Here is a 57,671-nt window from a genome sequence, read left to right as displayed (position 1 = left end):
GCGTTGATCCGAATTATAGTAAAGTTTTACAAACTTTTGGCGCAACAAGATGGCAAATTTTTCAAGAAGTCGTCTTACCAGCATCATTTCCTACAATTATTTCAACTTTGAAAGTGAATGTTGGGTTATCGTGGGTAGGGGTCATTGTTGGTGAATTTTTAGTTGCTTCGAAAGGTCTTGGATATTTAATCATCTATGGCTTCCAAGTCTTTAATTTTAACCTTGTGCTCATGTCACTGCTGATCATTGCATTTTTTGCAACGATTATGTACCAAGTGGTTGAGTTAATAGAAAAGTCGGTTATTAAAAATAATGGCTAGTATGAAAAAGAGGTACCTCATCATTGAGGCACCTCTTTTTTGTTTACCATACATTAAAATTCTTTATCCATTTGTGGTGAAGTTCGGTAAAAGCGAAAATTACCTGTTTCTAAACGTGCAACCGTATTTTCTTTAATACGATTATGGCAATTATCACACATGTAAGTGTGAATTGGACGATTACGTAATTTTTTTGCTAAAGGTAAATTATCGTCTATATTTTGAATTGTATCGCAAATTACGCACTTTACGCGCATTGCATTCCCTCCTATTCAGCGCGAATGGCTATTACGTTTTTAATAGGATTGTCAATATTGGAACCATCTCTCATTAATACATGGATGGGCCCATCCTCTAAGAGCGGTTTGCCGTCTTGGCTATATTTTAAAATAAGTGTGCGAGCTTCTTCAATAGAAAAAGGATATTCTTGACTATTTTCGCATTCAAAGACAATTTTTGTCGCTTCAGGTCTAATTTCAGCATTTTTCAAGAAATGACCTAATTCGATACCAAATGTACCTGTTTCCATTCCTTTACGATCAAATTTACGCTCTGATTTTAATGTAGGTGGGAATGTAGCTCCTTCCATAATCTCACGAGACCAGTGAGCACCAACCTCGCGCATATATTTGATGTCCGAATCTTCCTTAACATCTTGTGTCGTGAAGTATGTTTTCAAATCTAATTTACGGTCATCGAAAATCCAAACAGTGGGATCTAATGTTAGTTGATATGAAACTGCGCCCTTGATAGGAATTATTGTTTCCATGATAGAAATCCTCCTCAAATCTTGTATATCCATGACATAGTATAACGCTAATGCCTAAAAATAATAAAGAAATAAAATTTGAATTCGGTATTTTCCAATGAAGACACTTGCATTTTTAACGACTAGAAGATAAACTTTATTAAGATAGAATCGAAGAAATATCAGATAATGGGGGCGTCCTCATGGATACGAAATCACAAACTTCTTTTCAAGAAAAGGCTTTGGAGCTATTAGTTGCTGATGCAGACAAGATTGCTCGCCTTATTAGAGTACAAATGGATCATTTAACAATGCCACAATGCCCTTTATATGAGGAAGTATTAGATACACAAATGTTCGGCCTGTCTCGTGAAATTGATTTTGCTGTGAAGCTTGGACTGATTGAACGAGAAAAAGGCAAAGAAATTCTCGACTCGCTCGAGAAGGAGCTTTCTGTACTACACGATGCGTATACAGACAAATAAAAAGAAAAACTCAAACGCTTTTTTGCGCTTTGAGTTTTTTTACTAGAACGAGGTTTTTGGGATGAAACAATACTTAAAACGATATGCAAAAAATTTTGATTACCCCTTATTTTTTACGGTCCTATTATTGAGCTTATTTGGATTAATCATGGTTTATAGTTCAAGTATGATGGTAGCTATTCGTAAAGGAGAAGCGCCTGATTTCTTTTATCAAAAGCAAATCATCAATTTAATAGTGGCATTTTTAGGTTTTATTGTGGCAGCATTTTTCCCTTATAAGCATTATGCTAATAAAAATATTATGATGATTCTAACAATTATATTAGCTGTTCTATTTACATGGCTAAAGGTAGCAGGACATGGTGCAGAAGATGTAGGTTCTCAAAGTTGGATAAATGTTCCTGGTTTAGGTAATTTTCAGCCATCTGAGTATTCAAAACTGTTTATAATTTTATATTTTGCAGCTGCTTTTTATCGAAAAGCACAAAAATATACATTTGAAAAACTCCAACCGACAGAAATTTTTTATCCCATTTTTCTATGGATCTTGGTGGTTGCTGGCGTAGCATTTGAAACAGATTTAGGGGCAGTTATTATTCTATGTGGGATTGCCGTATCTGTCGTTGCTTCAAGTGGCATACCTTTTAAGACATTTTGGAAATTTTTTGGTGTATTAGCGGCATTCGGCGCTGCAATCCTTGGTATACTTTTGTTATTCAAGGGAGAACTACTAACAGAAAACCGAAAAGGGCGGATTTTGTCTTATTTAAATCCGTTTGAATATGAAAATGGTAGTGGCCACCAAGTAGCGAATAGTTATTATGCGATTGGTGGAGGTGGCTTAGAAGGAAGAGGCCTTGGTCAATCAATTCAAAAATTAGGTTACTTACCTGAACCCCAAACGGATTTTATCATGGCTATAATTATGGAAGAATTAGGAGTATGGGGAGTTTTAATCGTCCTAATTGGTTTAGGGTTTATCATATATAAAGGTTTTTCTATTGCATTGCGAACAAAAGATCCAATGGCACGCATGATTGCGGCTGGTATTGCGAGCTGGATAGGCTGGCAATCGTTTATAAATCTTGGGGGTGTAACTGGGTTAATCCCGTTAACCGGTGTAACGTTACCTTTTATAAGCTATGGCGGTACATCTATAATCATTCTATCTTTAGCGATGGGAATATTAATCAATGTTTCTATGTTTGAAAAGGTAGAGAGGAAAAAAACACAATCATAAAGGGGGATACCTATGGAATCAATCAACAAAATCCTTGTAGCCAATCGAGGAGAAATTGCAATTCGTATTTTCCGTGCTTGTACGGAGCTGAATATCCAAACTGTTGCTATCTATTCAAGAGAGGATAGTGGTGCTTTTCATCGCTTTAAGGCAGATGAAGCTTATTTAGTGGGAGCGGGCAAGAAACCAATTGATGCCTATTTAGATATTGAGGGTATTATTGCCATCGCAAAAGATGCAGATGTTGATGCGATTCATCCGGGGTATGGTTTTTTATCAGAAAACGTGGAATTTGCACGTCGCTGTGAAGAAGAAGGTATTATCTTTATCGGACCAACTTCTCAGCATTTAGATATGTTTGGGGATAAGGTCAAAGCACGTTCGCAAGCCATCACGGCTGAGATTCCTGTTATTCCTGGTACAGATGGCCCTGTAGCCAATCTAGCAGAGGTAGAGGCATTTGCTAGCACTTTTGGCTATCCAGTTATGATTAAGGCAGCTCTTGGTGGTGGTGGTCGTGGTATGCGTCTTGTGCATTCAGGTGGGGAACTTGCTTCTGCCTATGAACGCGCAAAATCAGAAGCAAAAGCTGCTTTTGGCTCTGATGAGGTGTATGTAGAAAAGGCCATTATAAAACCAAAGCATATTGAAGTACAAATTATTGGTGATCAGCAAGGCAACATTGTGCATTTATATGAACGTGATTGCTCAATCCAACGTCGTCACCAAAAAGTTGTTGAAATTGCTCCTTCAAATTCGATTTCAGAAGAGTTAAGAAATCGTATATGTGATGCTGCTGTGAAATTAATGAAGAATGTCTCGTACATAAATGCAGGGACAGTGGAATTTTTAGTCGCAGGGAACGATTTTTATTTCATCGAGGTGAACCCTCGCATTCAAGTAGAACATACGATTACAGAAATGATTACAGGTGTTGATATCGTCCATGCTCAAATTAAGGTAGCAGCAGGCTATGCATTGTTCAGTGAAGAAATTCATATGCCAAAGCAAGAAGATATGCCAATGATTGGCTATGCGATTCAGGCTCGTGTGACAACAGAGGACCCTGCTAACAACTTTATGCCGGATACAGGAAAATTAATGGTTTACCGTTCTAGTGGTGGTTTCGGGGTACGTTTAGATGCCGGCAATGGCTTCCAAGGTGCTGTTGTCACACCGTACTACGATTCTTTACTTGTAAAAATCTCTACATCTGGCATGAACTTTAAAGAAGCTGCTGCGAAAATGGATCGTAATTTAAAAGAATTCCGTATTCGTGGGGTCAAAACCAATATTCCGTTTTTAAATAATGTCGTGACACATGAGAAATTTTTATCTGGTGCCTTTGATACAAGCTTTATTGACACAACACCAGAGCTATTCCAATTCCCAGTACGTCAAGACCGCGGGACAAAGCTGTTAAGTTATATCGGTAATGTGACGTTAAACGGATTCCCTGGTGTGGAAAAGACATCAAAACCGATTTTTGTTCAACCGAACATTCCTAAAATCGATCCTTTAATTGTGCCACCTGCTGGTACGAAACAGATATTAGATACGCAAGGGGCAGATGGTTTAGTGCAATGGATTTTAGCACAAGAAGATGTGCTATTAACGGATACTACTTTCCGTGATGCTCACCAATCACTACTCGCTACTCGTGTACGCTCACATGATATGTATCAAATTGCAGATGCAACAGCTCGTACGATGCATCAGTTATTCTCATTGGAAATGTGGGGCGGGGCTACGTTTGATGTGGCGTATCGCTTCTTAAAGGAGGACCCATGGGAGCGTTTAGCAAAACTGCGTGAGCAAGTTCCTAATGTGTTGTTCCAAATGTTATTGCGTGGGGCCAATGCTGTTGGGTACACAAATTATCCTGACAATCTCATCCGTGAATTTATCGCAGAATCGGCTGCATCAGGTATCGATGTGTTCCGTATTTTTGATAGTTTGAACTGGATTAAAGGAATGGAAGTAGCCATTGATGCAGCACGTCAATCAGGAAAAATTGCTGAAGCGGCAATTTGTTATACAGGCGATATTTTGAATGATACTCGTGCGAAGTATTCTGTGCAATATTACAAGGACATGGCAAAGGAGCTTGAGGCATCAGGTGCCCATATTCTAGCTATAAAAGATATGGCTGGTTTATTGAAGCCAGAAGCAGCATATCGTTTAATTTCCGAGTTAAAAGAGACGACAAGTCTGCCAATTCACTTGCATACACACGACACAAGTGGTAATGGAATCTATTTATATGCAAAAGCCATTGAAGCAGGTGTTGATATCGTTGATACGGCACTAGGGTCTATGGCAGGCCTAACATCCCAGCCAAGTGCAAACTCGCTATACTATGCAATGAAAGGCAGTCAACGTGAGTTACGAGCAGACATCGATGCATTGGAAAAGTTATCGTATTATTGGGAAGATGTGCGTAAATACTATAAAGATTTCGAAAGTGGCATGATCAGCCCACATTCTGAAATTTATGTGCATGAGATGCCTGGCGGACAATATAGCAACTTACAACAACAGGCTAAAGCAGTGGGACTTGGTGATCGCTGGGAAGAAGTCAAGCGCATGTATTCCCGTGTGAACCTTCTATTTGGAGATATTGTTAAAGTGACACCTTCCTCCAAGGTAGTAGGCGACATGGCACTCTTTATGGTACAAAATGATTTAGATGAAAACACAGTTTTAACAAGGGGCAAAACAATCGACTTCCCAGACTCAGTAATTGAATTATTCCAAGGCTATCTTGGACAGCCACATGGTGGATTCCCTGAGGTATTGCAACAAGTGGTGCTAAAAGACCGTAAAGCTATTACGGTTCGACCTGGGGAGTTATTAGAACCTGTTCAGTTTGACCAATTGGAAGCTGTGCTAGAGGAAAAATTAAATCGTCCGGTGTCGAAAAAGGACATATTAGCTTATGCGCTGTATCCAAAAGTTTTTGAAGAGTATGCAAAAACGGCAGAGTCCTTCGGCAATATTTCAGTTCTCGATACGCCAACATTCCTTTACGGCTTAAAGCTTGGCGAAATCATTGAGGTCGAAATCGAAAAAGGAAAAACGCTGATTATTAAACTGGTCTCTATCGGCGAACCGCAACATAATGGAACACGTGTCCTGTACTTTGAGCTAAATGGTCAATCCCGTGAATTGGTGATTCAAGATATGACAGTGGAGGTAGATGGCAACCTATCACTAAAAGCAGATCCAAGTAATCCAAATCAAATTGGTGCCACAATGCCTGGTACTGTGTTGAAGGTCGTTGTGTCCAAAGGTAGCCCCGTCAAACGTGGTGATCATCTATTAATCACAGAGGCTATGAAAATGGAAACAACTGTCCAAGCACCAAAGGATGGTATCGTAAAAGAAGTTTATGCTAGTGCAGGGGATGCTATTTCAACAGGTGACTTATTGATTGAAATTGAATAAATGATAGTAAGAAAAGGTTATTAGATGCATTTTAGCATCTAATAACCTTATTTATTGTGGAAGTGATAGGAATTGTGTAAAATTTGATTACATAATCAGAAAAATGTTTAATTAATCAGATGGAGAGTTTATGGAAACTAATAAAAATACCTTTATTCAGGAAGCAAGAAAACATCAAATTATTGAAGCGACCATAAGGACTTTAGGTGATATTGGTTATGTGAAAGCGAGTTTATCTCAAATTGCAAAACGTGCTTCCATCAGCACAGCATTAATTTCGTATCATTTTGCTGATCGACAAGATTTAATAGAACAATGTCTGCAAGCATTGATTGATCAATCAGCAACATATATTTTGACGAAAACATATACTGTGGATGAACCTGCCTCGCAACTAGCTAATTTTATTGAAGCGAGTATTGCCTATCAAGCAACACATCCAAAAGAGAATGCAGCATTGCTAGAAATCGTTTTTAATGCTCGTACTGTTAATGACGTTCCTTTTTATAAGTTACCAGATGATGGAGAGGACCCATTATTAAAAGCCTTATGCAATATATTAAATAAGGGCAAAGAACAAGGGGAATTCAATGTCACATCTGTCAATGTCATGGCAAAAGTTATTCAAGGAGCTATTGGCGAGTACATGCTAATTGGGGGACCGTTTTCTATTGATGCGGAACAATATAGTGAAGAGGTCACTAAAATCATCTGGACAGCCATGAAAGTAGAGGAAACTAACAATGCTTAAAGCGTTATTTAATTGGATGTTTGTCATTGGCCTAATATTATTAGGCGGTCGTCTTGTGACGGGGGTTTGTCGATATTTTGACATTCCTTTTACAACATTCTTTAAAGACTATGCCCTAGTATCTATGATTATTTTAATAGTAGGAATTATAGGTACTGAGTCAATGAAGAAACGAAAATAAGAATAGAAAAAAGATTCGTCACAATAATGTAACGAATCTTTTTTATGGACTATTTCTTTTTTTCATTATAGTTACTACGAGCAACGAGCATAATCATGTAACATAATAGACCGAATAAGAGAGAAATTAATAATGAATGCAGTAATGCGACTGATAAGTTCAGTTTAGTTAGGACTACTAACATACCAGCAATCACTTGTAAAAATACTATAGTAAAAGCAATAACCCAACCATAGTAAACAACACGTTGATTTTTATATTCTTTCACAGCGTGCCAAGTTATGTATGCAATCCAAATGAAAATAATAAGAACAGCTAGACGATGTCCCATTTGCACCCATTCGTACATATTATTTGGAGGTGCTAAAGGTGTTTCGTTATAGCAAAATGGCCAATCTGGACAAATTAAGCTCGAATCTGTATGTCGAACTAATGCTCCTGTATAAACGACTAAATAAGAATAAATTGTGACAGCAATAGTATGCCAACGTAACTTTTTACCAATAAATACGTTATCGGCATCAAATTTCCGATCGACTTCAAATACAATCATAGAAAGAAGCAGAACCGCGGCAAAGGAAATAAGAGAAATACCAAAATGCAGTGCTAGGATGAAATCACCTTGGCCCCATAATACTTGAGCCGCTCCAATAAGAGCCTGCGCAATTAAGAAAAACATTGCTAAGAAACCTAATAGCTTTACTTCACGAATATGTCCGAGCATACGCCATGTCCAAACTGTTAACACAAGAATTGAAATAGATACGACTCCAGTAACAAGACGATGTGAGAATTCAATAAGGACTTCGGGTGTAATCTCTTTAGGAATAAGAGATCCATTACAATCAGGCCAGTTTCGACCACAGCCTAAGCCACTATCTGTTTTCGTAACGAGAGCTCCACCTAGTAATATAAGGAGCATCCCTACCGTAGCGGCAACAGCAAACCACTTCAAATATCTGTTGTGTTGCATAAAATGAGTCACCTACTTTATCTATCAACATTACAAGAAAGTAATGTTTCTGCTACTAGATAATATCGAATATACGTTTAAAAAACAACTTGTAAAGAGGAGGGAGTACTAGATGTCGATTGCATTTCACAAATTGTTCATAATTTCGTGCTTTAACCTTCACAATTCATTTTAGAAAATGTTTTACTATAGATATGTTGTTTTTAATTATATTTCTAGACAAAACTAATTTTTACAACTTCATCTAAATTTCACTTAATGTCTAGAAATCAATCGCAAATTTCGCTATAGTTATTGTTAGCGGAATATGCTTACAAAAATGAAAGGAGAGGTATTATGTCAAACGGACGTACACTGGCGGCTACTAGAAATACTGGCCCAGAAACAACATCAGTTGTAAAAGATTTCTTAGCACTAATAAAAATTGGTATCGTAAACTCGAATCTTGTCACAACGTTTACAGGGATGTGGCTGGCTTTTCAATTTACTAGTAGACATTTCTTGCAAGAGCTTGATGTCATATTATTCACCATGCTGGGTGCGGCATTAATCATTGGTGGCTCAGGTGCAATGAATAACTTTATTGATCAGGATATAGATCCAATCATGAAAAGAACGAAAGCAAGACCGACAGTGACTGGCAGATTCAAGCCGAATTTTGTATTGACCATCGCCCTCTCATTTTTAATTGTAGGTGAAATTTTGTTATTTGCGGCATCGTTTGCAGCCGGCATGTGGGGACTAGCAGGAATATTTGCTTATGTCGTTCTGTATTCAATGTGGTCAAAGAGGAAGCATGTTAGTAACACGGTTGTAGGAAGCATTTCAGGGGCTATTCCTCCTATTATTGGATTCGCAGCAGTAGAACCTGCTTTAGGTCCAGGAGCACTTGCCTTATTCCTAATTATGTTTGCATGGCAACCACCACATTTCTACGCGCTTGCTATGAAACGTACAGAGGAATATCGTGCAGCTAAAATACCAATGCTACCTGTTGTAAAGGGATTTAAACGTACAAAGTACTCAATGTTATTCTGGATTCTTTTATTATTACCGTTACCTTTCCTTTTACCAGAGCTTGGACTTGGCTTTTTAACTCTTGCGACTGCATTGAACGTGGGTTGGTTAATACTGGCTCTGAAAGGCTTTACAACAAAAGATGATATGAAATGGGCAAATAGAATGTTTATTTATTCGTTGAATCATATGACTATACTATTTGTATCCATCATAATATTTGCGGTGTTTAGCTAAATTTAGGGATTCTTTCTTTTTCTAAAGAATTCATATAGACAGAACTAATGTCCTATGTACGCATGAAAATACAACAAAGAAAGAGGGGTTTAATTAAGCTATGATGAAAGGGCTTAAAAAATGGCGTCTTTTTTCACTTCTAGCAGTGATGATGGTTTTCCTTTCAGGTTGCGGTGAAGATTATCTTTCTACACTAAAACCATCTGGAGAAGTAGGTAAACAACAATTGAATTTATTACTGTTAACTACTGTAATTATGACGCTAGTAGTAGTAATAGTATCGGTTATTTATTTACTTGCATTCTTAAAATTCCGTCGTTCACGCGTTGGTGAAAATGTTATCCCTAAGCAAGTAGAGGGTAGTCATACGTTAGAAGTGATTTGGACAGTTATACCGATTATTTTATTATTAATTATCGCTGTACCAGTTGTTACAACTACTTATAAATTTGCAGATGTTGCTGCAATGGATGAGGTAGATGAAGAAGGGAACAAAACTGCCCTAACAATCAATGTAACAGCCAAATTATATTGGTGGGAATTCGAATATCCTAACCAAGGTATCATAACGGCTCAAGAGCTAGTAGTACCAACAGGTGAAAAGGTTTACTTTAATTTAAAAGCTGCCGATGTTAAGCACTCATTCTGGATTCCTGCTGTAGGCGGTAAAATGGATACGAACGTAGAAAACTTAAACAAGTTCTACTTAGTATTTGATAAAGAATCAAAAGATCTAAAAGATGGCGTATTTTATGGAAAATGTGCTGAATTATGTGGACCTTCACATGCATTAATGGACTTTAAAGTAAAAGCATTAAGCCCAGACGCATTTGACGCATGGGTTGATGCAATGAAAGCGACTGAAGGACAAACTGCTGACAAAGCTTCTACAGATCTTGGTGAAGCAACTTTTGCTAACAGCTGCTTAGGCTGTCATGCTATCTCAGGTTCAGGAGCAGGCGGTACACCAGGTCCAAACTTAACTACGTTTGGTGACCGTAACCGTGTTGCTGGTTTCTTAGAACACAATGAAGAAAATCTAGAGGCTTGGATTAAAAACCCAGAGGAATTTAAACCAGGTAACTTAATGATGAATGCTGAAGGCACTGCGCCTATTTACGGCAATTTATCTGATGAAGAAATAAAAGCTCTTGCAACTTACATCATGGGCTTATCAGTTGAAAAATAATTTTCGTTCTATGTAACAAATTTTGAGGGAGGTAAAAGTTGTGAGCTCATACACACAGAAAAAGGGCTTTGGAGCAACTGTCTGGGATTACATTACTACTGTTGACCACAAAAAGTTAGCAGTCATGTATTTATTAGCCGGAACATTGTTCTTCGCTATCGCTGGTTTTGAAGCGTTATTAATGCGTATTCAGTTAATGAAGCCTAATAACGATTTCGTATCAGCAGGTTTTTTCAATGAATTATTAACAATGCACGGAACAACTATGTTATTCCTAGCTGCTACTCCATTACTATTCGCATTTATGAACATGCTTGTACCATTACAAATTGGTGCGCGTGACGTTGCGTTCCCGTTCCTTAACTCATTAGGGTTCTGGTTATTCTTCCTAGGTGCAGTATTCCTTCACCTGTCATTCTTTATGGGTGGCGCTCCTGATGCGGGCTGGACTTCATATGCATCATTATCTTTATATTCTCCAGGGCATGGTATTGACTTCTATGTACTTGGTTTACAAATTTCAGGGGCAGGTACTTTAATTTCAGGTCTTAACTTTATTGTTACGATTATTACAATGCGTGCTCCAGGTATGACATTCATGCGTATGCCATTATTCACATGGACAGCTCTTGTTTCAAGTGCATTAATTTTATTCGCATTCCCTCCATTAACAATTGGTTTATTAATGATGTTATTTGACCGTATGTTCGGTGGTAACTTCTTTGATCATACAATGGGTGGTAACACAGTCATTTGGGAGCACTTATTCTGGATCTTTGGACACCCAGAGGTTTATATTTTAGTATTACCGGCGTTCGGTTTATTCTCTGAGATTATTCCTACGTTCTCTCGTAAACGCTTATTCGGATACTCTTCAATGGTATTCGCAACAATTTTAATTGGTTTCTTAGGGTTCATGGTTTGGGCCCATCACATGTTTACAGTTGGTCTAGGACCAACAGCAAACGCAATCTTCGCTGTTGCAACAATGGCAATTGCGGTTCCAACAGGTATGAAAGTATTCAACTGGATTCTAACTATTTGGGGCGGATCTATTAAAGTTACAACACCAATGCTATATGCACTTGGTTTCATCCCGTCATTCGTTGCGGGTGGTGTTACAGGGGTCATGCAAGCATCTGCACCTCTAGACTATCAATTACATGATTCTTACTTTATCGTAGCTCACTTCCACTACGTAATCGTTGGTGGTATCGTTACAGCATTATTTGGTTCGGCGCACTTCTACTGGCCAATTTTCTTCAACCGTATGTTAAACGAAACATTAGGGAAATGGACTTTCTGGGTATTCTTTATCGGATTCCATTTAACATTCTTCGTACAACATTTCCTAGGATTAATGGGTATGCCACGTCGCGTATTCACTTACATGGAAGGTCAAGGTTGGGATCAGTTCAACTATATTTCTACAATCGGTGCATTAATGATGGGTGTTGGGGTTATCATGATGGTAATCAACTGCTTAATGTCTATCAAAGGTAAACCAGCAGGTCGCGATCCATGGGGCGATGGCCGTACATTAGAATGGGCTATTCCACAGCCAATTCCATTCTATAACTTCCGTCAAACTCCACTTGTTCGTGGATTAGATCCATATTGGATTGAAAAACAAGAAGGTAACAAAGAAGGTATGACATATGCTGAGCCAATCGGTGATATTCATATGCCAAATAACTCAGCGATTCCATTCGTTATTTCATTAGGTATGTTTATTGCAGCATTCGGTGCACTTTATAATCCAGATGCAGATAAACCTTGGTCAATCTATATCTTAATCGGTGGTCTTGCTATTACATTTGGTGCAATGATTGTCCGTTCTATTAAAGATGATCACGGCTTCCATTTACACAAAGAAGAAATTCTTGAAATTGAAGAGCAACTTTATGGCAAAGGGGGAAATAAATAATGGATTTCAATACTAAATTTACTCCTCATACTTGGCCAGATCATCCTGAACAAGCTACGATGGAAGGTAAAAACAAAGTCGTTGGTTTCTGGATTTTCCTTGCCTGTGAAGTTGTACTTTTCGCAAGTTTATTCGCTACTTACTTAGCGCTTAAGAACAAAGGGCCAGCTGGCATGGAGTTCACAACTCAAGGTTTATTTGAATTACCATTAGCATTTGCTATGACGATGTTATTATTAACATCATCACTAACATCTGTTTATGCAATTTACCACATGCGTAACTTTAACTTTAAAGGTATGCAAACTTGGTTAGCGATTACTTTAGCATTAGGTCTTGGATTCTTAGCACTTGAAATCTACGAATTCCAACACTATGTGCATCTTGGTTTTACATTTAACCAATCTGCATTCGCAACTGCATTCTATTCTTTAGTTGGTACACATGGTTTCCACGTAACTTTAGGTCTTGTATGGATTGCAACTTTAATGATCCGTAATGCTAAACGTGGTTTAAACCTATACAATGCACCTAAATTCTTCGTAGCTGCTTTATATTGGCACTTTATTGACGTAGTTTGGGTATTCATCTTTACAGTAGTTTACTTGATGGGAGTGATCGGATAATGTCTTCACACGATACACCTATAGTTGCTAAGTCACAGGCACAATATGAGTATGATCGACATCATAATGCCGTTCATATGCGTAAACAAGTAATCAACTTCGCGCTTATGATATTCTTTACGTTTATCGCATTCGCAGTAGTTGCAGCTGATTTTTCTAAATACTTAATTATGCCATTCGTTTTATTGTTAGCTGGTGTTCAAGTTGTACTTCAGCTTTATTCTTTCATGCACTTAGAAGACAAAAAAACTCACTTCGGTGGCGTTATTGGTTTCTTCATGTGGGTGGGAATGTTAATCGCATTTACATTCTTCTTAGCCTTTTTAACAATCATTTGGTGGTAAACACCAAAAAAGCACGTTCGTCACTTTATACGAACGTGCTTTTTGTATTTTTAAGCTGGAATATAAATAGTGAAGGTTGCAAAAAGAAGCCAACACTGGCAAACTTAACATTTGTTCACCGTTCGTTCATTGCAGTATAGCTGTAAGCGTTTTATAATAGGGGTATTGAAGTTTAAAGGAGTGCGTTCTATATGCCACTTAGTATATTTGGTTTCCAAGCATTATGGAGCCCATATTTAATAGGAGTTCTTGTTTTTATAACAATCATCTATTTTTTAGTCACAGTAAAGTGGCGTAAAGATTTTAAAGTAAGTGAACCTTTAAAAAAGGGAGAAGCCATTTATTTCATGTTAGCCATGATTACAATTTATATCATCAAAGGATCTCCAGTGGATTTAATGGCTCACATTATGTTTACCATGCATATGGTGCAAATGGCTATCTTATTATTACTTGTACCTATTTTTTTAATTAAAGGAATCCCTTGGTGGGTTTGGAAGGTCGCTATTGAAGCACCGGTTGTTAGAACCCTGTTTAAAGTACTGACATTACCAGTTGTTGCTGTCTTTGTGTTTATTGGTTTATTTTCCTTCTATCATTTACCTGCAGTATTAGATTATATTAAATTAAATGAAACACTACATGGTACCTATACATTTGTATTATTTCTATCCGCTGTTTTTATGTACTGGCCTTTAATTCAAAATATACCAGATAGAAATCAAATGAAGCCCTTGCATAAATTAGGCTATATTATTGCCAATGCCGTTTTAATTACACCTGCTTGTGGATTAATCATTTTTGCACCTAATGCCATGTACGAAACCTATACAAATGGAGATGCATGGTTAAAGGCAATGGAGCTTTGTGTTCCAGCCTCTACGTTGTCAGGGTTATCATTATCAGGGCCCGAGTTGTTTACAGACATGAAACCTGTTGCAGACCAGCAGCTAGGTGGCGTACTTATGAAAATCATACAAGAACTTATTTTTGGTATATTACTTGGTGCAATCTTTACAAAATGGTATCGTTCTGAACAAAAAGATCCAGATAAAATTACTGCTGATGCATTAGCTGCCCATCAAAAACAATGGGAGAGTCAACAGCAGCATTAATTGTAAAATAGAAATTTACTTTGTATAAGGGGTTTTGACAATGGAATTGGAAATTTTGCCTACTATTAGTACATCGTTTATCGTGATTAGTGCTGTACTAGTAGCGATAGGATGGGGCTTAATTATAAAAAGAAATGTAGAAGGACATAAAAAAGTAATGCTTGCTGCAGGTGTTGCTGCACTGATCTTCTTTATCATTTATGCTTCACGTACTGTGTTTATTGGAAATACTGCATTTGGTGGAGGAGAACATCTAAAACCATATTATACGTTCTTCTTGATTTTCCATATCATCTTGGCAACATCTGGGGCCGTGTTTGGGATTGTTAGTATTATTTCGGGTCTTAAAACAAATCTTAAACTACACCGACGCATCGGACCGATTACAAGTATTATTTGGTTCTTCGTCGCTATTACTGGCGTACTTGTTTATTTATTATTGTATATTCTATTTGAACCAGGCGAAACAACATCTGTTATTAAAGCCATTTTAGGATTTTAAAAAAATCTCCCACCTTATTTTTGGACAGGTGGGAGGTTTTTTGTCGTTGGCTGAATTAATGAGAGCACCACTACAAAAAGTAATGGTCCAATTAAAATACCTAGAAAACCAAAAATTTTAAAACCGATAAACATCGCAATAAAGGTAGAAAGTGAAGAAAGTCCAATTTTATCGCCTATTATTTTCGGCTCAATCATCCGACGAACTAAAAATTGTCCCACTGTTAATAAAATTAACACAACAGCATAAAGGTAATCGCCAGCAAATACTTGATAAATAGCCCAAGGGACTAATAAAATAAATGAGTCAAGAAATGGGATGAAGTCTAAAACGACAAGCAGCAGTGCTAACAATAGAGGAAAGGGTGTTTTGAGAAAATAAAAAGCTGCGATCGCTAATGCAAAAATACTTACACCTACCAGTAATTGTGCTTTCAAAAATCCGAATAGGGCTAGTTTAACTCGGTGCCCAATAAATACGATTTTTTGATGGTAATGAAATGGAACGGGCATTAATAATTTTTGATTGATGGTTGGTAATTCCAAAAGCAACATATATAAGACAATCCAATAAACAAAAATATCAAATAAACGTGTTGGGATATACGTTAGTAAAGTCGACCAGACGTTGACATTTGTTAAAGAGAATGCAAAATTTTCGATTGAAGCTAAAGCTCTTGCAATCATGAATTGAATTTGTGAAACTAGTTCTACAGGCAAATGATAGGTGTGGTTACTTAGTTTAGATTGCATTTGAATCCATATGGCCGAGAGTTGATTCAGATAGTCTGGAATATGAATAATAAAAGATGAAAATTGTTTCCAGCTTACATAGATGATAAGCGTACATAATAATAAAGATATACTTAGAAAAAATAAAAAAAAGATGGAGACCACTATCTTACGCTTTTTTCGAAAACGTTTGCTCATTCGAACAATAATAGGTTCTAAAAGTAATGCAGTTAAGTAGGCAAGTAAGATCGGCAATGATATTGAAATGAACCAGAGGATAAAAATCCCAACTGCGATGACGATAATGGGATGACGAAAAAAAGGACGATTAAAAAATGACAACAATTTTCTCACCTACATCTTGTTATAGATATAGGTAGTATGAGAAGAAATCAAAATTTTACTCAAAATAAAAAAGACTGGGCTGCCAGTCTTTTCGTAACAATGAAGCTATTTAATGCTATATCACTTTTCAAACAGTAAAGATTGATTAGCGTGCGTTAACAGGTTCAAAGTTATTTTTATGTGTAGGTTCGATTGAGAATTGATCTAATTCTAATTTAACCTTTTTTAAGATTTCTTCACATTTTTTTACAAGGTGTGCTGGGTAAACTTCATCATCCCCATATTCTACACCATGTGGATAATAATATTTACCAAGTGCTGGTTTCATTAATGTAAGGATGGCATCATGTGCGCCAACATCACCAGAAATGGCATATGCGAATACGCGTAGGTAATAGCGACCTTCACGAGTATCGAAACGTTTATCGAATGTCATACGTTCGTAATCCCAGCCGCCATCACATTCTAAACCATGTTTTTTCATAATGCTGACAATTAGCTCTTGATCAGCTGTTAAATTTTCAAGGTTAGTATTTTCAAAATACATGTATAATCCTCCTTTAGGTTCTCGTACAAAGTATACGCTCATTTTTATAATAGAGCATATTCGACATTGTTGCAATGACAACATTGTGTCAACCCAATTACAATTGATATAATAACTTACAATAATGGTGATGAAAGGAGTCCTGTATGAAAGCTTTATTCCGCATATTAATGGTTTGTGGTGCAATGGCATTAATCGGCTTTATGTTTTTTAATACCCCTAAGGAAAATGAACCACTAGAAGGCCCGAGTACCAATTCAAATATAATCCCTCAAACAGAACTAAAACAGCCTGCTGTAGGAGCAATGACACGTCCACAAACGGGCATTTCAACATTAATAGGGAAAGGTACACAAATTATTTTGGAAAAATATGGGGAACCAGTAAGAAAAGAACCTTCTTCATTTGGTTATGAATGGTGGGTTTATAATAAAGATGTTTCTACCTTTTTTATGATTGGCGTTGAAAATAACGTCGTGACGCAAGTTTACATAGCAGGACAAGATATCGATGCATTTCCTTTTAAAGTTGGGCAAAAACGAGATGAAATCTACCGCATGACAATCATTGATTATGAGGTAGCGGCCAATGTTGGTGATAATATTTACATATTCTCAATGAATGAAGAAGATATGCAAACAAGGTTGCTGGTCAAATTTGATGGGCTATATGCTCAGCTCTATATTGATCGAGAAACAAGCGAGTTACAGGGAATACGATATACCAACAGTGAAACACTTGTCCTTCATCAACCATATGAAATGAGCTATCAAGGTGAGCTAGTTAGACGTAGACCCCCTTCTTCATTTTTGCAGCAAGAAATTGATGTAGCGAATGCTAAACAGCTCGATGATTTACTTAATGTAACGAGAGAACATCATGGGTTGCCGCCTGTAGAGATGAATGAATCATTGGAAAATACAGCAAAAATGCATAGTGAAGACATGAAAGTACAAAATTTTTTATCACATGAATCTCCGAAAAATGGAGATCTAAAAAAGAGGCTACAAGCGCAGAACATAGACTATAGCGATGCAAATGAAAATCTAGCAACTGCCTATTTTGATGCTATTGAGGCTATGCAAGGCTGGACAAATTCTCCAGAACATCGGAAGGTTCTTTTAAATGAAAAATATTCACAAGTTGGTTCAGGCGTTTTCGTAGATTATTATACGCAAATTTATGTAGAACCTACTTCACAAAAAGTGGATAGTGAGGAGCAAAATAACGAAGATCAGGACAGTGAAGAGCCCGTTAAGGAAGAGAAGACCGATCAATCACCATAACGTATTAAATTTTCATGGAGGCAAGCCTTAGTAATTAGGTTTGTCTTCATTTTTTTGTGCTTGCCATGCCCCCATTGGCTTCTACATTTTTCGTCACACCGTTACAAAGGCCGTCATATGATAGAGAACTGAAAGGGGGAAGAGGTTTGCAATTAGCTGAGTTATTAAAAGACTGGCCATGTAGTGTGACAGGAGGATCGATTCGAACAGAAATTACAGGCGTAGAGGACTATGCACAGGCAGTACAACCAGGCGACATTTTTATTGTACGGAAAGGCAAAAAAACTACAGGAAGTCGTTTTGTCAAGGAAGCTTTGGCTCGTGGAGCAGCGGCAATCGTCTCTGAGGAAAGTATTTCTTTACCAATTATTGATAAAGAAATTCCTTTTGTGTGGGTCCCTAATACAGCGCTATTTCTATCGTATGCAAGTGCGAAGCTAGCTTCTTTTCCAGCAGAAGCATTAAGTGTCATTGCGATAACAGGGACAAATGGTAAGACAACAGTGAGTCATTTTGTTAGTCAGCTTTTAAACGCTCTACATAAAAAAGCAGCAGTTATAGGAACGATTGGCTTTTACTTCAATGGTGAAAAGCAACAGACATCTTATGAGCAGCTTACAACATTGCAGGCCAAAGAATTACATCCGATATTAAAACAATGTGTACGCAAAGGTGTCACGCATGTTGTATTAGAAGCTTCTTCAATGGGGTTACAACAACATAGACTTGATCATTGTGATATTGATTGTGGTGTGTTTTTAAACTTATCTGAAGATCATTTAGAAGATCATGGGGGATTAGAAGCCTATAAGCGTGCGAAGAAAAGATTAGCGGATTTATCTAAAAAGCTAGTATTAAATGGGGATGATAACTTTTGCCGTTCTGTTGGAATTTATGATAAGAAAAAATCCTGCTCATTTGGTTTTGATAATCACAATGATTTACATATCCAAATTATCAGTGAAACAGTTGGCAAAACAGTACTTTGCTTACAAACCTCATCGAGTGAGCATATTGTAGAAATCCCTTTTGTAGGAAAATATCATGTGCAGAATACTGTTGCTGCATTAATGGCAGTATGGCGCTTAGGTATTTCAATGGATGATATAGTTGGACATATGTGGTCCTTAAGGCTCCCAGAGGGTAGGCTTGAGAGGATTGATAACCCATTAGGAATTGATGTATATGTTGATTATGCCCATACTGCAGAAGCCCTGCAAGCAGTATTACAAACCTTCGATCGCTCGAAAACGATTTATCTTGTCTTTAGTTGTGGTGGGAATCGGGATAAGGCGAAACGTTTTGCCATGGGTGCTGTAGCAAGTAAATATGCCGACGTCATTTATTTAACAACGGATAATCCCCGAGATGAAGATCCAATTATTATTAACGAAAGTATTATTGCTGGTTTTACAGAGCAACAATACTACGAAATATATTTAGACCGTAAAGTCGCTATCCATCAAGCGTTAGCAAAGGCGAAAAAAGGAGACATTGTCCTTGTTGCCGGAAAAGGGCATGAACAAACACAGCAAATTAAAAATCAAAAATACCCTTTTTCCGATCAACAATGTATCAAGGATTATTTTTCAGGTCTACTTACCGACGCCGAATAATAAAAAATGAGCCTGTAGCAATGGCTAGCTTGCGTCCTGTCTCATCTTCGATATCACATTCCATTACAAGTGTTTGTCGTCCTTTATGGACAAAACGACCATGCGCAATTAATTCTGTATTCGTTGTTGTGGCAATATACGTTACATTCATATTTGTAGTAACTACATTAAATCCTTTTGGTACAGAGCGTGACGCAAGCCCGCCCATAGCTGCGTCGGCAATAGTCGCAATAATGCCACCATGTGGCACCTTAATCGTGTTATGAATAACTGGTGTAATTGGAATACGGACCTCACTGATCTCAGGCTCAAATTTCCCGACCATATGTAAGGCAGCGTTAATATAGCGACGATGTATGCCTTGCTGTTTTTCTCGAAGCCCATTTAAGAGATGTAATAAAACTTCTTCATCTTCCTCAGTACTTTCTTGTAAAATTGCCGCTAATAATTGATTGATTTCTTCTTTGTATGTTGTCATCAATTGGAAAACCTCTTTCATTAAAAATCTCAATAATGTAAAATTACCATAAAATCTGTTATGATGGAAAAGAGATTGGGGGAATTAAAAATGATGATGACCTCTGACTGGGTATTCATTTTAGATGAGGCGGAAGCGCTTTGTGAGATGATTCTTTCCTCAGAACCTGCGATGGCGCTCCAACAAGCGTATGATGCGGTTTATAGTGATGCACAAATTGTAGAAGCTATTTACGCATTTAATCGCATGAAAGAGCAGTACGAAGATGTACAACGTTTCGGAAAATATCATCCGGACTACCATACAATTATGAAGTCGATTCGCCAGCAGAAAAGGGCACTCGACTTAAATGAAAAGGTTTCAGCATTAAAAATTGCTGAAAACGATTTTCAGGACTTGCTTGATGAGATTAGCCTACTTGTAGGTAAAACGGTCTCTGAAGCGGTAAAAGTGCCTGTTAGCAATCCATTCTTTGCATCTGGTTCTTCTTGCGGAGGTGGGTGTGGCTCGGGTGGGTCATGCTCTTGCTCAGCGTAAATTAAGATGTGTAGAAACACATCTATCCTAGACTGTAGACAACTCGAAGCTATGAACAGAGTTTGTTTACAGTCTTTTTCTATACAATTATTAAAGGGGGTAACATAAATGGAAACATATGGGATTGTTGTCATACCAGGGATGGAATAGGAAAAGAGGTGGTACCAGCCGCCATAGAGGTTCTCAATAAGGCTGCAGGGGCTTACTTATTAAAATTCGCCGCGAGATGCAGCAATCTATTAATGTACGACCTGCAAAACTACTACAAGGTTTACCTTCACCTTTACGTCATCCTAATGGGTTTGATTTTATTGTTGTCAGAGAAAATTCTGAAGGGGAGTATGCTGAAAGTGGTGGGAGAATACATAGTGGTCAAGATGAGGTAGCGATCCAAAATGCCATTTTTACAAGAAAGGGTACAGAACGTGCGATGCGGTATGCTTTTGAACTAGCTAAAGCCCGTAGGCAACATGTGACAAGTGCCACAAAATCAAATGGCATTACCTACAGTATGCCATTTTGGGATGAAGTATTTGCACAAGTTGGGAAAGAATATGAAGAAGTGAGGAAAACATCTAATCATATAGATGCATTAGCGGCTTTTTTAGTAATGAAGCCTGAAAACTTTGATGTTATTGTAGCATCCAATTTATTTGGTGATATTTTAACAGATTTAGGGGGTGCCATCATGGGGAGCATTGGTATAGCACCAGCAGCCAATATAAATACAGAGGGCGTGTATCCGTCTATGTTTGAGCCTGTTCATGGCTCTGCACCTGATATAGCAGGTCAAGGGATTGCAAATCCAATTGGGCAAATATGGACCGGAAAAATGATGCTTGATTTTCTTGGCTATCAGGATGCGGGAACTAACATCTTGCGCTCTATAGAATTGACATTGGCGCGGGGAATTAAAACGCCAGATTTAGATGGAACAGCAACATTACGAGAAGTAACCGATGCAGTATTACATTATTTAGAATAAACCTATAGATAAATGAAAGAAGGGAAGGCGGTTATTTAGTGGCCTTCCCTTTTTATAGCGCGTATCCTTGTTAAGAATCTTGAGTTTGAAATAACTCTGTAGCAATATCGGGGCGATCAGTAACAATCCCTTTTGCGCCGTTATTAATTAATTTTTTCATCGTCTCTATTTCATTGATTGTCCAATAATGAACAGGGATGTTGAGATTATTTAGAAACTGAATAAACTTTGGAGAATCTAATGCGATAACACCTGATTTAGGAGGGATTTGGAAAACATCTACTTTTGGATGATATAAATGTCCGAATTGACTGGAGAAGGAAGCAAACGCTTTTCTCACATCTGATTCTCCTGCACCAAGTGCCACCTGATTTTGAGCATATAAATTAAAGCGATCTATTTGCTCTCCATAAAAACTTGTCACAACAACACGATCTTCTGCACCAAGTTCCTCAATTAAGCGCCAGAGTTTAGAAGGCATTAGACTTCCTTCATAAGTTTCTGGGGCATCTTTAATATCAATATTGATTAACATATTTGGATAAGACTCAAGTAGCTCTCGTAATGTTACAACATCTAATTTATCCTCACGGTGGGGGAAGGCTCCATCCAAATCTTCAAATTGATAGCCGTGGTTTAAGGCATTGATTTCAGCCAATGTCATATCAGCTATGAGACCGTAGCCATCTGTTGTACGTTCGACTGTATCATCGTGGAAAACAATAATTTCCTCGTCTTTTGTTAAACGTATGTCAATTTCAAAGCCATCAACGCCTAGCTGTGCTGCTTTGTCAAAGGCTATTATAGTATGTTCAGGTGCTAAATGAGCTCCGCCACGATGTGCAAGAATGATAGGGCGATCAAATTGTAAAGCTTGTTTACCTTCACGTTGCTGTGGTTTAGAAATAGCTTTACTACCTGCCCAAGCTGCCGCGCTTGCAGCTGCGATTGCAATTGCTATTTTAGTTTTCTTCCCCATATTCGTCCTCCTTAACAATTTTCTTCCTATAAAAGTAATGGTGAATTCATTGTTCAATGATTAACAAATGCTCAACGACCGTCCGAGAGCTTTATAAAACTAGTAATTAGTTAATTGAATGATGAATCTTTCATGCCGATTTTTTCCATCATCAATGATGGAGGTTTGAGGCATTATCATCTTCAGCAAAATTTACATGCAATCAATGGAAAAATAATCATTTAAGTCATTTAAAACAACTGATTCGAATTCCTACGATGTTTAACGTAGTATGCTTTTCCATTATAACGGAAAATCGAGCGTTCTGTCAGCTAAACTCTGTTGCTATCATTTTCTGGTCTATGGTATTCTTTTATGTAAGAAATGAGGGAATCCAATATGAACGAACGACAAGGGCTAATCGTTTACGTCCATCAATTAAAACATGCGAAGTCTCTTCGGAAATATGGTCATGTTCTTTATATTTCTAGAAGGCAAAAATATGTAGTGCTGTACTGCGATCGTGAGGACATTGATATGATGACAACAAAATTACAACGTCTTCCTTTTGTGAAAGACGTTGTGGAATCTTATCGTCCATTTGTGAAAACTGAATATGAAAATGCAAAGCCAGATAAAGCAAAGGAATATGACTATAAAGTAGGTCTATAATATTATACTAATGCTGGTATATAGTTATTTAGTCTTAATATGCCGATTAAGTATTGATAAAATAGTTTTGATTCCGAAAATATAGATGAGTGCTTTATTTCTACAACAACTGCTTTTCGATCGAGTTGTTCTATTTGTGCTTCAAACATATTTTGTCGCTTAGTTGGTTGCTCATCTTTATAAGGAATACCTTCGCGACAAATATAAATTGGCATGAACTTACTTTCGCCGACTGGTTTGAAGGCAACAGCTAAAGAGATTACCTTTTTATCTTCTTTTGTAGATGTTAGTATAAAGGCCTGATGAAAGCGTTCTTGATTTGTTTTAATAATTTCGAGTAGCTCGTAAACATCACCATAGCCTTCTCCTAATTCTATAAATTGTTGTGGCATAATAATTGCACATCCTTTCCAATACTCATAGTATCATGCTGCGGGAGGTCAAGCACATGAAATTTGCATTAAGCTTTTTTTCTATTTTAGTACTTATTATTGCAGGAACGTTATTTTTCCAGTACCATGCTTACTCATCTGATTTAGAAACTGGCATAGGGGATTTTCATTATTCGCAGGAAATTGAGATTGTCTATCGTGAAAATAGCTTAGATATTCGTCAGCATTTTAAAAATTTACCCAATCAAAAGGTAAAAATTAAATGGCCAGAAAAAGCAACAAACCCTAGTTGCTTTATCGAGAATGAAAATAGCTGTGATCGATTATCAGATGAGGTCTCTTATTTTGCCAAAGGGGAAACAAAATCACAATCTGTGTCATACATAATTCCGATTGAGGGTGGCTTGAAAAATAAGATGCTCCTTCAAGATGTTTTTGCTACACTAATAAATGGTGAAGCGTCCTATTCGATTGTTCATATTTCTACAGATAGTAAAATTAACGGACAATGGATTACTGGTCTGCCATTAGTAGGTCAACAACAGCTATCACTTGTTAATTATACAATGTTTAGAGGCAACGGTACTGTTCATGATCTTTATTGGCAAGCAGGGAAACTCAAAGTCCAAGAACAAACGCCTGTGTTATCTATTTATGCACAGCAGGCAATTCCAAATGATTTCCTAAAATCATTAGAGAATTTACAGTTTTTAAATGATGAACATATCGCGATTATTCAAGAAAAAAATCCTGCAACAGTCCATGATGAAAGATTGTTATTTTTACCAACACTTACAGCACAAGCTGTTGAACAGGAAGTAATTTTGTCCCAAATAAAATCGCAATATAATTTTGTAGACTCGCCAGAATGGTTGTTAGAAGTTGTGGCATCCTATTTAGTAAACGACCCAATTGGTGGAGATAAAGCAAAGAAAATCGTGAAGACATTAAATGATTACATGACAGATAGTCAACAGCAGGCTTGGCAGGAAATGTTGAAAAAACTTAGGGATGAACCTATATCACCAGATACAATAGACAAGTATTTATCGCAAGTATTGGATGCTAAAACATCTTACTTTACATTAAATGCAGGCCTGAAAAACGGAACATACCCATTATTATTTGAGGATTCTCGCGATGTGTATGTGAATGATGTGTTGAAAAAAGACGTTCATGTTATTCTATATGAAGGTCAAGCGCTATATACGGCAGATACGTTATTACCTTATCTTGGTTATTCGGTTGGCGAAGGGAAGAATGGCTATTATGTAAATAGTGAGCATCGTACATTCCGATTCCCGAAAGAACCTGGGTTTTATGTATTTAATCAGCGAAGATATTCAACTATTTCTGAACCAATTATTAAAATTGCAGATCACTATTACGTGGAAGAAGCTTGGTTACAACGTTTATTCTTAGTCGAATTACAAAAGAAAGAGGAACGTATTCAAGTATTAACACAAGAGCAACAATAATTTTTGCAGCGGAGGATTCCCCTTCGCTGCAAAAATACTTTATATGGATGAAAGTACGGTGATATGCTTATATGAGAGTTGTAGCAGGAGAGCGTAAAGGAATGCCGCTAAAGGCGATAACTGGGAATACGACAAGACCTACAACCGATAAAGTAAAGGAATCAATTTTTAATATGATTGGTCCGTTTTTTGATGGAGGGACTGCTCTTGATTTGTTTGCAGGAAGCGGTGGTTTAGGCATTGAATCACTAAGTCGTGGTGCAGAGTGTGCTATTTTTATTGAAAAAGATGCAAAAGCCTTTCAGGTGCTGCAAGAAAATATTAAAAAATGCCGTTATGAAGAACAAACCGAGCTTTTTCGTATTGATGCAAAGCGAGCGGTGAAAGCGCTATTAAAACGCGATATTACGTTTTCACTAGTTTTTTTAGATCCACCTTATCATCAAAAGGAATATTATGACTTGGTGCAATTACTGGTTGATAATAAAAAAATACAACAAAACGGTATAATTTTGTGTGAACATGCGAAAGAAGTACCATTACCTCAAAGTTTTGGTGAGTTTGTTTTAAAAAGACAAGAAACATATGGCGGAACAATTATATCTGTTTATCGCTGTACAGAGGAAGAGGGAGAATAAGTTGTCAGAGAAAATTGCTGTAGTTCCTGGAAGTTTTGACCCTGTGACATTCGGCCATTTAGATATTATTAAACGTGCAGCGGATGTGTTTGATATCGTATATGTAGCCGTATTAAACAATTCAGCAAAGAATCCGTTGTTTTCTGTAGAGGAACGTATGGCTTTAATGGCTGAAGTAACAAAAGCATTACCTAATGTTCGGATAGAAAGTTCTTCAGGTCTTCTGATAGACTATGCAAAGGAAAAAAAAGCTAAGGCCATTGTACGTGGCTTACGAGCAGTTTCAGATTTTGAATATGAAATGCAAATTACTTCCATGAACCGTTTTTTAGATGAAACAATTGAAACATTTTTCATTATGACGAAAAACCAATACTCATTCCTAAGTTCCAGTATAGTAAAAGAGGTTGCGAAATACGGAAGTGATGTAAATGAACTAGTTCCAGAATGTGTTGTACAAGCTTTAAAAGAAAAATATGGGTTTACTCAATAGTGGGTTAAGAGGATGTCGGTAATAAAGTGACATCCTCTTTTTTATCATCGAAAACTAATTATTACAGAAAAAATAGAGCATAAATAGTTGGTACAATGATTATGCTAAGAAGGCGGAATTTTATATAAGGTCTCACAGAAAGTTTGGCTGATTTAGCAATCACAAAAATTTGTAAGTGAATACTTATACTTTGCATCGTCAACAGAATGACGACTAGTAAAGGGGTATACGAGAGATCTGGGAAGGCCGTGACAGTCATTTTAAGACCGTTTGTCACTTCTAGGATTGCGGCTAAGGAAAGTTCAATACTATAAGGAAGCTTCGGTATTAGTTGATCTAAACCCTGTTGCACAATGGTCTGAATGGTTGTGAAAAAGATAATGGTTGTGCCCACTAACAGAATTGTTGGGGCTGTTTCTTTAATACTTTCAGAAAAAGGAGCCATATACAGTGTAGTGTTGTGTACGGAGATACTTGGTGAATCCGTTTTGCGAAATAAGAAGTAACCAATTATTAAGCAACAAATATTAAACGTATGTAGTAAACATAAAAACAACCATCCGAACGTATTACTGTGTAGTAAATCAAGGCTTACAAAACCTAAAACAAATAAAGGACTTGGTGCATGACAAACAGCAAGTAGAAAATTTGCTTCCTTGGGATGTAACTGACCACTATTTTTTAAATAAACAATAGTTGTCGCCCCAGTTGGGTAGCCTCCAAGTGCGCTAATAACATAGGCTTGTACGTATAAAGAAGCTCTTTTCGTTTTTGTTCGCATAGGGGCTGTTAAACGCAGGAGCCATTGTGTTAACACCAGATACGGCAATAAATACGGAAATAGCGCCTCCATGAAAAGAGTTAAGCCTAAATCAGTACCACTATGAGCGGTTTGTGGGAATAACAAGAGTAAGAGAATTAGAATTACGCAGAGAGCTATTTGAATTGTAGCAAACATGTTATCATCTCGTTTCAACTTTTTGTCATTCACATAGGCAAATGCTAAAATCAATATATGTGAGAAAGGCAAAAACATGAACGTATGGTTTTTACAAGCGTCCTAGGAGGTGTATTCAAGTGAAGAAAAAAATTGGAATTTATGCTGTGTTAATAGTCGTGATTTGTTTTATGATGTTGTACCGACTAGACGCGTATATAATGAAACCTGGTAGCGCTTATGATGTCAGTAAATTTGTTACTGTCGATAGCAAGGAAGCTGATAGCTTAGGGTCCCTGAGTCTAATGACGGTAGCAATGCAGCAAGCCACACCGTTTTCGTACTTATGGGCTAAAACTCAAAAATATCAAAAGCTCATGGATATTGAACAAGTCCGCAATCCATTAGAGGATGATGAGGAATATAATGTTCGACAGTTAAAATTAATGTCTGATTCGCAATTTAATGCAAAATATGTGGCTTTCCAAAGAGCTGGATTAGAGACAAAAGTCCATTTTAATGGTGTCTTTATATTAAATGTGTTAGATGGTGGAGCGTCAGATGGCATCTTAAAAGCTGGGGATGAAATAATTGAGGTTGATGGTCAAAAAATAACTAATCAACAAATGCTTGTTGAGCTTTTACAGCCTAAACAGCTTGGCGATCAAGTAACGATTCAATTTATACGTAATGGGGAACAACAACAGGCAACGATTACATTACAAGAAATTCCAAATGCACAAGAACATAGAGCCGGTTTAGGGATTTCATATACAGAAAGCAAATCGATTGAAACAATTCCACAAGTGACAATGAAAACAGAGGATATTGGCGGTCCCTCTGCAGGATTGATGTTTACACTTGAAATTTTAGATCAGCTTCTTGATGAGGATTTAACGAAAGGTTATGCCATCGCTGGTACAGGAGAAATGCTCATTGATGGATCAGTTGGACGAATTGGCGGAATTGATTATAAGATCATAGCTGCTGATCGTGACGATATGGAAATCTTTTTTGCCCCTGATGATGAAATTTCTCAAGATATGAAGGCAAAATATCCAGAGCTAGAATCCAATTATACGACTGCTGTAAAAACAGCAAAAGACATTGGAACAAAGATGAAAATTGTACCTGTGAAAAATGTTGACGATGCCATTAACTATTTAAAGCAGCTACAACCAAAATAAAATAACGAAAAAAGGATGCTAGACCCTTCTAGCATCCTTTTTTATGACTTTAATAACGGATTGGTGGTGTTTGATAATCTTTAGGGAGACTTGGCGCTGTTACTCCTTGTTCTATACTTAAATTGTATAGATCTGCAGCGTGAATATCGATGGCTAACATAGCATCATTTGTAGCTGCAACTCGGCTTATTAAAGGTAATTCGATATCTTTTTTGCGCTTTCCTAAATAAGCCTGGCCCATTGTGCTCATGCCAAGCAAACGGATAAATGATGGTGCTTCAAAGCTTTGTAGTTGCTCTTTAGAAAATCCTGTGTAAATATGTGTGATCATACGTTGAAGGCGGGTCCATGTATAACGTTTAGATTTTATTTTTTCCATAAAGCTATTATATGATGAGCTGCTTTTGGCGGCTTTCATAATAGCATTCTCAATTCCCTCAGTTACTTCTGCATAACGAGTGAGTTCAGAAGGCGTGTGTCTAATAATGGTGAACTGTAATAGTGGCCAAAATGATTCCCAGCTTGCAAATTTTTTATAATTATGATGCCAGTCTGCCAAATAGTCAAAGGATGTATCTGGGACAACATTTTGCACACTCTGTAAAGAACTTGTAGATGCCAATGCTTTGCGGATTCCTGTGGCACTTGCGATTGAAGCATCTTCTTTTAGTGCATCATGGTAACCTGCTGCGATGCGGGGAATTGTTAATGGCTGGATTTTACTGTCCAGTGTTTTCGCTGCCTCAAGATAATGAAAGCCAAGAATATTATTGGGTTGTGCAAGATCAATGTATGGAGCAGGGAATTTCTGAGAAAGCTGTTCATAGGCATAATGAAGGCTCTTTGGATAGCTTGCCCCTGTTTTGAGGCTTTCTTTAATGAGTGTGTCATATTCTGTACGGTGTTTGTCGATCAACTCAAAAGTGTTCAAGAAGGGTTGAATAGAACCATCCTCACTACCAAAAGCAAATGAGTCACAGCCAATCGCAGTTAATAATGAAATCGCCCCTTTTGCGAAATCAGTGGCAGGAGCTGTACTATAGACATAAGGTAGCTCTATGACAATGTCTACACCACCAGCAAGTGCCATTTTTGTGCGTGTCCATTTATCAACCATAGCAGGTTCACCACGTTGTAAAAATGTTCCACTCATGACAGCGATAACGATATCCGCTTTCGCTACTTTTTTAGCCTGTGTTAAATGATAAGCATGTCCGTTGTGAAAAGGATTATATTCAACAACAATTCCAACTGCTTTCATGTTTTCCCCCCTATAATTTATATTTTTATTTTAAGCTACTAGGAGCAAATACACTTCTCATAGTATATAATTATAGGTGGGTTTTAAAGTGGTGACAAGAAATTATCTTGACATCTATTTTTACACATTATATAATCAACAGTGTTGTCTCGAGGTGATTAAACGAATGAAATGGTCAATTCATCAATTATCTAAATACCGCCAAAACGGGATGCCAATCGATGCCTTTGTCCAAGTGGACGAAGTGATGGAGCGAAACCAGGATATTCGAGCAATTTCGCCCGTTCATGTAAAAGGGCTATGTACTTTTGGTGCATCGCAAATGACATGTCAGTTAACTGTGACAGCGACGTTAACACTACCATGTGCTCGCACGTGGGAGGATGTTGAGTTTCCTATCAACGTTGAGACAGTTGAAATTTTTAGCTGGATTGACGAAGATCAAAGAGGAGATGATGACGGAGACATTCACTATATTGACGGTGAAGTCATCGACATGAAACCAGTTCTTGAGGAACTAGTGTTACTTGAGGTACCTATGCAAGTGTTTAAAGAAAATTCTGAAGGACAAGTGCATGGTGGTAAAAGCTGGTCTTATGCAACAGATGAAGACGTAGAGCTACACAAAAAGGCTGACGAACAAAAAGTGGATCCAAGACTAGCTACTTTAGCTAAGTATTTTGATCAAACAGACGAATAGACGATCTGTAAGGAGGTGCCATCAATGGCTGTACCATTTAGAAGAACTTCTAAAACTGCAAAAAGAAAGCGTCGTACGCATTTCAAATTATCTGTACCTGGTATGGTAGCTTGCCCTAACTGTGGTGAAGCTAAATTATCACACCGTGTTTGTAAAGCTTGCGGACAATACAAAGGTAAAGAAGTAGTAAGCAAATAATACAGTGTTTGCTCACTTAAAAGGCTAGTAGAGAGACCATGGCTCTTTACTAGCCTTTTTTTTGATGGATTAAAAACAGAATATTTCGTTGATTTATGAAGTTTAATACAATAGTGAAATAATTGTATGCTACAATTTATTCATTGAGACAAAAAAGGGGGGACGATGTGGGATATACGATTGATAATCATGATGGTGTTATGACTTTTACGATTAATCGAGAAGAGAAGCGTAATGCTGTCAATGATGAGGTTATGAATGGTCTGCAAGAGGTCATTACGTATATTCGTAAACATGAGGATGTGCGATTTTTAGTAGTGACTGGTGCTGGAGACAAATCATTTTGCTCTGGAGGAGATTTATCTGAGTTTCATTCGCTTGAGACAGAGGATGAGGCATTTGGTATGTTAAGTAAGATGGGGAAAATATTATACGACCTTGCGACACTTCCAGTACCAACTATAGCGCTGATAAATGGAACTGCAGTTGGTGGAGGCTGTGAGATTGCTACAGCTTGTGATTTCCGTCTAGTGGCAAACCATGCAAAGTGTGGTTTTATTCAAGGGACCTTAGCCATCACGAGTGGTTGGGGTGGCGGTACATACCTTTTTGAACGAGGTTTACGTCATGACCGTGTGTTAAAAATGCTTGTGGATGCAAAACCGTATCCTGCACACTTGCTCTATGAAATAGGGTGGGCAATGCGAGTTTTTGAAGGCTCAAAAGAAGAGGCGTTAAATGATTTTATTGAACATATGCAAAAAATTCATCCTTCTGTTCATAAAGCTTACAAGGAAATCGAACTTCGTAAATGGCGTGAACGAAATATGTATGAGCGTGTGATGGAGGAAGTTCGCACCTGTGCAAAATTGTGGGAAAGTGAAGCACATCACCAGGCTGTTAATAATTTCTTGACGAAGAAGAATAATAAGTGATGTATAAAGACAGTGATGAAAGTAAAACTTAATCACTGTCTTTTTTTGTGCAAAGATTCTATTTTGCTCGCTACTGCATATAGTAGTAAAAAATGCGAGGGTGATAGATTATGGAATTGAAAAAAAGAAAAGATCAATGGACAAAGGAAGACGATGAAAGACTAGCAGAAATTGTCTTGCATAATGTGCAAAATGGCAAAACACAATTGGAGGCTTTTGAGATGGCGGCTGTGGAATTAGGCCGTACAAAACAGGCATGTGGCTTCCGTTGGAATAAAACATTGCGCGGTCAATATAGCCAGTCATTATTAGCTGTACGAAATCAACCACAACAATCTATGAGAAGTCATTTGAAGTTGGCATTGACAAGTTTTGACGAATTAACAGATGCCTATCAAACCCTAGAAATGAAACATCGAGAGTTGCAAAATGAACATGAAAAATTAGTGAAGTGGTTACAACAAGGTTATTCGTTGATGAAAGATTAAACTTACAGTAACTTTTGAAGGGCATACATTATTTTTCTTTCCTAGAGATAAAACCCTTTCTGTATATCGTCAATAATCAGTCAATCTTGTATAATAGAAGAACCTACTTAGAGGTGCCTTAGAATTTATTCTGAGGCACCTTATTCTTATAGCTTCATAAAGTAGTGAGGAAAGGATGTAGAATGATGAAGGTAGCAGTTATTGGTGCTGGAGCGGTTGGTCAATTAACAGCGAGTTTTTTAGTAGAGTCGGGAATGTCAGTGTCGTTGGTTGCAAGAAAACGGGAGCAGGTAGATGAACTAACTACCAATAAGTTAACGCGACTGAATGTTGACGGAACTAAAACTGTACAAAAAATTGTTTCTACTACAAATTTAACTGCACTCCCACCTCAAGATTTAATTGTGATTGCCGTTAAATATGTCCATTTACAAAAGCTCTACAAACAATTAGCATCACTATCAAATGAAATACCTTTGCTCTTTATGCAAAATGGCTTAGCTCATTTTGAGGAGGCACTAAATTTACCCCAAAAAAATATCGCATTTTGCTCGGTGTCCTTTGGAGCGCAATTGCTAGATCGAACTACGGTTCAACATAGAGGGATTGGGCCGTGTAAAGTTGCTATCGAACGAGGAGATCAACATGCTTTTCTACAACTGTTGCAATTACAAAACCCTTTGTTCCCTATTGAAACTGTCGATAATGCGGAGCAAATGCTGTTTGAGAAAGCAATATTCAATAGCTTAATTAATCCATTAACTTGTGTCTTGCAAGTAAAAAACGGGGAGCTAGTGACTAATACACAAGCGTACTTACTTATGAAAAATATATATCAGGAGTTAACGGTTGCGTTTGAAGGTATTGAACGCACTATATTTTTTGAAGATGTGGTAGACTTATGTAGGAAAACAGCCGGAAATACATCTTCTATGCTTGCAGATCGTATGCAGGGGAGAAAAAGTGAGATTGAAACAATAGTTGGTGCCATTCTGAATAAAGCTTGGACAAATGGTCATAATTTGCCTACTTTGCGTACTTTATATCATCAAGTACTTGCGATAGAGGAGAGCGGTGAACAAAGTTGAAAGACCTTTTACATATCATTATTAGTATCGTTATTTTTTGTCCGATTGTTCTTTTTGTCATAGTCTATATAATCGGACGAAAAGTTAAAATACGTGGCACACACGCGTTTGGTGCAGCCTCTGATGTGACAACATTATGTTTGTTCTTTTCGGTACCCTTAGGTATAGGAGTATTGTGGCGTGTAAATGTAGGGGCACTTTTAGTAATCCTTGCAATAATGATGGCCATGGTTTTTACATATATTGATTGGCGGACAAAAAAAGAAATAGAAGTGAAGCCATTATTAAAGAAAATTTGGCGTTTTTTATTTTTAATACTGAGTGCAGCGTATATTGTAATCTGTATAGTAGGTGTCATTCAGTCCATTGTAGAATATTTACAGGTTGTCTAAGCATTTTCTTTTCATGTTGAAGCTATAAGCGTTAAAATAATAGCATTATAAAATAGTTATAAAAAATCATTCTTTATGGATAGGAAATTGATTAAGTTTCACGAATCCTAATGCTAGAAGTATAGTTCAGTAATATTGCACTGTTGCTATGTAGTGATGGAGAACAGTGTTATGGGCAAAACATTTATAGCATCATGTGCATAATATGAGGGGAATCGATTTCTTGTTATAAGTAAGATAATGATTTAGTAAGTAGAGGAGTTTATGTTAAATGAAACTGGAGTCTATCCAAGGACCTATAAAAAATCATGTGCTAGCCGATTACTGGTCACCAAATACTGCCATTCATCAGTTTTTTGAATACGATTATAATGATCAGGCTTTTGAGAAAAGAGCGAAGCATTTAGCACAACATGCCAGAGATCAAAAAGAACTGACAGCCATCATCCGTCAATTTATGGAGCCGCTAGGGCTATCACAAAAAGCGAATGAGCATTTACAACAATTAGAACAAGGAGCTATGGTCATAGTCGGTGGACAACAAGCTGGTATCTTAACTGGCCCTCTTTATTCCATTCATAAAGCTATTTCAGTAATAGCATTAGCAAAGGAGCAAGGTGCAAAGCTTCAAAAGTCTGTGATTCCTGTTTTTTGGATAGCTGGAGAAGATCATGATTTAGAAGAAATAAATCATACCTATACAGTGCATGGCGAGTTACTAAAAAAACGTGCATACAGTGAACGCTCTAGACGTAAAACAATGGCTTCGGCAACAATACTAAATAAAGAGTCGATGACACAATTTATCAATACCATTGTTAGAGATATTGGGGAAACAGAGTTTACAGAGGCGCTTATTAAACAATTAGTGGATGTACTGAACGAGAGTGAGACATTTACTGATTTCTTTGCGCGACTAATGAATCAATTATTCAAAGATGAAGGGTTACTGTTAATTGATGCGGCGGACTATAATTTCCGTCAATATGAGAGTAGCAATTTTGTGCATATCATTCAGCACAATGAAGAAATTGCTAGAGTGGTAACAGAGAAGGAAGAGCAGCTAGAGCAAGCTGGCTACGGTACGCCTATTTTGGCGACAAAGGAAGCGGCTAATTTATTCTATGTAGAGGATGGAGAACGTCATCTTTTAGAAAGAAAAAATAACCTATTTGTTAACTTAGCTGCAAATCTTAAGTTTTCACAAGAAGAGTTAATAGAGATTGCCGACAAACATCCAGAGCGTTTGAGTAATAACGTAGTGTCTCGTCCATTAATGCAGGAAATGACATTCCCTGTACTAGCATTTGTCGGTGGTCCAGGGGAATTAGCTTATTGGGCAACGCTAAAGAATGCGTTTTCTGTACTAGATCTACAAATGCCGATTTTTGCCCCTCGTCTTCATATCACGATTGTTACGCGGCATGTCGAGCAATTATTACGTGAACATCAACTTACAGTAACTGATGTTTGGGATGGCAAAGCCTTAGAGATGAAAGAGCAATTTATCCATGGTGTGCAAGATAGTGAAGCTAAACGTCAAATCGAGGCTATGCAGCGGTTATTAGCGGAAAAGTATGGGGAGCTTGCATCATACTTAGAGGAACAGCATTTATCTTTAGATAAAATTCTTGTGAAAAATCAAGAAAATCATTCAAAACAATTTGACTACCTACAGCAAAAAATTGAACAAACTGTACTCAACAAGCATGAAACTACTATACGCAAATTTACGACACTGCAAAATGAGTTGTATCCAAATGATGGTTTCCAAGAGAGAACTTATAACCCATATCAATATTTCAATGAGTTTGGACCTATGTTGATTGCAGAAATGTTAAAGCAAAACTATAGTATCGGTAAACACCACTATTTACTTTATTTATAAACCTTTATGATAGGTACTTTGTACCCAAATTAATATTTAATACAATATGAATTTGGTGAATAATGTCGATAAAAATAGTATATAAAGAGCTATCCTACTAAGGATAGCTCTTTCTTTATGTCATTTAGCATATATCAAAAATTCCCATCAAGGTCTAATTGCACATTGGAAGATTAAATGTCAAGTTTTTTTTAAAAAAAGTGGAGGAAAGTGGGGGGATGTGGTACATTATTTAATAAAGTGGGGTGAGTAGTATGTTCATGGGAGAATATCAACACTCCGTTGATGCGAAAGGGCGATTAATCGTACCGGCAAAATTTCGTGAAGCTTTAGGCGAAACGTTTGTTGTCACAAGAGGTCTCGATAACTGTCTATTTGGCTATCCTATGAATGAATGGCGAAAACTCGAAGAAAAGTTAAAAGATTTACCGATGACCAAAAAGGATACACGAGCATTTGCAAGGTTTTTCTTTTCTGGAGCAACAGAGGTAGAAATAGACAAGCAGGGGCGAATCAATATCCCATCTACTCTTATGCAACATGCACATCTTGTAAAGGAATGTGTAGTGCTAGGGGTTTCGAATCGAATTGAGATTTGGGCAAAAGATGCATGGGAAGCTTACTTCAGCGAGTCTGAACAATCTTTTAATGAAATTGCAGAAAATATGATTGGCTTTGATTTTTAACTTTTGATAGGTATGTCGATGCAAAATTGACATGAGGTTAAGGCCTGAAGGGAGCGAGTGGTATGTTCGATCATACAACCGTGTTATTAAAAGAAACTGTTGATGGGTTGAACATCGATCCTGATGGTGTATATGTAGACTGTACCTTAGGTGGTGCAGGTCATAGTGAATATTTAGTCCAACAATTATCAGATAATGGCCGTTTAATTTGTTTCGATCAAGATATGACGGCTATTGAAAATGCGAAAATTCGATTAGCGCCTTATATTGAGCGCGTCACGTTTATCCATTCGAATTTCCGTTATTTAAAAGAAGAACTATTAGGTCATGGTTTCGAGCAAGTTGATGGTATTTTATATGACTTAGGCGTATCTTCACCTCAGTTAGATACACCAGAGCGTGGCTTTAGCTATCACCATGATGCACCACTGGATATGCGGATGGATCAAACAGCTACACTTTCAGCTTTTGAAGTTGTCAATCAATGGGCATATGAAGATTTAGTTCGTATTTTTTTCCGATATGGGGAAGAAAAGTTTTCAAAGCAAGTTGCCCGTAAAATTGAAGAGGCCCGTAAATTAGCACCAATTGAAACAACTGGCCAACTTGTAGAACTTATTAAAGAGGGTATTCCAGCAGCGGCACGCCGAAAAGGTGGACATCCAGCAAAGCGCATTTTCCAAGCAATACGAATTGCTGTCAATGACGAGTTAGGCGCAGCAGAGGATTCATTAGTCGATGCGATTGATATGATTAACGTAGGTGGACGCATTAGTGTCATTACGTTCCATTCATTGGAGGACCGCCTATGCAAGACCATCTTTAAGGAAGCGTCATCATTACCGGAATTACCACCAAATTTACCTGTAATTCCTGATGACATGAAGCCAACTTTAAAGCTTATTTCACGAAAGCCAATTCTTCCTTCTGATGAGGAATTAGAGGTAAATAATCGTGCGCGTTCTGCAAAGCTTAGAGTGGTGGAGAAAATTAACGACAAAGGGCGTGAGTAAATGGCAGCAGTTCGTGTAAGGCAACAGCACCAACATCAACAAGTGCAACAACCGATAACACCACCTAGTCCACAACCCACTATCATACGTCGTAAAAAAACGAACCAGAAGTTTGAGAAAACAATGCTAATCGTTTTAATTAGTATTATTGCTGTATTAGGAGTCGTAGTATTAAATAAACAAGCAGCTATTCAAACTACTAGCATGGACATTCAAAAAATCGAATCAGAAGCAGATGAGATTGCAAAACAGAATGTTGACTTAACGGTTCGTGTAAGTGAACTTTCTACATACGATAACATATGGAAAAAAGCAGAAGAACTCGGTTTAACTCAAAATGAGAAAAATGTAAAGGTAGTGCCGGGAGAATGAAAAAAAAGAGATTTCGATTCCAATGGGGAGCCTTTCTATTATTAATTTTTTATGGAGGGCTCTTTTTTCTATTATTTACAAGAATGGTGACCATTCAGGCGACAGGACAAGTTGAAGGACAGGAGCTTGCAGCAAGAGCAGCGGCTAAGTATGGTAAGGAAAGTGTTATTACAGCAAACCGTGGGAAGATTTATGACCAAACTGGCCAAGTCATTGCAGAGGATACGTTAAGCTATCGCTTGGTTGCTGTCGTAAGCGAAGCAGCTACAACAGATCCAAAGAAACCAAGACATGTTGTAGATGCTGAAAAAACGGCACAAGTTTTAGCCAAGTATATACCAGCAATGCAAGGAAAAGAAGATGAAATTCTTAAAAAACTAAACAATCGCTATAGGAGCGATGGAGAACCTTTATATCAAGTGGAGTTTGGGAGTTCAGGACGCGGTATTAGTCATGAGGTCATGAGTAAAATAAAGGAAGAAGAATTACCAGGAATCTTATTTGTTAGTGACTTAAAACGCTATTATCCAAATGGTATCTTTGCCTCACATTTAATCGGCTATGCGCTGAAAAAGGATAATAAAGATGGAACCGTCACAACAAAAGGCGAAATGGGCCTAGAATATACGTATGATAAAGAACTGACAGGCGTTAACGGTAAAATGAAATATGAGACAGATGCTTTCAGTTATTTATTACCGCATAGCAAAAAAATGGTAACACCAGCTAAAGATGGGAATGATATTTATTTAACGATCGATAAAACCATCCAAAGCTTTTTAGAAGAAGCGATGTCGAAGGTTGAAAAGGAATACAATCCAGAATCCATGACTGCGGTCGTAGCAGACCCGAAAACAGGGAAAATATTAGCGATGTCTCAACGCCCTACTTTTAACCCTGAAACACGCGATAGCCAAAACATGAAATGGCTGAACGAGGTGATCGAGGAGACAATTGAGCCTGGTTCAACGATGAAAACATTCACGCTAGCTTCGGCTATTGATACAAATACGTGGGATCCAAATGCTCCATTCCATTCAGGTTCCTATACAGTACATGACCGCACAATTCGAGACCATAATCAAGTTGGATGGGGTACTATCGACTATTTACAGGGATTCCAACGATCTTCGAATACAGCAATGGCAAATTTATTAAAATTAATTGGCGATGATGTCTTTGTTGAATATTTAGACCGCTTTGGTTTTGGGCACAAAACAGGTATTGATTTACCAAATGAAGCGACAGGTACAATATTATCTAGATATCCAATTCAACGAGTAACGACAACATATGGGCAAGGGTCAACAGTAACACCTATTCAGCTTATTCAAGCGATGACTGCTATTGCAAATGATGGCAAGATGATGCAACCCTATGTTATTGACCGTATTGTTGATTCATCAACAGGAAAAGTTATTCAAAATCACGAACCTGTTGAAAAGGGACAGCCGATAAAAGCAGATACGGCGAAACAAGTCCGAGAAATACTTGCCTCTACTTTAACATCAGAATATGGTACTGCGAAGGATTTTATACTGGAGGATTATGAGGTTGCCGGGAAGACAGGTACAGCGCAAATTCCGAGAGCAGATGGTACTTATGCTTGGGGTGCTAACCAATTCCTATATTCATTTTTAGGAATGGCTCCCGTCGATGATCCTCAGCTCATCATGTATGTCTCAGTGAAAAAACCTAAGTTAAATAATGAGCTTGGATCAGTACCAGTATCAAAAGTATTTAATCCGGTTATGTTAAATAGCTTAAAGCATCTTAATATTAATCCTGGTGATGTGCAGCATGTGGATAAAGTCAATATCCAGGATTATACAGGTCAAAATGCTGAGGCGCTTGAGGTAGAACTAGGGAATGATGGATTAGAGCCTGTAGTAATCGGTAGTGGTGGTAAAATTACAGATCAATATCCTAAAGATACAAAACAACTAGTAAAAGGTAGCTATGTATTTTTGAAGACGGATGGCGATATAACTTTGCCAGACTTTACGAATTGGTCATTAAGAAATTTACTTGTTTTCAAGTCTATGACAGGGGTAGAGATGGAGATTTTCGGTGAAGGCTTTGTAGCGAGTCAGAGTGTATCTCCAGGAACCGTTATAACTGATAATTCACCGATTGTTGTTAAGCTCAAAACACCTGCTGAAAGCTTTGTACAAGACGTTGAAGCTGCCTCTGAGGGTGAAATTGAACAATTAGAGGATGAATAATACTGAATAGAAGTCCACTTTATTTCATACGTTGTAAAAAACAAGGTGTGATGTCGAATGAAGTGGATTTCTATCCATTCTAAAAAGCGTTTACGTATTTTATACGTGTTGTTTATGTGTGTAGCAGTGGCAATTGTTATTAGGCTTTTCTTTTTGCAAGTATTGGATCAAAAAGAACTGACAACGAAGGCAGAAGAGAATTGGGACCGAGAAATTCCGTTTGCTAATGAGCGGGGGCATATTACCGATCGAGATGGTGAAAGCATTGTAACCAATAAGCTAGCACCTACTTTATATTTTATGCCTTCCCAAAGTAAAGATATTGAAGGTGCTGCCGAAAAAATTGCGCAAGTTCTGGAAGTAGATAAAGAGAAACTATTAGAGAAAATGAAGAAAAGAGCCTATCTAGTAAAGCTAGCGCCAGAAGGGAAAAATATCCCTTATGAAAAAGCGGTGGAATTACAAGGTTTGCAAATTGAAGGCCTATATAGTGGTGTTGACTATTCTAGGGACTACCCTTATGGAACACTATTATCTCGATTTTTAGGTTTTACTGGGTATGATGCACAAGGCTTAGCTGGCATTGAATATGAATATGATAAACTTTTACAAGCTAATTCTTCTGCCATTCGCCTTTTTACAGATGCTAAGGGCAATAGTTTACCAAATGTCGCGAGTGCTTGGAAAGCGGGCGAAGATGGTGCAACCATTGAACTAACTATCGATGTCGATGTCCAACAGGTGGTTGAGCGTGAATTGTCACAAGCCATGGAGCGCTATGAAGCTGACCAAGCATTGGCTATTGCTATGAATCCGAATAATGGTGAAATTTTAGCATTAGCCTCCTATCCAACTTTTCATCCATCTGAATATCAATTAGTAGAGCCGGCGATCTACAATCGGAATTTACCTGTATGGATGACATATGAGCCAGGTTCTACTTTTAAAATTATTACACTCAGTGCTGCATTGGAAGAAAATTTAGTGGATTTAGAACATGAAACTTTTTATGATCCAGGGTATACGATGGTAGCTGGGGCAAAACTTCGTTGCTGGAAACGTGAAGGGCATGGCCATGAAACTTTTTTAGAGGTCGTGGAAAATTCTTGTAACCCAGGCTTTATAGAATTAGGGCAGCGTTTAGGCAATGAGCGACTACTGCAATATATTAAAGATTTTGGTTTTGGTCAGAAGACAGGTTCCAATATTGCTGGTGAAGCATCAGGGATTTTATTTTCTAAGGAAGCCTTTGGACCGGTTGAACAGGCCACAACCTCATTTGGGCAAGGGGTAGCTGTAACACCTATTCAACAAGTTCAAGCGGTAGCTGCAGCAATAAATGGAGGCAAGCTTTATACGCCTTATGTTGTGAAAAAGGTATTTAATCCGAATACAGGGGAAGTTATACAGGAAACTGAACCAGTTGCTAAAAACCAGGTGATTCGTGAGGAGACTTCTGCAAAGGTTCGTGGGGCATTGGAGTCAGTAGTGGCGAATGGTTCAGGTCGACAAGCCTTTCGAGATGGCTTACGAATTGGTGGTAAAACAGGAACAGCGCAAAAGGTAGAAAACGGCCGTTATAAGAGCGGGGAATATATCGTGTCATTTATAGGCTTTGCTCCAGCAGACAATCCGCAAATTGTCGTCTATGTAGCAGTCGATAACCCTAAAAAAACGACCCAGTTTGGTGGCGTTGTGGCAGCACCTATTGTTGGGCAAATTATTGAGGATGTTGCACCTTTTGTAGGTATTGAAAAATCGAAGGAACAGCTTGAAAAGGATTATCGTTATGGTGATCCAGTTACTATGAAGGTACCGAATTTTATAGGCCTGACAAAGGATGATATTGCCAAGCAATTTTATCCATTCCGTATAGAATGGCATGGTGAAGGGACTAAAATTGGTAACCAATTACCTGAAGTGGATAGTGTTATCAAACAAGACGGTACCATTCATTTATATTTGGAGAACTGAAATAACTTTACCTTTAAAAAATGGGAAAGAACCACTATTATTATGAAGGGTAGTAATAAATAAATGAAAGTTTATGCTTTTTTCCTAAAGAAGAAAGTGAAACAAGATTTAAAGGAGATTTTTCAATGAAACTCGCAACAACACTTACCATTTTAGCTCTTGCTTTTATAGTAACAGTTATCCTGGCACCAATTAGTATTCCACTTCTTCGTCGCCTTAAGTTTGGGCAAAGTATTCGTGAAGAGGGACCGAAATCTCATATGAAAAAAGCTGGTACACCAACAATGGGTGGTATAATTTTCTTAATTTCTATCGTCCTAACAACTGTCGGTGTAGGAAGCTTTTTAGATTTATTAACGACACAGACCGTAGTACTTTTATTAGTATTAGCAGGATTTGGCTTAATAGGTTTATTGGATGATGGTTTAAAGGTTGTATTTAAAAGAAATTTAGGGTTAACCTCTCTTCAAAAATTAATTGGTCAAATTGTTATCGCCATCCTTGCATATTTTCTACTGCATGTTGGATCTTTTGATACAACACTTGCTATTCCATTTACGGAGTTGACTGTAGATCTTGGAGTCTTCTATGTTGCCTTCTTAATTTTTTGGTTAGTAGGCTTCTCCAATGCGGTGAATTTAACAGATGGATTAGATGGACTAGTGGCAGGAACTGCATCGATTGCTTTTGCGGCATTTGGGGTTATTGCGCTTTTCCAAAGCCAAGCAGATATTGCTTTATTTGCATTTGCTGTTACAGGAGCATTATTAGGATTTTTACTATTTAATGCGAACCCAGCGAAAGTATTTATGGGTGATACGGGTTCATTAGCATTGGGTGGGGCATTAGCAATGGTATCGGTATTAGTAAAAGAAGAGTTCTTACTTTTACTAGTGGGCTTGGTATTTGTCATCGAAACATTATCCGTTATTTTACAGGTAGGGAGCTTTAAGCTTCGTAAAAAGCGTATTTTTAAGATGAGTCCAATCCATCACCATTTTGAATTATCAGGTTGGTCAGAGTGGAAAGTAGTGCTTGTCTTCTGGTCAACTGCCCTAGCAGTAGCATTGATTGCAGTCTTATCGGAGGCGTTTTAATGAAAAACTATACAGATTTACAACATAAAAAAGTCCTTGTGTTAGGTCTAGCCAAAAGTGGTGTGGCCGCTGCGGAAATTTTACATGAGCTTGGCGCCTTTGTAACAGTCAATGATTCCAAACCATTTGATGAAAGTCCAGATGCACAGGGATTATTACAAAAGGGAATTACTGTGATTTGTGGTCGCCATCCTGAAGATTTACTGGATGAAGGCTTTGAATTAGTAGTCAAAAACCCAGGTATTCCTTATAGCAATCGCATTGTAGCGGATGCTATACATCGTGATATTCCTGTTTGGACAGAGATTGAACTTGCTTATTTAATAAGTGAAGCACCATTCATTGGTATTACAGGCTCGAATGGTAAAACAACAACAACCACTTTAATATTCGATATGCTGAATAATGGAAGTAAAAATCCGTTGATTGCTGGAAATATTGGAACAGTTGCTTGTGGTGTCGCTAAAGAAGCCAGTAAAGATGACATTATTGTAACGGAATTGTCATCGTTCCAATTGATGGGGACAAAAACATTTAAACCTAAAATTGCTATTTTAACAAACCTTTATGATGCGCATCTCGACTATCATGGAACATTTGATAACTATGCTGAAGCGAAGTTTGGTGTCACACGTAATCAAGATGATAGTGATTATTTTATTTATAATGCTGACCAACCAATTGTAGTTGGATATGCGGCACAATCGAATGCACAAAAAATCCCATTCAGTTCAAAGGGGCGTACTGACAACGGGATCAGTGCAGATGATACAACGATATACTGGCATGGGGAACCATATATGGATCGGGCAAACATCGCGCTCCCTGGTAAGCATAATTTAGAAAATATTCTAGCAGCAGTGGCAGCTTGTATTTTAGTTGGCTGCGACAAAGGGAAGATGAAAGAGGTTTTAGCGACATTTGGTGGGGTGAGACACCGTACTCAATTCGTACGTGAATGGAATGGTCGTAAGATTTATAATGACTCGAAAGCAACAAACTGTTTAGCAACAAAGAGTGCTTTAGATGCATTCCAAGCGCCCGTTATTTTGCTAGCAGGTGGTTTAGATCGAGGACATTCTTTTGAGGAGCTTCGACCTAGTATGAATCATGTCAAAGGCGTTGTCGCATTTGGTGAAACTGGCTTACGTTTTGTTGAATTTGCAAAATCGTGTGGCGTCCAACAAACAGTTATCGCTCAAAATGTGGAAGACGCTGTACACTATGCAGCACCGATGTCAGCAGAGGGAGATATTATTTTATTATCTCCAGCATGTGCAAGCTGGGATCAATATGACAGCTTCGAAATACGCGGTGATGTTTTTATTGATGCTGTAATGAAGCTGTAATGAGCCTGTAACTATTTTAGAATATACTTGACTTGGAAGGATGGCATTACTGAGAGGGAAAGAAAGCTACTTATTGCTCGTCACAACTTTGATGCTATCAGTAATCGGCATTATTTTCGTCTATTCTGCGGGGACTTATTGGAGTGCCATTCATTATAGTGGAAAAATGCCGTTTTATATGAAGCAAAGCGTATATTTTGTGGTAGCCATAATCGTATTTTTAATCACAATCCGATTAAATATTTTGAGAGAGCAGTCCTTTTGGAAAATGGCCTATATATTTTCGTTAATTTTACTGGTTCTAGTGTTAATACCTGGTATTGGGCTAGTGAGAAATGGTTCACAGAGCTGGATTGGTATTGGTCCATTGACAATCCAGCCAGCCGAGCTTACGAAAATAACTGTCATTGTTTACCTGAGTCATATTTTAGCGCAGCATAAAACAGGAGCGCCAGTGGTTAATTGGCGCCATGGTTTAGTCCTGCTAATACCTGTTGTTTTAATCATGTTGCAGCCTGACTTTGGTTCTGTGTTTATTCTTGTCGTCGCTGTATTTTTATTGTTTTTTGTCGCAGGGTACCCATTAAAGCTATATGCCATGATTATGTTGGGCGGTATAGCAGGGCTAGCAGGGCTGATTGCGACCGCACCATATCGACTAAAGCGAATTGAGGCATTCCTCGATCCTTGGGCTGATCCCTTGGTAAGTGGATTCCAAGCAGTGCAATCATTAATGGCGATAGGCCCTGCTGGAATTTTTGGCCATGGTTTTGGACAAAGCCGGCAAAAGTTTCTTTATTTGCCAGAGCCCCAAAATGATTTTATTTACGCTATTATTTTGGAAGAAGTCGGCTTGATTGGTGGTCTCGTTATTTTAGCGCTCTTTGTACTGACAATTTATGCAGGCTATAGATTTGCAGTACAGGCTAAAAACAGAACATCCTATTATGCGATTATAGGGCTTGTCACAATGCTGATGGTGCAAGCATTTCTTAATATAGCGGTAGTAATAGGCTTAGTACCTGTAACTGGAGTTACATTGCCATTTATTAGCTACGGAGGAACATCTTTAGTCACAATGTGGTTAATAATAGGTATTATTTATCAATTAGCGAAATAAATATAAAGGAGGAGTACTTTTTGGAGAAAGTAATTGATATAGAAGATCGTATACCTACGCTAAAAAAGCGACGAAAAAAGCGTACAAACCGTAAATTTATCGTGCTAATATTACTTTTCTTTATTGTGTTAGCAGTACTCCTTTATTTTCAATCTCCATACAGTAATATCAATAAAATAACAGTCAATGGTGCTAAGCTGGTAGATAATGAATATTATGTGGAGAAAAGTACCCTTGCGCTAGGTAAATCAATGTGGGGGTTCAAAGTAGAAGATGTTGAGAAGATTTTATTAAAGGATAAATGGGTAAAAGAAGCACATGTTAATCGTAACTGGCTTAGAGGCGTAACGATCGATATGAAAGAATGGAAAAAAGTTGCGTATTTGGCTGGGGACGGCACCTATTATCCTTTACTTGAAAATGGTGAACGTTTTGAGCAAAAGGGAAATGATACCCCAATTGATGCACCCGTTTTTATCGGTATTACAGGTGAAAAAACAATTAAAAAACTTGTTGAACAGCTAGCACAATTAAAACCAGAAGTATTAGCTTTAATTTCTCAGGTTAACACGAATAGTAATGATACAAATCCTAATGCGGTTAAGCTTTATATGAATGATGGCTATGAGGTACGAGCTATTATTCAGTCGCTTGCGGATAAGTTAAATTATTATCCCTCCATTGTTGCGCAAATTGCAAATTTAGAAAAAGGCGTGATTGATTTAGAGGTCGGTTCATACTATCGTCCTTTTAACGAGGAGTACAACAAAATAAGTATCGACATGGAAACTAATGCAGATGGGGAAATGGTTAACCAGGAAGTGACAGAAGATGAACAACAAGAAGATGAATAGCAAAGGGAGTTTTTTTACAAGAAAACAATTTGAATTACTTATTGTATGTGTGACAACAGGGTTTATCATCGGCTATTCATATAATCAGGCAAAAGATAATCGGGAAGCAGGCACCGTAAATTCAGAGCTTTTTGAGCAAGAGGATTCTTATCGCGAGGAATTGATCACTCAACAAGAACGCAATAAGGAGCTTTCAGAGGAACTAAATAATCTACAGGACCAAATTCGGAAGTATGAGAAATCATTCGCTTCTAATGAAAAGGACTATAAGAAGCTTGTAGAACAAGCAGAGGATTTACGGCTTCTACTTGGTGAGTTGAAGAGTGACGGAAAAGGAATACGTATAACCCTTCAAGATGGTGACTATGATCCAAAATCTTTGAATCCGAATGATTATATCGTTCATGAAAGCCATGTTTTTAAATTGTTGAATGAACTGAAAATTTCAGGTGCTCAAGCAATTGCAATCAATGGCCAACGTGTCATGGCCAATTCCTATATCCGTTGTAATGGTCCAGTGATCACTATTGATGGTACACAGCATCCTGCTCCTTTTGTGATAGAAGCGGTAGGAGATTCCGATACTTTAATGGCATCATTAAATTTAAATGGCGGCGTTGTAGATCAATTATTGAATGACAATATTGTGGTGTCTTTAGAAGAAAATCAAAAACTTACAATGCCAAGAGTAAAAGTAGAAAGTTAAGGACAAGCCTTATTTCATGTTTAAAGTCTAATTTTAGCCTCTAGGAAAGTTATGAATTGTAAAATATATACTTACAATTTTAAATCGTATACTGAGGGGCATACGATACGTCTAGGAGGGGCTATTTTGCGAAGAAATATGTACACCCGAATAACGATCGTGCTATTTATTATCGGTTTGATGATAGCGGTACAATACAATACCATTCAAAAACCAGCAGAGCGAGATACACGAGATATTTGGGCAATAAGAGAGGAATTAGCACAAGAAAAGCAAAGACATTCCGCATTACTGGCAGAAATTCGTTCACTTCATGAAGTAGTGGATCGCTATGAGCAATCTGAAAAAGTAAATCAGCAAGCTGCCTTACATGAAACATTGAATCGTTTAAAACAACAGGCTGGCCTAACAGAAGTAAAAGGACCTGGGGTAATACTTCGTATTGAACCTGCACCAGAATTAATTGAGATGGGTTATGAGATCAAAGAAATATCGCCCGATTTGCTAACTCAATTATTAAATACGCTGTTTAAAAACGATGCGACTAGTGTCTCAATCGATGGTAATCGTGTTGTTCAAACAACGGCCATTCGGGACATTAATGGAAAGACCACAGTGAATAGTGTACCATTGTCGTCACCTAAATTCGATATATATGTTGGGACAAGCGATTTTAAAGCAGCCCAAAAAATGTATAATTCATTACAAGCTTCAACGTTTATAGATTCATTTTATTTAGATAATTTTAATTTAGTGATTGAAGAACCAACAGAACAATTACAAATTCCAGCATTTGATCAGCCATTGACAAATGATTATTTAGCAGAGGTAAAAAAAGGAGATTAATATATGTGGCTACCATTTTTAGGTTTGATATTTGGACTTGCCCTTGGCTTGTTAACAAATATACAAATCCCCTCTATGTATGAAAATTATCTGTCAATAGCTGTTTTAGCAGCTTTAGATACATTATTTGGTGGTATCCGTGCTCAATTACAGCAAGTATACGATGATAAAGTATTTGTATCAGGATTCTTTTTTAATATAGTTCTCGCAGCAGGGTTAGCTTTTATAGGTGTGAATTTAGGGATAGATTTGTATTTAGCGGCCATTTTCGCTTTCGGAGTACGTTTGTTCCAAAATATAGCAATAATTAGGCGTATATTACTAACGCGTCTAGATGAGAAACGTCACAAGAGAAAAAAAACTTCCATAGAATGAGAGAAAAATTGACCAAAATACTCGATTTGCTTAGACATTATGCCAAATTTACAATAGAATGAAAATAAGAGCATTTTTCAAGGAGGTGCAGCGAATTGAATCAGCAAGATTTATACATTTCACTTGATATTGGTTCCTCCTCTATCAAGGTATTAATAGGTGAAATGAGTGACGGACAATTACACGTAATTGGCGTCGGAAATGTAAAATCGAATGGGGTTCGAAAAGGAGCAATTGTTGACATTGATGCAACAGTTCAATCTATTCGAAAAGCAATAGAACAAGCCGAACGAATGACAGGTTACCAAATTCATGAAGTCGTTTTAGGCGTTCCTGCTAACCAAACGATGTTACAGCTAGTAAAAGGTGTTGTCGCTGTAAATAGTGAAAACAGAGAAATTACAGATGATGATTTAGACAGAGTGGTAGAATCTGCACAAGTCATGTCAATACCTCCTGAACGTGAATTAGTTAACATCATTCCAAGACAGTTTATTGTGGACAACCTTGATGAAATCAAAGATCCTCGTGGTATGATTGGCATCCGTTTAGAAATGGATGCAACAATGATAACAACATCCAAAACGCTTCTACACAATGTTCTTCGCTGTGTCGAGCGTGCAGGTTTAAGTATACGAGAAATATATTTGCAACCATTAGCATCAGGCTACTTAGCATTAACTGAAGATGAAAAAAACCAAGGAACTGCCTTTGTAGATATAGGAGGCGGCTCTACTACAATTGCAGTATTTGAAGAGGGATTGTTAACGCATACAGGTGTCATACCAGTTGGTGGTGATCATATAACGAAAGATATTTCCATTGTCCTAAAGACACCAACAGAGCAAGCTGAGAATATCAAACACCAATTTGGACATGCCTTTTATGATGATGCATCTGATGACGAAATCTTTGAAGTACCGATTGTAGGCACAGATTCTACTGATCAGTATAGCCAACGCTATATATCAGAAATTATTGGCGCTCGCCTAGAAGAATTACTAGAATTAGTGATCGACGAGTTAGCGCGTTTAGGCGTCAGAGATTTACCAGGTGGCGTTGTTTTAACTGGTGGTGTTGCTAAACTTGAAGGTATCGCCCAGTTAGCACGTCAAATTCTACAAACGCGTGTAAGAATTTATACACCCGATTATATTGGCGTTAGAGAGCCTTCATTTGCAACGGCGGTTGGACTTATTCGTTACGCCTATTTAGAAGATGATTTTTACGGTAAAAGTACGAATACGCAACCTAATGAATATGCAGTTGTAGGAGCTCAAGCAGCTATGCCTAAAAAGCAAGAGTATTCTGCACCTTCAGAACCAAAGGAAAGCGTAATCGGGAGAGCAAAAAAATTATTTGATAAGTTTTTTGATTAACTAGAATGCGTAATGATTGATACAGAGTCGAGTTACCGTGGGAGGAAAAAGAGATGTTAGAATTTGATACAAGTGTAGATGAACTTGCAGTAATAAAGGTCATAGGTGTTGGTGGCGGCGGTAACAACGCTGTCAATCGAATGATAGAACATGGTGTACAAGGTGTTGACTTTATCGCAGTTAACACAGATTCACAGGCATTGAATTTATCAAAGGCAGAGGTTAGGCTTCAAATTGGTGCTAAACTGACGCGTGGATTAGGTGCAGGTGCAAATCCAGAAGTAGGAAAAAAAGCTGCAGAAGAGAGCCGTGAACAGTTAGAAGAGGTTCTACGTGGTGCAGATATGATATTCGTAACTGCTGGTATGGGTGGAGGAACTGGTACTGGTGCAGCGCCAGTGATTGCACAAATTGCTCGTGAATTAGGAGCACTAACAGTTGGTGTTGTGACACGTCCATTTACGTTTGAAGGTCGTAAACGTCAATCACAAGCTATCGGCGGAATTGGTAGTATGAAAGAATCAGTGGATACACTGATTGTTATTCCGAATGACAAGCTATTACAAATTGTCGATAAATCCACACCTATGTTAGAAGCTTTCAGAGAAGCTGATAACGTACTTCGTCAAGGTGTACAAGGTATTTCGGATTTAATTGCCACACCTGGTCTTATTAACTTAGACTTTGCAGACGTGAAGACAATTATGTCAAACAAAGGTTCAGCATTAATGGGTATTGGTATTGCAACAGGTGAAAATCGCGCTTCCGAAGCAGCAAAGAAAGCCATTTCAAGTCCATTGCTAGAATCATCTATCGATGGTGCTAAAGGTGTTCTTATGAATATTACAGGTGGCTCTAATCTTAGCTTATTTGAAGTACAAGAAGCTGCAGATATTGTAGCCTCTGCGTCCGACGAAGAAGTAAACATGATTTTCGGTTCTGTCATTAATGAAAACCTCAAAGATGAAATTATTGTTACAGTAATTGCAACAGGTTTCACAGAGGAAGCATTGCAACAACAACAACGTAATGTAACAAAACCGACACTCAATATGAATAGACAATCTGCTCCACAACAACAAGCACCAATTCGTGAACAACGACAAGAAATGCATGTTCAGCAAGAGCAGCCTCGTCAAAATCAGCAACATTATGCACAGGATGACATGCTTGAAGTCCCAGCATTTTTACGTAATCGCAAAAATCGTGGTTAATTGAAAAAACAACTTCTAAAAAGCTCGTATTTTACATATGTAAAATACGAGCTTTTTATATTTGTTGTCGAGTTGTTCAAATGTGTAAGGAAACCATGTATTTTGTCAAAACATTTTAAGGAAATGATGCGATTGTTTGACAATATTTGTGGGAGTAACATGCTAACTTTGTAAGTAGGAGGCGGCTGTTATGTATGGAGAATGGCTGGTGCTCATTAATACGCTTTTTAATCTAGCAATACTCACGTTTACGGCAAGAGTAACAGGGGTTTTAGTGAAAAATTCAAGATTATTAATGAGTTCGTTTTGTAGTAGTTTAGTAGCTGTAATTGGCGGTCAAATGCTGTGGACAACGGTGCTTAGTTTTATATTACTCATAGGTATAGCTTTTCACTTTAAGCTTCGAAGCTTCCAAAAGCAAGGACCAATCGTTTTAACAGCGACGATAGTTATCGGCGGATTGTTAACAGCACTACAACCTTTTTTAAAAAATCTTTCTGCCGTCCATTTTATAATGATTTGTTTTTTTCTCGCAGTGTTAAATCTTATTGCGTTTTATAAGCAATGGGGGTTTGTGAAGCTAGAGCGTTTAAGTGGCCAATTTGTATTTGATACCAATTTAAAAATCTTTGGTGTGACAATACCAATGTCGGCATTTGTTGATACAGGAAACCAAGCAATTGAGCCGCTTTCAGGTAAACCTGTTCATTTTGTCTCGTATACCGCTTTGCGCCCACATTTACCTGCGGATTTTCGTAAATCATTAGTAGAATGGCAAGAAACAGATCCGTACAATGTATCTATGTTTACAGAAGATTATCAGCGTTATATACGATTTATTCATGTCAATACCGTGCAGCAGCAAACCGTTGTACTTGGTTTTCGCTTTGAGGAATGGCATATAAAAGGGGAGCCTTCTCAAGTGAAATCGAATGAATATATCGTTTTAACAAAAAAAGCTAAAAATTTTCCACATAGCACAGCAGCAATTTTACATTTTTCAGCGCTTTCAAATAACTCATAGAGGGGGAGAACTATTGCTTCTTAGGCTACTTGCTAGCTTGAAAAAATTTTGGAGTAAGTTTCGGAGTCGTGAAACGTACTATATAGGGGGAAATGATTCATTGCCAGTGCCACTAAGTCGAGAAGAAGAAGTTACAGTCATTGCATCCTTTATGAACGGTGATTTACGAGCTAGAGATACACTAATTGAACGTAATTTACGTCTTGTTGTTTATATTGCTAGACGTTTTGACAATACGGGAACGCCAATTGAAGATCTAATCAGCATTGGTTCTATCGGGTTAATAAAGGCGATTGAAACGTTCAATACGGATAAAAATATTAAGCTTGCAACATACGCATCACGCTGCATTGAAAATGAAATTTTAATGCATTTACGAAAAACAAGTCGTATGAAGGGTGAAGTTTCATTAGATGAGCCACTAAACTCTGATGCAGATGGAAATGAATTATTACTATCAGATATTTTAGGAACAGAAGAGCATATTATTCTTGATAATGTGGAGAAGAAAATCGAACGTCAGCATATGTTCCATGCCATTAATTTATTAGGTGCACGTGAACGATATATTATGGAATGCCGTTTTGGTCTCAATGGAAAAGTGGAAATGACACAAAAAGAAGTGGCAGATCATTTAGGTATATCGCAATCATATATTTCCCGCTTAGAGAAGAAAATTATTCAAGATTTACGTGAAAATTTAAATCAACCAATTTCTTAGAAAGGGAAATTTAACCTACCTAAAATTGGTCGGAGCTTTTGTGCATATTCTTGTTTCTCTCGGACAAACTGATGTCACGGTTTAGTCAGAGAATAACATCCGGAGGAATCGAATATGCGAACAAAAGTAGATCTTTGCGGCTTAGATACATCGACTTTGCCAATTTTAAAGCACGAGGAAATGAAGGAACTCTTCATTCGTTTGCAAGCTGGTGAAACTGAAATCAGAGAAGAGCTTGTAATGTGCAATTTAAGGTTAGTGCTAAGTATTGTCGGTAGATTTGCCTATAGAGGTGAACAGGCAGATGATTTATTTCAAGTTGGCTGTATTGGCCTCATGAAAGCCATTGATCATTTTGATTTAAAGCATAATGTTAGATTTTCGACATATGCTGTACCAATGATTATTGGTGAAATTCGTCGCCATCTGCGTGATCATCATGCATTACGAGTATCCCGTTCTTTAAGGGATATTGCGTATAAGGCAATGCAGGCAAAAGAACAGTGGATAACCGATAATTTGCGAGAGCCAACGATTGAGGAAATTGCTGACATGATTGACATGAAAAAAGAAGATGTTTTATTTGCTTTAGATGCCATTCAAGACCCAGTGTCCTTACAAGAGCCCATTTATTCAGATGGCGGAGACGCTGTTTATATGATGGACCAATTGCGTGATGATGATGTATCAGAGGATCAATGGGTTGCCTACGTGTCGGTAAAGGAAAGCTTGCAAAAGCTAGATGAACGTCAGCAAATGATCGTGGCAAAACGTTTTTATTATGGAGAGACACAAACTGAAATTGCTAAGGAATTAGGGATTTCTCAAGCCCAAATTTCGCGTCTTGAAAAAAATGCAATTGAAACTATGCAAAAAGATTACAAATAAAAAAATGCGCATCGAATTATTCGGTGCGCATTTTATCTTCATTCAATGAACGATTGATACATAAATATAAAGAGATAGCAAAGTTTGATGATAGAGAAACATAAAATAGACGAAAGTAATGGATAGAGGAGGTATTTTATTGCGTTTCTCAATGTTACAGCAAAAAGAAGTAATTGAAGCAGGAAATGGACGATTTATAGGATTTGTGGTAGATGCTGAAGTATCAAAAGAAACGGGCTATGTGACAGCATTTTTAATTGCAGAGCCTCGAAAATATCTAGGTTTTTTTAAAGGAGAAGAATCTGTAAGAAAAGTGTATATGAAAGATGTGCTTGTTGTTGGCAAGGATGTCATTTTGGTAAAGGCACTTTCCTAATAGTACTGACATATGTCAGGCTATTCATTGATAAATCAAGCATTGCTTGTTACAATAAGAGAAACTATTGTTGTAAAGTTGGGAAAAACAGTGACAAAAATCTTAACAAATTTAAACAAACTAAATGATTTAATAACAGCAGCAGAAACAAGAGTCAATCGTGAAGCCAATAATGTCCAAATAATTGCTGTGACGAAAGAGGTTTCTGTAGAAAGAACACAAGAAGCAATCGAAGCCGGACTGACTCATTTAGGAGAAAACAGACCTGAGGGCTTAAATGGTAAAATTGCAGCGATTCAAGCAAATGTCAATTGGCATTATATCGGGTCTCTACAAACACGTAAAGTAAAACAAGTGATTAACAGCATTGATTATTTACATTCATTAGATCGTTTGAGTTTGGCAGAAGAAATTGAAAAAAGAGCAGAAAAACCTGTTAAATGTTTTATACAAGTAAATGTTTCAGGGGAAGAATCAAAACATGGTTTAAGAATGGAAGAAGTTTTACCTTTTGTAGAATCATTGAAGAGTTTTGCAAAAGTCCAAGTTGTCGGTTTAATGACAATGGCACCAAACACAGAAGACGAAGCACTTATTCGCTCTGTTTTTAAGCAATTAAAACAATGTCAACAGCAAATAGCCGAGCAAGGATTCGCACACGCACCTTGTACCGAGTTATCAATGGGCATGTCTAATGACTTTGAAATTGCGGTAGAGGAAGGGGCTACTTTTGTTCGAGTCGGAACGGCTCTTGTTGGAAATGAAAGAGGGGAACAGGATGAGCATGAAAAATAAAATTAAAAACTTCTTTTACCTTGAAGAAGAATTAGAAGAAGAAATCACGCAAGCTCCTATTCAGCAGCAACAACAACCCATACAACAACAGCAACCGATTCATTCAGTAAAGCCTAAAAAAACAATCAAAGAACGTAAGGCATCTATCCATGAAATTGTGCCTCAAAGTACAGCTACTCCTAACAACATTGTCAGTTTACAAGCGGCAATGAGTTCAAAGGGAGCAAAAGTTGTCTTAATAGAGCCTAGAGTCTATGCAGAAGCACAAGATATCGCGGAACATTTAAAAAATAAACGCGCAGCAATCGTTAATTTACAACGTATTGAACGAGAGCAAGGTAAGCGCATTATTGATTTTTTAAGTGGCACAGTCTACGCCCTTGCAGGGGATATCCAACGTATCGGTAAAGATATTTTCCTTTGCACCCCAGATAGTGTAGAAGTGACTGGTGAAATTACAAACTTTATTTTAGACGATAATTAATAGCGAGGATTGTAGTTTATATGACTTTTTTTATAATACTTGGTTATGTATCAATAGCATTTAGGATTTATTCATTTATGCTAATTGCATATATCTTAATGTCTTGGGTGCCTGCCGCTCAAAATTCAGCCATTGGACGAATGCTTGAAAAAGTGTGTGAGCCTTATTTGGGGATATTCCGAAAGTTTATCCCGCCGCTTGGTATGATTGATATTTCACCAATTGTGGCTATCTTTATGCTGAATTTTATTGAAAGAGGGCTTGTGATAGTCATTCAAAAAATATTTCTTATGTTTGTATAGAAATAAAATCCTCACGTTTTAGTGGGGATTTTTTATTTACCTGGATTCAACAAAATGGAAGCGTCAGGTAATTTTAACGGGGGGCTATTCGAACGAACCTGAAAAATTTTACCGTAATGGTGTCGAGGCACTAATGATTGGCAATACTATGTTCATCCAATCAACTAAGTAAATAGGAACGAAGAAGAAAGAGGAGACAACGAGATGGAGCACTTGATTCAGCATTTTCGAAAAGATGAACAACCTTTTATTGAACAGGTAATAAGTTGGCAGCGAGAGGTTGAAGATCGTTATGCGCCCAAGCTGACAGATTTTCTTGATCCAAGGCAGCGCTTCATAGTGACATCTGTTATTGGGCAGGATGCCACAATGAACATGTTATGTGCAGGATTATTTAACGAGGCGGAGAGACAGCGTATGCTCATTTTTCCAGCCTATTATGAACCTACTGATGAAGACTTTCAACTGATGGCTTTTACACTTCATTATCCTGTTAAATTTGTACAAATACGCCATCCGGATGTTTTAGGAGCCTTATTATCATTAGGTTTAAATCGCGGCAAATTCGGTGATATTCGTGTAAATGAGCATCAGATACAATTTGTCGTCGCACAAGAAGTGGCAGAATATGTACGATTACATTTAACAGGTATTGGTAAAGTAAAGGTACATGTAGAATCCCTTAAAGAACAAGAGCCTCTCCTTATTAATGAAGAAGAATGGTTGGAGGAAGCACACACAGTTACCTCTATGCGATTAGATGTTATTATTGCAACCGTTTTAAAAGTGTCACGTCAAAAGGCACAAGCTTTCATTACTGGTAAAAAAGTGCGAGTAAATTGGACAGAGCGTGATGCTGTTGCTTTTGAATTACAGGAAGGGGATATTTTATCAATACGAGGAAGCGGTCGTATGAAAATAATTATGACGGAAGGCCGTACAAAGAAAGATAAAATCCGTCTACAAGTCGGTCGATTGGCCCAAAAAAGCTAAAAGTAAAGTAAATTTCATTAATTTTTACTGCTAAGTTGTTGGAACAATTGTATAATAGGAGATACGAATGTACACGAAAAGGAGAGAAGGATTGTATGCCATTATCACCTATTGATATACATAATAAGGAGTTTACAAAAGCCTTCAGAGGCTATGCTGAAGATGAAGTAAACGAATTTTTAGACCAAATCATTAAAGACTATGAAATTTTGCTGCGCGAAAAAAAGGAAGTTGATAAGCAACTAGAAATGTCCTTAGAACAAGCGAGGCATTTTAGCTCTTTGGAAGAGACTTTACAGAAGTCCATTGTTGTTGCACAAGAAGCTGCAGACGAAGTACGAAGAAATTCTCAAAAAGAGGCAAAGCTCATTGTCAAAGAGGCTGAGAAAAATGCTGATCGAATCGTCAATGACGCCTTAACGAAAGCGCGTAAGGTGACAATTGAAATCGATGAGCTTAAAAAGCAATCTAAAGTGTTCCGTAATCGTTTCAAGATGCTTGTTGAGGCACAGCTTGATTTATTAAATGCGGATGATTGGGATCATTTGCTTCAATACGATATTGATTTAACGGAAATTCAAGCATCAGTGGATGAAGCACAAGAATCCGAAGATATTTAGCTTTCCTTTTAATATCATGGCGAACGATTATAAATGAAACTTGACGCGATTGTTTGAATTTCATATACTTTGTAATAGTAATTATGTTGTACAGACATATGCATAGAAGCAAAGACGAAGACAGTATTTGTTAGGTGTGGTGAAGCGATTTGGGGATAGTGGAAGCCCAAACAAGCAACTAACAATGAACATCACTTCTGAGCTAAATAACTGAAAAAAGTAAGTTATTTCGTGATGCACGGCGTTAATGTGCTTTAAAGAGGTAGTGCAAGCTATATTAATTGTGCTACAAGTAGGGTGGTACCGCGAGTAGAAGCTTCTCGTCCCTTTGTGGGATTGAGGGCTTTTTTTATTTGTCCGCGAATCGTTTTAGATAAGTTTGCCAATAACTGTCGTATGAGAAATGCGTCGATATGCTTTATGTAAAATAAAGGAGGAATTTTTTAATGGTTGAATACAAAGATACTTTATTAATGCCAAAAACAGATTTCCCAATGCGTGGAAATTTACCAGCAAATGAGCCGAAAATGCAAGAAAAATGGAATGAGATCGATATTAACAAATTACAAATGGAACGTACAGAAGGTCGCCCTGAATATGTACTGCATGATGGTCCTCCATATGCAAACGGTGATATTCATATTGGACATGCATTGAATAAAGTATTGAAGGACATGATTACACGTCATCGTTCAATGACTGGCTACCATGTTAATTATATTCCTGGCTGGGATACGCATGGTCTACCTATCGAACAAGCATTGACAAATAAAGGTGTAAAACGAAAAGAAATGTCAGTAGCAGCTTTCCGTCAACTTTGTGAAGAATATGCATATGAGCAAATTAACAATCAAAGAGCTCAATTCCGTCGTTTAGGTATTCGTGGTAATTGGGAAAATCCTTACATTACATTAAAACCTGAGTTT

At 37.6% G+C, this 57,671-nt stretch carries 62 protein-coding genes, 1 pseudogene and 1 other annotated feature (2 of these 64 cut by a window edge); of the genes and pseudogenes, 53 read left to right on the top strand and 10 right to left on the bottom strand.

Going from position 1 to position 57,671, the window contains the following annotated elements:
* A protein-coding gene (locus tag AO843_RS14090; protein ID WP_082389478.1) for an ABC transporter permease crosses the window boundary here: on the top strand, positions 1 to 320 show its 3' portion. The gene continues 475 nt to the left of window position 1, outside the view; the window shows 320 of its 795 coding nt (coding positions 476-795); the start codon falls outside the window, past its left edge; it ends in the stop codon at positions 318 to 320.
* 53 nt (positions 321 to 373) lie between these two features.
* On the opposite strand, the gene AO843_RS14085 is transcribed toward AO843_RS14090, so the two are convergent.
* Complete coding sequence (locus AO843_RS14085) at positions 374 to 577, bottom strand: YlaI family protein (RefSeq protein WP_054611724.1); 204 nt, start codon at positions 575 to 577, stop codon at positions 374 to 376.
* An 11-nt stretch (positions 578 to 588) separates the two neighbouring features.
* The gene (locus tag AO843_RS14080) at positions 589 to 1,089 is read right to left on the bottom strand and encodes a hypothetical protein (RefSeq protein WP_054611723.1); all 501 of its coding nucleotides are present in this window, start codon (positions 1,087 to 1,089) and stop codon (positions 589 to 591) included.
* A gap of 182 nt (positions 1,090 to 1,271) precedes the next feature.
* On the opposite strand from AO843_RS14080, the gene AO843_RS14075 reads away from it, so the two are divergent.
* The 5 genes from AO843_RS14075 (at position 1,272) to AO843_RS14055 (ending at position 7,172) form a co-directional block, all read left to right on the top strand.
* A complete protein-coding gene (locus AO843_RS14075; RefSeq protein WP_004224778.1) occupies positions 1,272 to 1,553 on the top strand; it encodes an Fpa/YlaN family protein in 282 nt (93 codons plus the stop codon).
* A gap of 61 nt (positions 1,554 to 1,614) precedes the next feature.
* Positions 1,615 to 2,793 carry an FtsW/RodA/SpoVE family cell cycle protein gene (locus tag AO843_RS14070; RefSeq protein ID WP_054611722.1) on the top strand — a complete coding sequence of 393 codons (1,179 nt, stop codon included), beginning with the start codon at positions 1,615 to 1,617 and terminating at the stop codon, positions 2,791 to 2,793.
* 12 nt (positions 2,794 to 2,805) lie between these two features.
* Entirely contained in the window at positions 2,806 to 6,240 is a 3,435-nt protein-coding gene (gene pyc / locus AO843_RS14065; protein WP_054611721.1) for a pyruvate carboxylase, read from the top strand.
* A 130-nt stretch (positions 6,241 to 6,370) separates the two neighbouring features.
* Positions 6,371 to 6,991, top strand: a complete 621-nt coding sequence (locus tag AO843_RS14060) for a TetR/AcrR family transcriptional regulator (RefSeq protein ID WP_054611720.1) — start codon at positions 6,371 to 6,373, stop codon at positions 6,989 to 6,991.
* On the top strand, positions 6,984 to 7,172 hold the full coding sequence (locus tag AO843_RS14055) for a hypothetical protein (RefSeq protein ID WP_054611719.1): 189 nt from the start codon (positions 6,984 to 6,986) through the stop codon (positions 7,170 to 7,172). Before AO843_RS14060 ends, AO843_RS14055 begins: the two co-directional genes overlap by 8 nt.
* A gap of 49 nt (positions 7,173 to 7,221) precedes the next feature.
* On the opposite strand, the gene AO843_RS14050 is transcribed toward AO843_RS14055, so the two are convergent.
* The gene (locus AO843_RS14050) at positions 7,222 to 8,145 is read right to left on the bottom strand and encodes a COX15/CtaA family protein (protein WP_054611718.1); all 924 of its coding nucleotides are present in this window, start codon (positions 8,143 to 8,145) and stop codon (positions 7,222 to 7,224) included.
* Between the two features lie 336 nt (positions 8,146 to 8,481).
* Between AO843_RS14050 and cyoE the strand changes: the two genes are divergently transcribed.
* The 7 genes from cyoE (at position 8,482) to AO843_RS14015 (ending at position 15,102) form a co-directional block, all read left to right on the top strand.
* Positions 8,482 to 9,399, top strand: a complete 918-nt coding sequence (cyoE, locus tag AO843_RS14045) for a heme o synthase (RefSeq protein WP_054611717.1) — start codon at positions 8,482 to 8,484, stop codon at positions 9,397 to 9,399.
* A gap of 100 nt (positions 9,400 to 9,499) precedes the next feature.
* Positions 9,500 to 10,588, top strand: a complete 1,089-nt coding sequence (coxB, locus tag AO843_RS14040) for a cytochrome c oxidase subunit II (RefSeq protein WP_054611716.1) — start codon at positions 9,500 to 9,502, stop codon at positions 10,586 to 10,588.
* A gap of 40 nt (positions 10,589 to 10,628) precedes the next feature.
* Complete coding sequence (gene ctaD / locus AO843_RS14035) at positions 10,629 to 12,515, top strand: cytochrome c oxidase subunit I (protein ID WP_054611715.1); 1,887 nt, start codon at positions 10,629 to 10,631, stop codon at positions 12,513 to 12,515.
* Positions 12,515 to 13,141 (top strand): cytochrome c oxidase subunit 3, encoded by a 627-nt coding sequence (locus AO843_RS14030; protein ID WP_036125326.1) that lies wholly within the window; start codon positions 12,515 to 12,517, stop codon positions 13,139 to 13,141. The genes ctaD and AO843_RS14030 overlap by 1 nt, the downstream gene beginning before the upstream one ends.
* Positions 13,141 to 13,485 carry a cytochrome C oxidase subunit IV family protein gene (locus tag AO843_RS14025; protein WP_054611714.1) on the top strand — a complete coding sequence of 115 codons (345 nt, stop codon included), beginning with the start codon at positions 13,141 to 13,143 and terminating at the stop codon, positions 13,483 to 13,485. Before AO843_RS14030 ends, AO843_RS14025 begins: the two co-directional genes overlap by 1 nt.
* Positions 13,486 to 13,676: 191 nt before the next feature.
* Positions 13,677 to 14,600: a cytochrome c oxidase assembly factor CtaG gene (gene ctaG, locus AO843_RS14020; RefSeq protein WP_054611713.1), complete on the top strand. Its 924-nt coding sequence runs from the start codon at positions 13,677 to 13,679 to the stop codon at positions 14,598 to 14,600.
* Between the two features lie 40 nt (positions 14,601 to 14,640).
* Positions 14,641 to 15,102, top strand: coding sequence for a DUF420 domain-containing protein (locus AO843_RS14015; RefSeq protein ID WP_054611712.1), 462 nt, complete (start codon positions 14,641 to 14,643; stop codon positions 15,100 to 15,102).
* Between the two features lie 14 nt (positions 15,103 to 15,116).
* On the opposite strand, the gene ytvI is transcribed toward AO843_RS14015, so the two are convergent.
* Positions 15,117 to 16,175 carry a sporulation integral membrane protein YtvI gene (gene ytvI / locus AO843_RS14010; RefSeq protein ID WP_231630152.1) on the bottom strand — a complete coding sequence of 353 codons (1,059 nt, stop codon included), beginning with the start codon at positions 16,173 to 16,175 and terminating at the stop codon, positions 15,117 to 15,119.
* A gap of 148 nt (positions 16,176 to 16,323) precedes the next feature.
* The gene (locus AO843_RS14005) at positions 16,324 to 16,725 is read right to left on the bottom strand and encodes a YugN family protein (protein ID WP_054611711.1); all 402 of its coding nucleotides are present in this window, start codon (positions 16,723 to 16,725) and stop codon (positions 16,324 to 16,326) included.
* A 146-nt stretch (positions 16,726 to 16,871) separates the two neighbouring features.
* Between AO843_RS14005 and AO843_RS14000 the strand changes: the two genes are divergently transcribed.
* A complete protein-coding gene (locus tag AO843_RS14000) occupies positions 16,872 to 18,011 on the top strand; it encodes a CAP domain-containing protein (protein ID WP_054611710.1) in 1,140 nt (379 codons plus the stop codon).
* A 146-nt stretch (positions 18,012 to 18,157) separates the two neighbouring features.
* Positions 18,158 to 19,627 (top strand): UDP-N-acetylmuramoyl-L-alanyl-D-glutamate--2,6-diaminopimelate ligase, encoded by a 1,470-nt coding sequence (locus AO843_RS13995; RefSeq protein WP_054611709.1) that lies wholly within the window; start codon positions 18,158 to 18,160, stop codon positions 19,625 to 19,627.
* Here AO843_RS13995 and AO843_RS13990 read toward each other — a convergent pair.
* The gene (locus tag AO843_RS13990; protein ID WP_197278926.1) at positions 19,611 to 20,105 is read right to left on the bottom strand and encodes a PaaI family thioesterase; all 495 of its coding nucleotides are present in this window, start codon (positions 20,103 to 20,105) and stop codon (positions 19,611 to 19,613) included. The two genes, AO843_RS13995 and AO843_RS13990, sit on opposite strands and share 17 nt — an antisense overlap.
* Before the next feature lie 90 nt (positions 20,106 to 20,195).
* Here AO843_RS13990 and AO843_RS13985 point away from each other — a divergent pair, with 90 nt between their 5' ends.
* Together AO843_RS13985 and AO843_RS13980 are read left to right on the top strand one after the other, a co-directional pair.
* Entirely contained in the window at positions 20,196 to 20,642 is a 447-nt protein-coding gene (locus AO843_RS13985; protein ID WP_054611707.1) for a YlbF/YmcA family competence regulator, read from the top strand.
* Positions 20,643 to 20,841: 199 nt separating this feature from the next.
* Positions 20,842 to 21,627 (top strand): annotated as a pseudogene (locus AO843_RS13980) (isocitrate/isopropylmalate family dehydrogenase); the annotation flags it as partial.
* Positions 21,628 to 21,697: 70 nt separating this feature from the next.
* Here the strand turns inward: AO843_RS13980 and AO843_RS13975 are convergent.
* Entirely contained in the window at positions 21,698 to 22,606 is a 909-nt protein-coding gene (locus AO843_RS13975; protein WP_054611706.1) for a glycerophosphodiester phosphodiesterase, read from the bottom strand.
* Positions 22,607 to 22,984: 378 nt separating this feature from the next.
* Here AO843_RS13975 and AO843_RS13970 point away from each other — a divergent pair, with 378 nt between their 5' ends.
* A complete protein-coding gene (locus AO843_RS13970) occupies positions 22,985 to 23,257 on the top strand; it encodes a YlbG family protein (RefSeq protein WP_054611705.1) in 273 nt (90 codons plus the stop codon).
* A gap of 2 nt (positions 23,258 to 23,259) precedes the next feature.
* Here the strand turns inward: AO843_RS13970 and AO843_RS13965 are convergent, their stop codons facing one another.
* Positions 23,260 to 23,649 (bottom strand): DUF7147 family protein, encoded by a 390-nt coding sequence (locus AO843_RS13965; RefSeq protein ID WP_054611704.1) that lies wholly within the window; start codon positions 23,647 to 23,649, stop codon positions 23,260 to 23,262.
* Positions 23,650 to 23,705: 56 nt separating this feature from the next.
* On the opposite strand from AO843_RS13965, the gene AO843_RS13960 reads away from it, so the two are divergent.
* The 3 genes from AO843_RS13960 to coaD all read left to right on the top strand — a co-directional run bounded on the left by AO843_RS13960 (position 23,706) and on the right by coaD (position 26,258).
* Positions 23,706 to 25,127, top strand: a complete 1,422-nt coding sequence (locus tag AO843_RS13960; protein ID WP_054611703.1) for a hypothetical protein — start codon at positions 23,706 to 23,708, stop codon at positions 25,125 to 25,127.
* Between the two features lie 71 nt (positions 25,128 to 25,198).
* The gene (gene rsmD, locus AO843_RS13955; RefSeq protein WP_054611702.1) at positions 25,199 to 25,765 is read left to right on the top strand and encodes a 16S rRNA (guanine(966)-N(2))-methyltransferase RsmD; all 567 of its coding nucleotides are present in this window, start codon (positions 25,199 to 25,201) and stop codon (positions 25,763 to 25,765) included.
* A gap of 1 nt (position 25,766) precedes the next feature.
* A complete protein-coding gene (coaD, locus tag AO843_RS13950; protein WP_054611701.1) occupies positions 25,767 to 26,258 on the top strand; it encodes a pantetheine-phosphate adenylyltransferase in 492 nt (163 codons plus the stop codon).
* 61 nt (positions 26,259 to 26,319) lie between these two features.
* Here the strand turns inward: coaD and AO843_RS13945 are convergent, their stop codons facing one another.
* Positions 26,320 to 27,216, bottom strand: coding sequence for a hypothetical protein (locus tag AO843_RS13945; RefSeq protein ID WP_231630151.1), 897 nt, complete (start codon positions 27,214 to 27,216; stop codon positions 26,320 to 26,322).
* Between the two features lie 119 nt (positions 27,217 to 27,335).
* Here AO843_RS13945 and AO843_RS13940 point away from each other — a divergent pair, with 119 nt between their 5' ends.
* On the top strand, positions 27,336 to 28,382 hold the full coding sequence (locus tag AO843_RS13940) for a SepM family pheromone-processing serine protease (protein WP_082389476.1): 1,047 nt from the start codon (positions 27,336 to 27,338) through the stop codon (positions 28,380 to 28,382).
* 49 nt (positions 28,383 to 28,431) lie between these two features.
* Here AO843_RS13940 and AO843_RS13935 read toward each other — a convergent pair whose 3' ends face one another.
* The gene (locus AO843_RS13935) at positions 28,432 to 29,643 is read right to left on the bottom strand and encodes a nucleotidyltransferase (protein WP_054611699.1); all 1,212 of its coding nucleotides are present in this window, start codon (positions 29,641 to 29,643) and stop codon (positions 28,432 to 28,434) included.
* Positions 29,644 to 29,809: 166 nt separating this feature from the next.
* Here AO843_RS13935 and AO843_RS13930 point away from each other — a divergent pair, with 166 nt between their 5' ends.
* The 31 genes from AO843_RS13930 to ileS all read left to right on the top strand — a co-directional run.
* Positions 29,810 to 30,343, top strand: a complete 534-nt coding sequence (locus AO843_RS13930) for a YceD family protein (RefSeq protein ID WP_054611698.1) — start codon at positions 29,810 to 29,812, stop codon at positions 30,341 to 30,343.
* A 24-nt stretch (positions 30,344 to 30,367) separates the two neighbouring features.
* The gene (gene rpmF / locus AO843_RS13925) at positions 30,368 to 30,541 is read left to right on the top strand and encodes a 50S ribosomal protein L32 (protein WP_010858320.1); all 174 of its coding nucleotides are present in this window, start codon (positions 30,368 to 30,370) and stop codon (positions 30,539 to 30,541) included.
* Between the two features lie 167 nt (positions 30,542 to 30,708).
* Positions 30,709 to 31,476 (top strand): enoyl-CoA hydratase/isomerase family protein, encoded by a 768-nt coding sequence (locus AO843_RS13920; RefSeq protein WP_054611697.1) that lies wholly within the window; start codon positions 30,709 to 30,711, stop codon positions 31,474 to 31,476.
* Between the two features lie 110 nt (positions 31,477 to 31,586).
* Entirely contained in the window at positions 31,587 to 31,964 is a 378-nt protein-coding gene (locus AO843_RS13915; RefSeq protein ID WP_012293147.1) for a transcriptional regulator, read from the top strand.
* Positions 31,965 to 32,149: 185 nt separating this feature from the next.
* Positions 32,150 to 33,052 (top strand): ketopantoate reductase family protein, encoded by a 903-nt coding sequence (locus AO843_RS13910; protein ID WP_054611696.1) that lies wholly within the window; start codon positions 32,150 to 32,152, stop codon positions 33,050 to 33,052.
* Positions 33,049 to 33,444: a DUF3397 domain-containing protein gene (locus tag AO843_RS13905; protein WP_054611695.1), complete on the top strand. Its 396-nt coding sequence runs from the start codon at positions 33,049 to 33,051 to the stop codon at positions 33,442 to 33,444. The genes AO843_RS13910 and AO843_RS13905 overlap by 4 nt, the downstream gene beginning before the upstream one ends.
* Before the next feature lie 271 nt (positions 33,445 to 33,715).
* Complete coding sequence (bshC, locus tag AO843_RS13900; RefSeq protein ID WP_054611694.1) at positions 33,716 to 35,332, top strand: bacillithiol biosynthesis cysteine-adding enzyme BshC; 1,617 nt, start codon at positions 33,716 to 33,718, stop codon at positions 35,330 to 35,332.
* Positions 35,333 to 35,586: 254 nt separating this feature from the next.
* Positions 35,587 to 36,018, top strand: a complete 432-nt coding sequence (mraZ, locus tag AO843_RS13895) for a division/cell wall cluster transcriptional repressor MraZ (protein WP_054611693.1) — start codon at positions 35,587 to 35,589, stop codon at positions 36,016 to 36,018.
* Between the two features lie 62 nt (positions 36,019 to 36,080).
* Positions 36,081 to 37,031 carry a 16S rRNA (cytosine(1402)-N(4))-methyltransferase RsmH gene (rsmH, locus tag AO843_RS13890; RefSeq protein ID WP_054611692.1) on the top strand — a complete coding sequence of 317 codons (951 nt, stop codon included), beginning with the start codon at positions 36,081 to 36,083 and terminating at the stop codon, positions 37,029 to 37,031.
* Positions 37,032 to 37,403: a cell division protein FtsL gene (locus AO843_RS13885; RefSeq protein WP_054611691.1), complete on the top strand. Its 372-nt coding sequence runs from the start codon at positions 37,032 to 37,034 to the stop codon at positions 37,401 to 37,403.
* A complete protein-coding gene (locus AO843_RS13880) occupies positions 37,400 to 39,628 on the top strand; it encodes a penicillin-binding protein (RefSeq protein ID WP_054611690.1) in 2,229 nt (742 codons plus the stop codon). Before AO843_RS13885 ends, AO843_RS13880 begins: the two co-directional genes overlap by 4 nt.
* Positions 39,629 to 39,685: 57 nt before the next feature.
* Positions 39,686 to 41,602 carry a stage V sporulation protein D gene (locus AO843_RS13875; protein WP_054611689.1) on the top strand — a complete coding sequence of 639 codons (1,917 nt, stop codon included), beginning with the start codon at positions 39,686 to 39,688 and terminating at the stop codon, positions 41,600 to 41,602.
* 125 nt (positions 41,603 to 41,727) lie between these two features.
* Positions 41,728 to 42,699 (top strand): phospho-N-acetylmuramoyl-pentapeptide-transferase, encoded by a 972-nt coding sequence (gene mraY / locus AO843_RS13870; protein WP_054611688.1) that lies wholly within the window; start codon positions 41,728 to 41,730, stop codon positions 42,697 to 42,699.
* On the top strand, positions 42,699 to 44,048 hold the full coding sequence (gene murD, locus AO843_RS13865; protein WP_054611687.1) for a UDP-N-acetylmuramoyl-L-alanine--D-glutamate ligase: 1,350 nt from the start codon (positions 42,699 to 42,701) through the stop codon (positions 44,046 to 44,048). Before mraY ends, murD begins: the two co-directional genes overlap by 1 nt.
* Positions 44,049 to 44,088: 40 nt before the next feature.
* Positions 44,089 to 45,168, top strand: coding sequence for a putative lipid II flippase FtsW (gene ftsW, locus AO843_RS13860; protein WP_054611686.1), 1,080 nt, complete (start codon positions 44,089 to 44,091; stop codon positions 45,166 to 45,168).
* A gap of 20 nt (positions 45,169 to 45,188) precedes the next feature.
* On the top strand, positions 45,189 to 46,022 hold the full coding sequence (locus AO843_RS13855) for a cell division protein FtsQ/DivIB (protein ID WP_054611685.1): 834 nt from the start codon (positions 45,189 to 45,191) through the stop codon (positions 46,020 to 46,022).
* Positions 46,000 to 46,728 carry a DUF881 domain-containing protein gene (locus AO843_RS13850; RefSeq protein ID WP_054611684.1) on the top strand — a complete coding sequence of 243 codons (729 nt, stop codon included), beginning with the start codon at positions 46,000 to 46,002 and terminating at the stop codon, positions 46,726 to 46,728. Before AO843_RS13855 ends, AO843_RS13850 begins: the two co-directional genes overlap by 23 nt.
* Before the next feature lie 126 nt (positions 46,729 to 46,854).
* Positions 46,855 to 47,574 carry a DUF881 domain-containing protein gene (locus AO843_RS13845; protein ID WP_054611683.1) on the top strand — a complete coding sequence of 240 codons (720 nt, stop codon included), beginning with the start codon at positions 46,855 to 46,857 and terminating at the stop codon, positions 47,572 to 47,574.
* 3 nt (positions 47,575 to 47,577) lie between these two features.
* A complete protein-coding gene (locus AO843_RS13840; RefSeq protein ID WP_004224852.1) occupies positions 47,578 to 47,949 on the top strand; it encodes a small basic family protein in 372 nt (123 codons plus the stop codon).
* A gap of 95 nt (positions 47,950 to 48,044) precedes the next feature.
* Positions 48,045 to 49,328 (top strand): cell division protein FtsA, encoded by a 1,284-nt coding sequence (gene ftsA / locus AO843_RS13835; RefSeq protein ID WP_054611682.1) that lies wholly within the window; start codon positions 48,045 to 48,047, stop codon positions 49,326 to 49,328.
* A 53-nt stretch (positions 49,329 to 49,381) separates the two neighbouring features.
* Positions 49,382 to 50,542, top strand: coding sequence for a cell division protein FtsZ (gene ftsZ, locus AO843_RS13830; RefSeq protein WP_054611681.1), 1,161 nt, complete (start codon positions 49,382 to 49,384; stop codon positions 50,540 to 50,542).
* 190 nt (positions 50,543 to 50,732) lie between these two features.
* Entirely contained in the window at positions 50,733 to 51,566 is an 834-nt protein-coding gene (locus AO843_RS13825) for a sigma-E processing peptidase SpoIIGA (RefSeq protein WP_054611680.1), read from the top strand.
* A gap of 13 nt (positions 51,567 to 51,579) precedes the next feature.
* Complete coding sequence (sigE, locus tag AO843_RS13820; protein ID WP_082389474.1) at positions 51,580 to 52,287, top strand: RNA polymerase sporulation sigma factor SigE; 708 nt, start codon at positions 51,580 to 51,582, stop codon at positions 52,285 to 52,287.
* 114 nt (positions 52,288 to 52,401) lie between these two features.
* The gene (gene sigG / locus AO843_RS13815; RefSeq protein ID WP_053993843.1) at positions 52,402 to 53,175 is read left to right on the top strand and encodes an RNA polymerase sporulation sigma factor SigG; all 774 of its coding nucleotides are present in this window, start codon (positions 52,402 to 52,404) and stop codon (positions 53,173 to 53,175) included.
* A gap of 139 nt (positions 53,176 to 53,314) precedes the next feature.
* A complete protein-coding gene (locus AO843_RS13810; protein ID WP_031418925.1) occupies positions 53,315 to 53,551 on the top strand; it encodes a PRC-barrel domain-containing protein in 237 nt (78 codons plus the stop codon).
* Between the two features lie 90 nt (positions 53,552 to 53,641).
* The gene (locus AO843_RS13805; protein WP_054611732.1) at positions 53,642 to 54,346 is read left to right on the top strand and encodes a YggS family pyridoxal phosphate-dependent enzyme; all 705 of its coding nucleotides are present in this window, start codon (positions 53,642 to 53,644) and stop codon (positions 54,344 to 54,346) included.
* Positions 54,330 to 54,830, top strand: a complete 501-nt coding sequence (locus AO843_RS13800; protein ID WP_054611678.1) for a cell division protein SepF — start codon at positions 54,330 to 54,332, stop codon at positions 54,828 to 54,830. The genes AO843_RS13805 and AO843_RS13800 overlap by 17 nt, the downstream gene beginning before the upstream one ends.
* Before the next feature lie 20 nt (positions 54,831 to 54,850).
* Positions 54,851 to 55,132: a YggT family protein gene (locus tag AO843_RS13795; protein WP_054611677.1), complete on the top strand. Its 282-nt coding sequence runs from the start codon at positions 54,851 to 54,853 to the stop codon at positions 55,130 to 55,132.
* Positions 55,133 to 55,336: 204 nt separating this feature from the next.
* The gene (locus AO843_RS13790) at positions 55,337 to 56,125 is read left to right on the top strand and encodes a YlmH family RNA-binding protein (protein WP_054611676.1); all 789 of its coding nucleotides are present in this window, start codon (positions 55,337 to 55,339) and stop codon (positions 56,123 to 56,125) included.
* 95 nt (positions 56,126 to 56,220) lie between these two features.
* Positions 56,221 to 56,745, top strand: coding sequence for a DivIVA domain-containing protein (locus AO843_RS13785; RefSeq protein ID WP_054611675.1), 525 nt, complete (start codon positions 56,221 to 56,223; stop codon positions 56,743 to 56,745).
* Positions 56,746 to 56,847: 102 nt separating this feature from the next.
* Positions 56,848 to 57,076: a binding site (T-box leader), on the top strand.
* Between the two features lie 115 nt (positions 57,077 to 57,191).
* Positions 57,192 to 57,671, top strand: partial view of an isoleucine--tRNA ligase gene (ileS, locus tag AO843_RS13780; RefSeq protein ID WP_054611674.1) — the beginning only. 2,289 nt of this gene lie beyond the right edge of the window; the window shows 480 of its 2,769 coding nt (coding positions 1-480); its start codon is at positions 57,192 to 57,194; its stop codon lies beyond the right edge, outside the window.

It is taken from the genome of Lysinibacillus sp. ZYM-1 (genome assembly GCF_001308875.1).
Lineage (GTDB): Bacteria > Bacillota > Bacilli > Bacillales_A > Planococcaceae > Lysinibacillus.
The sequence above is the reverse complement of the archived record's forward strand: the minus strand, read 5'-3'. Positions and strand labels throughout refer to the sequence as shown.

Excerpts from the sequence above, each read along its gene's own strand:
- AO843_RS14085 (WP_054611724.1), bottom strand. The coding sequence starts at position 577 with ATGCGCGTAAAGTGCGTAATTTGCGATACAATTCAAAATATAGACGAT.
- AO843_RS14080 (WP_054611723.1), bottom strand. The coding sequence starts at position 1,089 with ATGGAAACAATAATTCCTATCAAGGGCGCAGTTTCATATCAACTAACA.
- AO843_RS14075 (WP_004224778.1), top strand. The coding sequence starts at position 1,272 with ATGGATACGAAATCACAAACTTCTTTTCAAGAAAAGGCTTTGGAGCTA.
- AO843_RS14070 (WP_054611722.1), top strand. The coding sequence starts at position 1,615 with ATGAAACAATACTTAAAACGATATGCAAAAAATTTTGATTACCCCTTA.
- pyc (WP_054611721.1), top strand. The coding sequence starts at position 2,806 with ATGGAATCAATCAACAAAATCCTTGTAGCCAATCGAGGAGAAATTGCA.
- AO843_RS14060 (WP_054611720.1), top strand. The coding sequence starts at position 6,371 with ATGGAAACTAATAAAAATACCTTTATTCAGGAAGCAAGAAAACATCAA.
- AO843_RS14055 (WP_054611719.1), top strand. The coding sequence starts at position 6,984 with ATGCTTAAAGCGTTATTTAATTGGATGTTTGTCATTGGCCTAATATTA.
- AO843_RS14050 (WP_054611718.1), bottom strand. The coding sequence starts at position 8,145 with ATGCAACACAACAGATATTTGAAGTGGTTTGCTGTTGCCGCTACGGTA.
- cyoE (WP_054611717.1), top strand. The coding sequence starts at position 8,482 with ATGTCAAACGGACGTACACTGGCGGCTACTAGAAATACTGGCCCAGAA.
- coxB (WP_054611716.1), top strand. The coding sequence starts at position 9,500 with ATGATGAAAGGGCTTAAAAAATGGCGTCTTTTTTCACTTCTAGCAGTG.
- AO843_RS14030 (WP_036125326.1), top strand. The coding sequence starts at position 12,515 with ATGGATTTCAATACTAAATTTACTCCTCATACTTGGCCAGATCATCCT.
- AO843_RS14025 (WP_054611714.1), top strand. The coding sequence starts at position 13,141 with ATGTCTTCACACGATACACCTATAGTTGCTAAGTCACAGGCACAATAT.
- ctaG (WP_054611713.1), top strand. The coding sequence starts at position 13,677 with ATGCCACTTAGTATATTTGGTTTCCAAGCATTATGGAGCCCATATTTA.
- AO843_RS14015 (WP_054611712.1), top strand. The coding sequence starts at position 14,641 with ATGGAATTGGAAATTTTGCCTACTATTAGTACATCGTTTATCGTGATT.
- AO843_RS14005 (WP_054611711.1), bottom strand. The coding sequence starts at position 16,725 with ATGTATTTTGAAAATACTAACCTTGAAAATTTAACAGCTGATCAAGAG.
- AO843_RS14000 (WP_054611710.1), top strand. The coding sequence starts at position 16,872 with ATGAAAGCTTTATTCCGCATATTAATGGTTTGTGGTGCAATGGCATTA.
- AO843_RS13990 (WP_197278926.1), bottom strand. The coding sequence starts at position 20,105 with ATGACAACATACAAAGAAGAAATCAATCAATTATTAGCGGCAATTTTA.
- AO843_RS13985 (WP_054611707.1), top strand. The coding sequence starts at position 20,196 with ATGATGATGACCTCTGACTGGGTATTCATTTTAGATGAGGCGGAAGCG.
- AO843_RS13975 (WP_054611706.1), bottom strand. The coding sequence starts at position 22,606 with ATGGGGAAGAAAACTAAAATAGCAATTGCAATCGCAGCTGCAAGCGCG.
- AO843_RS13970 (WP_054611705.1), top strand. The coding sequence starts at position 22,985 with ATGAACGAACGACAAGGGCTAATCGTTTACGTCCATCAATTAAAACAT.
- AO843_RS13965 (WP_054611704.1), bottom strand. The coding sequence starts at position 23,649 with ATGCCACAACAATTTATAGAATTAGGAGAAGGCTATGGTGATGTTTAC.
- AO843_RS13960 (WP_054611703.1), top strand. The coding sequence starts at position 23,706 with ATGAAATTTGCATTAAGCTTTTTTTCTATTTTAGTACTTATTATTGCA.
- rsmD (WP_054611702.1), top strand. The coding sequence starts at position 25,199 with ATGAGAGTTGTAGCAGGAGAGCGTAAAGGAATGCCGCTAAAGGCGATA.
- AO843_RS13945 (WP_231630151.1), bottom strand. The coding sequence starts at position 27,216 with ATGTTTGCTACAATTCAAATAGCTCTCTGCGTAATTCTAATTCTCTTA.
- AO843_RS13935 (WP_054611699.1), bottom strand. The coding sequence starts at position 29,643 with ATGAAAGCAGTTGGAATTGTTGTTGAATATAATCCTTTTCACAACGGA.
- AO843_RS13930 (WP_054611698.1), top strand. The coding sequence starts at position 29,810 with ATGAAATGGTCAATTCATCAATTATCTAAATACCGCCAAAACGGGATG.
- rpmF (WP_010858320.1), top strand. The coding sequence starts at position 30,368 with ATGGCTGTACCATTTAGAAGAACTTCTAAAACTGCAAAAAGAAAGCGT.
- AO843_RS13915 (WP_012293147.1), top strand. The coding sequence starts at position 31,587 with ATGGAATTGAAAAAAAGAAAAGATCAATGGACAAAGGAAGACGATGAA.
- AO843_RS13910 (WP_054611696.1), top strand. The coding sequence starts at position 32,150 with ATGAAGGTAGCAGTTATTGGTGCTGGAGCGGTTGGTCAATTAACAGCG.
- bshC (WP_054611694.1), top strand. The coding sequence starts at position 33,716 with ATGAAACTGGAGTCTATCCAAGGACCTATAAAAAATCATGTGCTAGCC.
- mraZ (WP_054611693.1), top strand. The coding sequence starts at position 35,587 with ATGTTCATGGGAGAATATCAACACTCCGTTGATGCGAAAGGGCGATTA.
- rsmH (WP_054611692.1), top strand. The coding sequence starts at position 36,081 with ATGTTCGATCATACAACCGTGTTATTAAAAGAAACTGTTGATGGGTTG.
- AO843_RS13885 (WP_054611691.1), top strand. The coding sequence starts at position 37,032 with ATGGCAGCAGTTCGTGTAAGGCAACAGCACCAACATCAACAAGTGCAA.
- AO843_RS13880 (WP_054611690.1), top strand. The coding sequence starts at position 37,400 with ATGAAAAAAAAGAGATTTCGATTCCAATGGGGAGCCTTTCTATTATTA.
- AO843_RS13875 (WP_054611689.1), top strand. The coding sequence starts at position 39,686 with ATGAAGTGGATTTCTATCCATTCTAAAAAGCGTTTACGTATTTTATAC.
- mraY (WP_054611688.1), top strand. The coding sequence starts at position 41,728 with ATGAAACTCGCAACAACACTTACCATTTTAGCTCTTGCTTTTATAGTA.
- murD (WP_054611687.1), top strand. The coding sequence starts at position 42,699 with ATGAAAAACTATACAGATTTACAACATAAAAAAGTCCTTGTGTTAGGT.
- ftsW (WP_054611686.1), top strand. The coding sequence starts at position 44,089 with ATGGCATTACTGAGAGGGAAAGAAAGCTACTTATTGCTCGTCACAACT.
- AO843_RS13850 (WP_054611684.1), top strand. The coding sequence starts at position 46,000 with ATGAACAACAAGAAGATGAATAGCAAAGGGAGTTTTTTTACAAGAAAA.
- AO843_RS13840 (WP_004224852.1), top strand. The coding sequence starts at position 47,578 with ATGTGGCTACCATTTTTAGGTTTGATATTTGGACTTGCCCTTGGCTTG.
- ftsZ (WP_054611681.1), top strand. The coding sequence starts at position 49,382 with ATGTTAGAATTTGATACAAGTGTAGATGAACTTGCAGTAATAAAGGTC.
- AO843_RS13825 (WP_054611680.1), top strand. The coding sequence starts at position 50,733 with ATGTATGGAGAATGGCTGGTGCTCATTAATACGCTTTTTAATCTAGCA.
- sigG (WP_053993843.1), top strand. The coding sequence starts at position 52,402 with ATGCGAACAAAAGTAGATCTTTGCGGCTTAGATACATCGACTTTGCCA.
- AO843_RS13800 (WP_054611678.1), top strand. The coding sequence starts at position 54,330 with ATGAGCATGAAAAATAAAATTAAAAACTTCTTTTACCTTGAAGAAGAA.
- AO843_RS13795 (WP_054611677.1), top strand. The coding sequence starts at position 54,851 with ATGACTTTTTTTATAATACTTGGTTATGTATCAATAGCATTTAGGATT.
- AO843_RS13790 (WP_054611676.1), top strand. The coding sequence starts at position 55,337 with ATGGAGCACTTGATTCAGCATTTTCGAAAAGATGAACAACCTTTTATT.
- AO843_RS13785 (WP_054611675.1), top strand. The coding sequence starts at position 56,221 with ATGCCATTATCACCTATTGATATACATAATAAGGAGTTTACAAAAGCC.